Below are 57,091 nucleotides of genomic sequence, written 5' to 3' on the forward strand. Positions count from 1 at the left end.
AACGGATATCTACGGCCGCAAGCCCGAGATCAAGAGCACGGTGTTCGACGCCAAGCTGGTGGTGCCCACCGCGCACAACGTCAGCTCCGTCGGCGTGCAGTGGAATGAAAGCCAGCTGACCGACTGGAACCAGGGCCTGGGTGATCGCGTCGACTACGAGTTCTCAGTGGTACAGAAGGCCGTGTTTGCCGAAAACGAATGGGCGATGACCGATACCTTTGCACTGACCACCGGACTGCGCCTGGACCATCACGAAGAGTACGGCACCCACGCCAATCCGCGAATCTACGGGGTATGGCGCGCAACCGATAACTGGACCCTCAAGGGCGGTATTGCCCGTGGTTTCAAGGCGCCGGAGCTGCGGGCAGTGGTCAAAGACTACGCCTACCTGCGCCGCAACCGTTTCGTGATGTTCGGCAACCCGGACCTCAAGCCTGAGTCGAGCACCAACTACGAAATGTCTGCGCTGTGGTCCAATCGAGACAATTTGTCGGCAGGTGCGACGGTGTTCTACAACGACTTCAAGGACAAACTTTCAACCGTCACCACCGATGAGCGATGGAATGGCTACATCATCATGGATCGCGTCAACGTCGATAAGGCCGTGATCCAGGGCGTTGAGTTGACCGGGCAATGGGACGTCAACGACAGCGTTGTGCTCAAGGCCAACTACACCTACACCGACTCTGAGCAGAAAAGCGGAGCCAACGCTGGCGCGCCACTGGCGTTGACCCCTAAACAAAAAGCCAATGTGCGCGGTGAATGGGTGGTGACTGATCGCGCCCAGGCCTGGGCGTCGGTCAGTTATTACGGAGAAGAAACCGGCAATACCCTGACTGACGAACCCGCGCCGGGTTACACCACGGCCGATATCGGCGGCTCTTACGAGCTCACCGACTCGATCACGTTGAACAGCTCCCTGAACAACCTCACGGACAAGCGTCTGGACGACGAAACCTACGGCACGGTGAACTACGGTCGCACCTTGTGGATGGGGGCTACGCTGAACTTCTGACCAGGGCCATCGGCAGCCTGACCACGGCGCACAGCCCGGCGGGCGGCCGATTCTCCAGCAGCAATTCGCCGCCATGGGCCTGCACACAAGCGCGGGCGATGGCCAGGCCCAGGCCGATACCGCCATTGTGCGAACCGTCGGCGGCGCCAAACTGTACGAAGGGCTCGAATACTTTGCTAAGCCATTCCTGCGGCAGGCCTTGGCCGTGATCGAGAATTTCCAGGCGCAGGGTGCCGTGGTCTTCCTGGTGCAGGGTCAACGTGGCATCCCCGGCATGACGCAGTGCGTTGTCGATCAGGTTGGTCAAGGCCCGCTTCAACGCCAGGGGACGGCAGGTGAGCATGATCGGCGCCGCGCCTGACCAGGTTACTAGCTGCTTCATGAGCCGGTAGCGCTTGGCCAGATCCTCCAGCATGTCATTCAGCACGATTGTCAGCGTGGGCTCCTGCACGGCATCGTCACGAACGAAGTTGAGGGTTGCGCCCACCATCGCACTCAACTCATCCAGGCTTTCGAGCATGTCCTCTCGGGCAGGGCTTTGTTCCAGCAGCTCCAACAGCAGTCGCAGTTCAGTGATGGGCGTGTTCAGGTCGTGGCTGAGCGCCGCGAGCATTCGAGTACGGCCTTCCACATGGCGGGCGATATTGGCTTGCATGGTGTTAAAGGCTGCCGTCAGGTCGCGTGCCTCTTGCGGGCCGGTCAGGGGCAGTGGCGCAATCCATTCCCCGCGGCTGACGCGTTCGGTCGCCTGGGCCAGGGTTTTGACCGGGCGCACCACGCGGCTGATACAGAACATCACGATCAACAGCACTGGCACTGTCGTCACCGGCAGACTGTACGCCAGCATGCTTCCCCATTCGTAGGCGCCTGCCGGATGCTGCAAGGCGTTGAGGTAGCGCCCGTCGGGCAACTCGATGCTGCTGCGTAGCCGCAGGGGCGCCCAACCGTCGGGGCTGAACACGTGTCCCCGGGCATGGCCGCCGGTGATCCGTTCCAGTTGCATGTCAACGCGCACATCCTGAGCCAATTGCAGTTGCTCGCGCAGGGCGTTGGCCATTCGTTGTTCTTCGGCGCGCATGGCGAAGGGTTCGACCTCGGCCTGCTGATCGATCCAGAACTGCGCGTCCGCGCGGGTGATTGCCCCCAGCAACCGGTCGAAGACTTCGTCTTGAGCTTCCATGGCGACATGGTGCGCAGTCACCAAACGCTCCAAGCTCATGGTTCGCGACAGGGGATGAATCAACGCGCCGGTGTGTTGCACAAACAGCATGGCGATGGCATTGGAGGCGAGTAACGCGAGCAACAACAGTACGCTGAGTTGATGCAGCATCTTGCGGGGCCACAGGGCGCGCAGACGGCTCATGGCGCTTGCAACGTGACATCGGCCGCAAACAGATAGCCGCCGCCCCAGACCGTACGCAGCAACTCTGGCTCCCCGGTGCTGTGCGCCAGCTTGCGGCGCAGGCGACTGACCTGACGGTCGATGGCGCGATCACTGAGATCGCTGTCGGTCGCGGTGGTGAGGTCGATCAGGCGCTCTCGAGGTAGCAGCGTATTAGGATGGTCGAGAAACACCTGCAGCAGCTTGCTTTCGACCGTGCTGAGCACAATCAGCGTCTCTTGATCGCGAGTCAGCGTGGCGTGACTGGCGTTGTACAGCCAGCCTGCGAACAGATAACAAGGGCTCATTTTCACGGTGTTCGTCGAGCTAGCCTGCTTTGCGGCCGCGGGGCGGTGGCGACGTAACACGCTGTTGATTCGTGCTACCAGCTCCCTGGGCTCAAAGGGCTTGGTCACATAATCGTCTGCCCCAAGGTCGAGCCCACGCACCCGCTCGGCAGAGGTGTCCCGTGCGGTCAGCAGAATCACCGGAGTATCGGCGCGCCGATGCAGCCGGCTGCACAAGTCAAAGCCATCGCCATCGGGTAACGACACATCGAGAATGATCACGTCAAAAGCGTGTTGCTTGAGCAATTGCCACATGCCCGCAGCGTCCGCAGCTGTGCGCACATCGAACGTGTGCCGGCGCAGGTACGCAGCCAGCGGTTCGCGAATTTTGCGGCTGTCGTCGACGATGAGTACGCAAGGCGCCGTGTTCGAGGGAAGGGTGGTCATGGCGGGTTGAAACACCGGGATAATCAGATGGCAATGATACTACTAACGCTTCTCAGTTGTTTCTGTATGAGCGTCAATCCTTCTCAGCCTTACAGGCTCGCCCTGCAACGCGGGGAGTTGTAACCAGGTATTGAAGTGGCGATCGTCCTGTGGGTGCTATTGAGAACAATTCGCACTTACATCTGGAAGACCGACCGGTGCAACCTCCTTCGACGAGCAAGTTGGGCTTTTTTTTCAGCGATCATCATCGTTGGCTGTTGCAGCATATCCAGCGGTATTTGCGTAATCACGCGGACGCGGAGGACACAGCCGCCGATACGTTTTGCCAGTTGCTGACGGCCCGGGTTGATCCGGACGGTATCGAGCAACCTCGCGCATACCTCTCGACCATTGCCCGGCGCCTGATTTTTGATCGGCATCGTCGGCGCAAGCTGGAGTTGGCCTACCTCGAACGCCTGTCTCTGTTGCCCGAAGCGCTGGCGCCGTCCCCGGAAGAACAAGCGCTGTTGATCGAAGCCCTGGTGGCCATCGATCGGGCGATTGACGGCCTGCCGATGCCGGTCAAGGCGGCGTTCCTCTACAGCCAGCTGGATGGTCTGAGCTACGTTGAGATTGCCCGCAAGCTTGAGCTGTCGGAGCGCACCGTCAGCCGTTACATGAAACAGGCTTTGCGCCAGTGCTATTTGAGCGAAGGCGCGTTATGAGCAAGCAGCGTCTTGATCCCGTCAGCGAGCAGGCGATCGACTGGATGGTGCGCCTGCGTGCCGGCGAGCCGAATGTTGCGCTGCAAGAACGCTTCAATGCCTGGCTGGCCCTCGACCCCGCCCATGCCCAGGCCTGGACTACGTTGCAGGAACGACTGGGTGCTTCTTTCAGTACCGTTCGCGCGCTTGATCGGCGGGTGCCCGGACAGGCGGGCGAAGCGCGCCAACTGTTGCTGCAACCCAAGGCTTCGCGCCGTGATGCGCTGAGGGTTATCGCGGGGCTTGGCTTGCTTGGCGGCGCTACCTGGGTCGGTGCGCGCAGCCCATGGGGAGACTCACTGCTGGCTGACCTGCACACCGGGCGCGGTCAGCGTCAGGACTTCACGCTGGCGGACGGCAGCCGCCTGAGCCTGAATGCCGAGAGCTCGGTGGACCTGCGCTTCGATAACCAACAACGTCTGGTGATCTTGCGCCACGGTGAACTGGTGATCCAGGTCGCTGCCGATCCTCTTCGTCCGTTGAGTGTGCGCACCGCAGAAGGTGAAATTCGCGCACTGGGCACTCGCTTCCTCGTGGCCCAGGAGCACGGCGCCACTCGCGTAGTGGTGTTGCAGCACTCGGTCAACGTGCGGTTGTTCGACGGCACGAGCCAAGTTCTACAGGAAGGCCAGTCAGCCATCATGCAAGCCAGCCACATTGCCCCGATTGCCGGTGATCAACATCATCGGGCCGATTGGTTAGTCGGGAGCCTCAATGTGCTGGACGACCCACTGGAGCAGGTGGTCAACGCGCTACGCCCTTACAGTCGCGGTTTTGTGCGGGTGGCTCCCGAAGTCCGCAACGTGCGTGTTCAAGGGGTGTTTCCGTTGAACAATCCTGACCGGGTGTTCGCGGCACTGGCGGAAACGCTGCCGATTCGGGTTGATCGCTACAGCCCTTGGTTGACGTTAATTAGTGCGAAATAGTGGAGCCGGAGCGTTATTTTTGAAAATCGCTCTCATGTGTGTCTGGTTTTCATTTCTCGTCCCACCTATCTCCTGACACTTCCACATTTTCAGGAGAACGCTGTGTTCAACCCGTGGCCTCACCCCCTTTGCGTCGCCGTCGCCCTGGCAACGCTGGCAAGTTCTACGCTGGCTCAAGCTCAGGATCGGACCTTCAATCTGCCCTCCGGCCCGCTCGCCAGCATCCTGAATGCCATTGCCAGCCAGAGCGGACACATCGTTTCGCTGGAGCCGTCGCTGGTTAAGGGCAAACAGGCGCCAGCAGTGGTCGGCAAGATGCCCGCCGAGCAGGCGATGCAACAGGCACTGATGGGCAGCGGCTTGCAATTGCGCGTGACCGATCAAGGCAACTTCAGCGTCGAGCCGGCCATTGACAGCAATGCCGCGCTGCAACTGGGGGCTACCAACATCGTTGAACTCAGCACGGATGCCACCACTGAAGGGTCGGGCTCCTACACCTCACGGGCCGTGACCATCGGCAAGGGCACCCACACCCTCAAGGAAATACCGCAGTCGATCACTGTGGTGACCCGCAAGCAGCTGGACGATCAAGGTCTGACAGACCTCAAGGACGCGGCCAACAAGACCACCGGACTGGTCGGTGCACAGGGCGTGGGCAAAGGGATGATCCTCAGTTCGCGCGGGTTCCAGATCGACGACTGGCAATACGACGGTGTGCCGATCCCGCGCAACACCTATGCACTGGGCAACTGGGCAACCCAGGACCTGATCTTCTTCGATCGCATGGAAGTGCTGCGTGGCGCATCCGGTCTGCTGCAAGGCACCGGCAGCCCGGGTGGCGCGGTCAATCTGGTGCGCAAACGCGGGCAGATCGCCCCCACGGTGACCCTCACCGGCAAGGCGGGCTCCTGGGATCATTACGGCTTGCAACTGGACGCCGGCGGACCGCTGAACCAGACAGGCACGGTCCGTGGCCGCTTCGTGGCCGACCAGGACGACAGCCACTCGTTTGTCGATTCCGAATGGAGCAAAACCACCTCGCTATACGGTGCGCTGGACTTCGATTTGCGCGACGACACCACCCTGGGCTTGGCGGTCAGCCAGTCCAGCGGCGAGTCGCGTCCAATGGTCCGTGGTTTTCCGCGCTATGCCGACGGCAAGGCCATCGACCTGTCGCGCAGCACCTACACCGGCGCGAAGTGGAACCACTCCCAGATCGATGTCACCACCCTGTATGCGGATCTGGAACACAGATTCAACGACGACTGGGCCTTCAAGGTCGGCGCCGTGCGTCAGGCCGAGGGCAATAAAGCCAAGAACCAGCGGGTGCAATCCATCCAGCAGGGCTTGGCGGCTGATGGCACCGGCGTGCAGTACGCCGACTTTTACTCGAACTTCGACTCCACCAAAGTCGGCCTGGACATGAACCTCACCGGCAAATTTGAAGCCTTGTCCATGCAGCAGGAAATCATGGTGGGCGGCAACTATTCGAAGTTGACCTCGGACGACAAATACGCGCGTACCTTCAATAACAGCACCGACACTCTTTTCGGTATCGACCATGATCGGCCTGACATCAGCTACGAAAGCCTGATCAATGCTCCCCAAGGGCAGGGCACCCTGAGCAACTATGACATTCGCCAAAAAGGCCTCTACGGCAGTTGGCGAGTCAAGCCGGTCGACTCGCTGACCTTGGTGCTGGGTTCCCGGGTCAGTTGGTACGACTACAGCTACACGTATTGGACCCAGAAAACGTCCGGCATTACCGCCAACCCGGACAGCACCACCAACGAAACCGGGCAAGTCACCCCTTATGCCGGCATCGTCTATGACCTGAGCCGCGAGTGGGCCGTATACGCCAGCTACACCGACGTTTTCGAACCACAGACTGCCCGCACCGTAACGGGGCCTGTGCTCAAGCCGGTGATCGGCAGCAACTACGAAGTCGGGATCAAGGGTGAGTTGATGGACGGCCGGGTCAACACCTCCCTGGCGGTGTTCCGTTATGACCAGGAAAACCGTGCTGTCCTCGACCTGGCGTCGCCACAGATCTGCGACGGTTGGTACTGCTCGGTCGCCTCAGGGAAAGTGCGCAGCCAGGGGATTGAGGCTGAAATCAGCGGTGAAGTGACCGACAGTCTGCAACTGTTTGCCGGTTACACCTACAACACCACCCAGTACCTCAAAGACCCGGAAAACGAAGGCAAAATCTTCAGTTGGTGGACGCCCAAACACATGCTGCGGGTGTGGAGCAACTACCAGTTCGGCGGTGACTGGAATCGTGTGAGCACCGGCCTGGGCTTCACCGCCCAAACCCGCACGGTTGGTTACGACCACTCCGTCAACGTACCGGGCTACGCGGTATGGAATGCCCGAGTTGGCTACCAGATGACGCCGGAGATCGAACTGGCGATGAACGCCAACAACCTGTTCGACAAGACTTACTTCACTGCAGGCTATAACCAGCTCAACGGCAACAACAACTACGGTGATCCGCGTAACGTCATGTTCAGCGTTAAGTACACGCCGACGTTCTAATGCCACCCATCACGCGTGTGGACGGAGGTTCGATCTTGAAGCCGCGTGAAGCCCGGAAATCCCAAACGCCAGAAACACGAAAGCCGCGCAGTGCGCGGCTTTGAGTATGGTGGGCCCAGTAGGACTCGAACCTACGACCAAGGGATTATGAGTCCCCTGCTCTAACCAACTGAGCTATAGGCCCTCAGTAGGCCGCGGATTATAACGACGGTTTCTCAGTAGTGCTATCCGAAAAATCTGAAATTGATATGCGAAGGAAGGTTGCCGCGAATTTTTCAGCCGATAGAGGGGCGCTGACGATTGCGCCCTGGATGTGTTCGCAACCGGCTTGGGCCAGAAAGGCACGCTGTGCCCCGGTTTCTACGCCGTCCGCGATGATGGTCAATTGCAAGCTGTGCCCCAGTGTAATGATCGCGTGAACGATAGCGGCGTCGTGTACGTCATCGGGCAGGCCCTTGATAAATGACGAGTCGATTTTCAGGGTGTCCAACGGCAAGCGCTTGAGGTAGCTAAGGGATGAGTTGCCAGTGCCGAAATCGTCAATGGACAGTTTTACTCCCAGTTGCTTGAGTCGATGCAGGGCCTCACAGGCCTCTTCGGCTTGGCACGTTATGAAGCTTTCGGTGATTTTAAGTTGCAAGAAACCGGGTTTGAGCATGCAGGTGTTGAGCAGATGCTGGATGTGTTCCAGTAACCCGGGTTGGTGCAGTTGTGCACTCGCGAGGTTGACTGAGATTGCTCCAAATGGGGTGTATACCTGGTGCCATGAATGCAGTTGCTGGCAGGCGCGCTCAAGCATCCAGTCCCCGATTTGTATGATCATGCCGTTTTCTTCGGCCAGATGAATCAGGCGCTCATGGGGTATCTCTCCGAGAATGGGATGGACCCAGTGGAGCAATGCTTCGGCACCGACCAAGCTGAAGTCATCCAGGCTGATTTTGGGCAGGTACAACAGTGATACCTGGCCTCGCTCCAGAGCACGACGCAGTTCATGGCTCAGGACGACTCTGGCACTGGCTTGTGAGCCAAGGTCGTGGCTGTAGCGTTCGACGCGGTTGCGCCCTTTGAGTTTGGAGTGATACATCGCGAGATCGGCGTTTTTGACGAGTGTGGCGACGTCGTCGCCATCATCCGGGAATACGCTGGTGCCGATGCTGGCACTGATGAAAAGCTCGTGCTCGCCTGCGAGGAAGGGAGCGTTGAAACACGCAAGCAGCTTGTGGGCAATCATTTGCGCATCATTTGTTTGTTTGAGCCCGGGTAGCAAAATGATGAACTCATCGCCGCCCAGGCGGGCAACAGTGTCTACGTCACGTAGCTGTTCTTTGAGGCGGGTTGCGATGCCTTTCAACAAAAGATCGCCCACGGGATGTCCGAGGCTGTCGTTGATATTTTTGAATCGATCAAGGTCCAGAAATAGCACGGCACTACGTTGGCCGTTGCGTCTCTGGTCGGCGAGCACCTCGCACAACCGGTTTTCAAACAGTAAACGATTGGGAAGGTTGGTCAGCGGGTCGTGATGGGCCTGGTGGTCAAGGCGGGCCTGGGCATGCTTGAGGCTGGAAATGTCAGAAAACACCGCCACAAAGTGGGTGATCAGGTTGTCGCTGTTGCGCACGGCGCTAATGGTCAACCAGTTAGGGTAGATTTCGCCATTTTTGCGTTTGTTGCTGATCTCGCCCTGCCAGTTGTCTGCGTTCGACAATTGGTGCCACATGGCAGCAAAAAAGACCTTGTCGTGTTGGCCTGAAGCCAGGATTCGTGGTGTTTGGCCCAGCACTTCGCTTTCGCTATAGCCGGTGATTTCGGTGAAGGCCCGATTTACTGCGGTGATTTTTTGCTGGGGGTCGGTAAAGATGATGCCTTCGGCCGTACTTTCAAAGACGGTGGCCGTCTGCAAGAGTTTTTCCTGCATTTGGTGGCGTTCGGTAATGTCGTGAATGAGGGTCAGAATGCAGTCTTCAGCTCCGATGATCAGCGGGTAGCAGGAGATTTCACAGAGACGAATGTGTCCGTCTTTATGACGGAAGTTGCAGCTGAAGTCCCGTACAAAGCCGTCCTGTTCCAGTAGTCGTAGTACTTCGCGCCGTTGCTGAAAATCTACCCATAGATGCAAGTCAAACGTTGAGTGGTGCAAGGCGCTGGCATTGTCATAACCACTGAGACGGCTGAAGCCTTCGTTTATCTCTATCAGCAGGCCGTCACTTTTTCGGCTCACCAATAGGCCATTGGGTGAGGCGTGGAAAACTTTGACGAACTTTTCTTCGGATAACTGCAAGGCTTCTTCGGTCTGCTTCGTTTCGCTGATATTGATCATCAGGCCGCGCAGGACGATCTGCTGGTTGTGGGTTGTGATGCTGGCAATGTCGCGCAGCCAAAGTGTGTTGCCGTCTGCGGTAATCACGCGATAGTCCAGGCTGTGGTCGCAGTTGGCACTGACCTCTTTTTCACGGTAGGCCCGGGCTCGGGCCAGGTCGTCGGGGTGCAGGATTCGGTCCCAGAAACCCAGGCTTAGCCATTCGGCAATCGGATAACCCAGCAACGCTTCTGCCTGGGGAGAGACATAGGTATAGGTGTCGCCGTCCAGGCGCGCTTCCCATGCGATAGCCGAAAGGCTTTCAATCATCCCCCTGTAGTGATGCTCGCTGCTACGCAGTTCCTGCTCAAGGGATGTTCGCCGGGAAATTTCGGAGCTCAGGCGTCGATTGATGCGTACGACCACGAGCAGCACGATGATCAATAGCAGCGCGCCGGGGAGGACATACAGCAGCAAGGTGCGCCACAGTGCGCGATAGTCGCTTATGTTGCCGACCCAGTACTGCTGAATGCTTTCGGTTTCACTGGGGCTTATATCAGCCAGCACCTTGTCGAGCAGTTCGAGCAGAACGGTCTGACTTTTGGGTACGGCCATGGCCAGTTGAAAGCGATATGGCGTCTCCCCGCTGACGTAAAGGCCGTCGAGCTTGAGCTGGCGCAGGCTCCATACGCTGGAGGCCAAGTCACCAACCATGGCGTCGACCTGGTCAGTGGCCAGCGCCTGGAGAGCCGAACTGACGTTGGGCAGTGCAACGATATTCAAGTCCGGGTACTGCGCGCGCAGAAGCTCATGGGGGGCGTAGTTTTCAATGACGCCGACCCTGAGGCCGTAGAGGTCTTCGATATTTTTTGGGGCCGCGCCGCCCTTGTGGGCGAGGATAACGATGGGGAAGTCCAGATAGGGCCGGGTAAACGCAAGGTACTTTTGGCGTTCAGGTGTCGACATGATGCCGGGCAGCAAGTCGATTTTGCCCTCTTTGGTCTGCGCCAGTACTTCGCTCCAGCTAGGGGCGGCGACCGGTTTGAGGGTTATATCCAGCCGGTCGCTGATCAGTCGGATGTAATCGGCGGCCAGGCCTTTGTAGTTGCCTTGCGCATCGCGAAATTCAAATGGCGGCCACGTGGTATCAATACCAAGGATCAGCTCAGGATGGTCTTTGAGCCACTGCTGTTCATCATCGGTGAGCGTCAGGGCGTGGGTGCCCGTGGCCCAAACGACAAGCGACAGTAGCAGGGTGGCCAGCAATCGTGACATGCGCGTCTCTTCAGTGCGCCTGGATGCATCCAGTGTAGTCGGGCTGTGGCAGGGGGAGGGTGCAGGAGGGGTTTTAGCTATAAAGCAAAACCCCCGGCAGGGCCGGGGGTTTTGTTATCACTCGTCGAGGAAGGAGCGCAGATGCTCGCTTCTCGTCGGGTGGCGCAGCTTGCGCAACGCTTTGGCTTCGATCTGACGAATCCGTTCACGGGTAACGTCGAACTGTTTACCAACCTCCTCAAGGGTGTGGTCGGTATTCATGTCGATGCCGAAACGCATGCGCAATACCTTGGCTTCACGGGCTGTGAGGCCGCCGAGTACGTCGCGTGTCGCTTCTTTAAGGCTCTCAACAGTGGCTACATCGATTGGCGACTGCATAGTCGAGTCTTCGATGAAGTCACCCAGATGGGAGTCTTCGTCATCACCGATCGGGGTTTCCATGGAGATCGGCTCTTTAGCGATCTTCAATACCTTGCGGATTTTATCCTCAGGCATTTCCATGCGTTCGCCCAGCTCTTCCGGGGTCGGTTCGCGACCCATTTCCTGCAACATCTGGCGGGAAATACGGTTGAGCTTGTTGATCGTCTCGATCATGTGCACCGGAATACGGATGGTGCGGGCCTGGTCGGCGATCGAGCGAGTGATCGCCTGACGGATCCACCAGGTGGCATAAGTCGAGAATTTGTAGCCGCGGCGGTATTCAAACTTGTCTACCGCTTTCATCAAGCCGATGTTGCCTTCCTGGATCAGATCGAGGAACTGCAAGCCACGGTTGGTGTACTTCTTGGCGATGGAGATAACCAGACGCAAGTTGGCTTCAACCATTTCTTTCTTCGCGCGGCGGGCCTTGGCCTCACCGATCGACATGCGACGGTTGATGTCCTTGATCTCGGCTATCTTCAGGCCGGTTTCTGCTTCCAGGGCAGACAGCTTTTGCTGGCAACGGATGATGTCCGGTTGCAGGCGACCAATGGCTTCAGCATATTTGCTTTTGCCTTTGGCCAGCGCGTCGCTCCAGCTTTCGTCGACTTCGTTGCCCGGGAACAGGCGCAGGAAATCGGTACGCGGCATGCGTGCATCACGTACACACAGCTGCATGATGGCGCGCTCTTGTGCACGCAGACGCTCCAGGGCGCTGCGAACACGCTCAACCAGGCCTTCGAATTGCTTCGGGACCAGTTTGATCGGCATGAACAGCTCTGCCAGTGCAACCAGCTCGGCAATTGCCTGCTTGCTGCCGCGGCCGTGCTTTTTCAGTGCCTTGCGAGCGATTTCCATCTGATCGGAAACGGCGCCAAAGCGCTGAGCCGCGATGATCGGGTCGGGGCCGCTTTCGACCTCTTCCTCTTCCTCGGTGGACTCTTCTTTATCGTCCTCTTCGTCATCACCTTCGGCTTTCACCTTGGGGTCGACAGGAGGCGGCACTTCGGCTGCAGGAGGCGCAATGCCGTCGTCCGGGTCGATATAACCGCTCAGAACGTCGGACAGGCGACCACCTTCGGTGGTGACGCGAGTGTACTCGGAGAGAATATGGTCAACCGTGCCAGGGAAGTGCGCAATTGCGCCCATCACTTCACGGATGCCTTCTTCGATACGCTTGGCGATTTCGATTTCGCCTTCACGTGTCAGCAGTTCTACCGTGCCCATTTCACGCATATACATGCGCACTGGGTCGGTAGTACGACCAATGTCGGTCTCTACTGCCGCCAACGCGGCAGCTGCTTCTTCAGCAGCTGCTTCGTCGGTGTCGGCATCGGCCAACATAAGGGCGTCCGCATCCGGAGCACTCTCGTGTACGGGGATCCCCATGTCATTAATCATGCGGATGATGTCTTCCACTTGCTCCGGATCTGAAATATCTTCGGGCAGGTGGTCGTTGACCTCTGCGTAAGTCAGATACTTCTGCTCACGGCCGAGGGTGATCAACTCTTTGATACGAGACTGCTGTTGCGCTTTTCCGGACATAACACCCTATCCACTGAAGGTCTTGGCGGGCAAAAAACAAGCCGAGGATTATACCTTAGCTATGACCTCACGCGCCAGTTGAGGTCGGGTTTGATGCGGGATTATTGCGACTTAGAAGGTCGCGTAACTGATTTTTTTCTTCGCTACTTAGCTCGCCTTGACGTGCTTTTCGAAGAAGTTGCTCTAGATTTCGCTCGCGTTGGCGAGCTGACAAGCTAGTTATGGTGTCGAAAAACTGTTGTTCAAGGTTGTCGGCATCAATTAGCCATTCCTTTTCCAGCAGTCTTTGCAGCAAACGGCCCTGTTCAGTGCCGTGCCAGCGGGACAGTAGCTGTATAGAGCTTAGCTTAGGATTTTTCTGTACGGCCTCTACCAGAGCAATCAATAGCTGGTTATTAGTCTGGTCTTCTGCAGCAAAGTGCCCGGCATCCTCAACTTTTTTGGCCAGTTGCGGATGGTGCAGGAGGGTGCGCAGGGCTGTCAGTGTAGGCGGTTCAACGCCTACGGGGATCCAGGCCTGCTCGCGCTCGCCGCCACGCTTGCCTTTTTTGTCCCAGGGCTTGTTTTCCCACTTTTTGCCGCCGGCACCAGACTTTTTCGGAGTCCATTCCTGTTGAGGGATGTACATGTCCGGTTGCTGGAAGTCGCCGTAGTCGGGCATTGCATCGTAATCAATGCCGGGGTCGTAAGTCGGTTGGACCTGGGGTTTTGCAGGTGCGTTTTGCGCCAGTTGACTGACTGTCTCGCTGGTGAGGCCGGTAATTTCGCTCAGGCGCTGACGCATCAAGGTCCGCAGGTTTGCGCCCGGGACTTTGTCGATCAGCGGTGCTGCCAGCGTGGCCATATGAGCTTTGCCTTCCAGCGAGCGAGGGTCAGCTTCTTCGGTTAATTGCTGGAAGAAGTAATCGGCCAGTGGCTGTGCGTGCTGGTTGATGCGGGCCTTGAAGGCGTCAGTACCTTCGGAGCGCACCAGTGTGTCCGGGTCTTCGCCTTCGGGCAGGAACAAAAAGCGTGCGCGCCGACCGTCCTGCAAGCACGGCAGTGTGGCTTCCAGTGCGCGCCAGGCGGCATTGCGGCCTGCCTGGTCGCCGTCAAAACAGAACAGCACGCTGGGCACCACGCGAAACAGGCGTTTCATGTGTTCTTCGCTGGTGGCGGTGCCCAGTGTGGCGACGGCATTGCGCAGGCCTTGCTGGGCCAGTGCAATGACGTCCATGTAGCCTTCAACCACGATGATTTCGTCGAGGCTACGATTGAATTTGCGTGCTTCGAACAGCCCGTACAGTTCCTGGCCTTTATGAAAGACCGGGGTTTCAGGGGAGTTCAGGTATTTGGGCTTGTCATCGCCCAGCACTCGGCCACCGAAGGCGATGATGCGACCACGACTGTCGCGGATCGGAAACATGACGCGATCGCGAAAACGGTCGTAGCGTTTGCCGGTCTCGGCGTTCTCCACCAGCAGGCCGGCATCGATCATCGCTTTTTGCTGCAGCGTGTCACTGCTTAAGTGCTTGTACAGGTTGTCCCAGCCTGGCGGGGCGAATCCCAGGCCGAAGTCGCGGGCGATTTCGCCAGTCAGGCCGCGGCCCTTCAAGTAGTCCACGGCTGCTTTGCGTGCTGGATGGATTTTTAAGGCCTGGCGATAAAAATCAGCCGCCGCAGTCAGAAGTGGGTAGAGCGGAGAGTCAGTCGGTTGCCGCGGTTTATGTGGGCGGCCGCTTTCTTCTCTCGGAATCTCCATGCCGGCGGCTTTGGCCAGTTCTTCGACAGCCTGGGGGAAGTCCAGATTGTCGTGGTCCATGATGAAGCCGAGGGCGTTGCCACCCGCGCCGCAGCCAAAGCAGTAATAAAACTGTTTGTCAGGGCTGACGCTGAAAGACGGGGTTTTTTCTTTGTGGAAGGGGCAGCAGGCAGTGTAATTTTTGCCGGCTTTCTTCATTTGCACGCGAGAGCTAACGACATCGACGATATCGGTACGGTTCAGAAGGTCGTCAATAAAGCTCTGGGGGATTAACCCGGCCATGGCGTTCTCGTCATCACTGCGCAGAAATAGGTCCGTATAAAAGGCTTGGTCATCGCGCGTGCAGGCGAATGCTCTGCTCGATCGTGGGGCGTCTGCTCAATTATTTCGGGGAAGTGTATCTGCCGAAACCCGTTCTGCTCATTTTAATCAGAGTGAGTGGGATCGATAATTTTTACGCTCTGAGTCCGGCACTGACCAATGGCTGGTCTCGGATAGCTCATAAGCAGGCACTGGAGAGGTGCCTTGGGCTGATCGTCTTTAAGGAAAATCAGAGAGGTGTGCTCGTCGGTAGCCTTGGAAGGCTCGTCAGTAAAGACGTGCACCGCTGGCTATTAGGCCAGGTCTGACGTGATGTAGCGCTTGTCGCGGTCGCATCTGCGGCCTTGACGATAAAGCATGTAACCTTCAACAACTGCCTACGGCCCGGCTTTAGGCCGGGCTTGGCAGAAGCGTGCTACGAACGTCTGTGTATTAGTACAGACGAACGGCGCGGCGCTGCTCGCGCTGAACTTTCTTCGCGTGACGCTTAACAGCAGCTGCTGCTTTACGTTTACGCTCAGAAGTCGGCTTCTCGTAAAATTCGCGGCTGCGAACTTCAGCCAGAACACCGGCTTTTTCGCAGGAGCGCTTGAAACGACGCAGAGCTACGTCGAAGGGTTCGTTCTCTTTTACTTTGACGGCTGGCATCCAGAGCTACCTTCATTCATTACCGGGGTCAACGTCTCAAGGCAAAATCGCGTTGGAAGACGTCGGTTTTTAAGGGTTGCGGATGTTAACCCCTCATCGACCGGAATGCAAAGCCTCTGATCGAAAACCGCTGGCCGGGGGCGGGAGTGGCGACTATTATGCGCGCCTTCGAATTTAGCCTCTACAAGGCGTAAACCCATGCTAGTACTGGGATTAGAAACCTCCTGCGACGAAACCGGCGTCGCGCTATACGACAGTGAACGCGGGCTTTTGGCCGATGCACTGTTCAGTCAGATCGACCTTCACCGCGCTTATGGCGGTGTGGTTCCGGAGCTGGCTTCAAGGGATCACGTCAAACGCATGCTGCCCTTGATTCGTCAGGTGCTGGCTGAGGCTGACTGCGTGCCTACCGAGATTGACGCGATTGCCTACACGGCTGGCCCGGGATTGGTCGGAGCCCTTCTGGTTGGGGCTTCTTGCGCTCAGGCGCTGGCCTTTGCCTGGGGTATTCCGGCCCTCGGTGTTCATCACATGGAAGGCCATTTGTTGGCTCCGATGCTGGAAGAGCAGCCCCCGGAATTTCCGTTCGTCGCTTTGTTGGTGTCGGGCGGTCATACGCAGTTGGTTCGCGTTGATGCCATCGGCCAATACGAGTTGTTGGGCGAGACGCTGGATGACGCTGCGGGTGAGGCGTTCGACAAGACTGCGAAGATGATGGGTCTCAACTATCCGGGCGGTCCTGAGATCGCTCGATTGGCCGCTCAGGGCGTTGCGGGGCGTTTTGTGTTCCCCAGGCCCATGACTGATCGACCGGGGCTGCAGTTCAGCTTCAGCGGCCTCAAGACCTTCGCCTTGAACACCTGGCAGCGCTGTGTCGCGGCGGGCGACGATACTGAGCAAACCCGTTGCGATATCTCCCTGGCGTTTCAGCAGGCAGTGGTTGAGACACTAACGATCAAGTGCAAGCGCGCGTTGAAGCACGCGGGGATGAAGCGTCTGGTGATTGCGGGTGGGGTGAGTGCCAACAAGGCGTTGCGTGTATCGCTCGAAAAAATGCTCGGCGATATGAATGGCAATGTTTATTACGCTCGGCCGGAATTTTGCACGGATAACGGCGCGATGATTGCGTTTGCCGGTTGTCAGCGCTTACAGGCCGGTCAGCACGAAACATTGGCGATCAGTGTGCAGGCGCGCTGGCCGATGGAGCAATTGAAGCCCCTGTAAACGCTGTGTCTGGATCGCACGTGAGGTTTTTTCACGGGCAATATTCAGAAATGCCGTTCGCGCCCAGCCATCAGGTCGCGTAAATTGCCGCGGTGGCGCCAGACAATCAGTGCCGTCAGGACGCTCATGGGTAGCAGGGCGGCAGGCTCTTGCCAGGCCAGCAATGGCAGGGTCAGGGGTGTGGCGATCAACGCGGCCAGTGAGCTGGTGCGGGTCAGTTGAAAGGTCAGCAGCCAGGCTGCGACCGCCAGCAATGCCGCAGGCGGGTAAAGCCCCAGCAGCATGCCTGCAGCCGTGGCGACACCTTTGCCGCCGCGAAAGCGGAAGTACGCAGGGTACATGTGCCCGACGACGGCGCAGATGCCGATCCAGGCCTGGTCTTGGAGCGAGAAATCCAGTTGATAGGCCAGCAGGACGGGTAAAAGCCCCTTGCACAGGTCGCCGAGCAAGGTCAGGACGGCAAGCTTTTTGCCAGCCAGACGCAACATGTTGGTTGCGCCTGCATTGCCGGAGCCACTCATTCGCGGATCGGGAGTTCCCGTCAGGCGGCTGAGCAAAATGGCAAAGGACAGAGAGCCGAGCAGGTAGGCGAGGGTCGCCAGTAACCAAAACATGCTAACTATTCCGGGCGAGGACGCCCTGATTCTAACGGGGCATTGCGCCCTTGTCGTGCTGCGGAGAAGAGTGCTTGGACAGAGTGTTTATCGAAGGCCTGGAAGTCGACACCGTAATTGGTGCTTATGACTGGGAACGTGGCATCCGTCAGTGTCTGCGTCTTGACCTGAGTTTTGCGTGGGACAACCGTCCGGCTGCCGCTGGCGATGATCTGACGCTGGCTCTCGATTATGCGAGCGTTTCCACGCGCATTCAGGTATTTGCCGAGCAAGCTCAGTTCCAGCTGGTGGAAACCTTTGCAGAGCGTCTGGCGCAAGTATTGATGAGTGAGTTCAATATTCCCTGGTTGCACCTCAAACTGACCAAGCCTGGTGCCGTTGCAGCGGCCGCCGGGGTTGGCGTGGAGATTGAGCGCGGATGTCGCTAACTCAGGTTTATCTCGGGCTGGGCAGTAATATCGAGCGCGAAAAACACTTGCTGGCGGGGCTTGAGGCTCTGGCTGATTTTTTGTGCGACATACACTGCTCTGCGGTGTTTGAAAGTCAGCCTGTGGGTATCAAAAGCGGGCCGTTTTTCAATCTGGTGGTGTCGGCGAAAACCGATTTGCCACTGATCGAGTTAAGTCGACGTTTAAAGCTGATCGAGGCTGATAACGGACGTTATGCTCAAGATCGCAAAGGGTTGCCTCTGGATATCGACGTGCTGTTTTACGGCGATCTGGTCGGTAATTTTGACGGGTTGACGTTGCCACGTGCAGAGATTCTCAAGAACGCTTTCGTATTGTGGCCACTGTCTTTGATAGCTCCAGACAAAGTGCATCCTGGTGTGGGCAAGCCTCTTGCTCAGATGTGGGCAGAGGCAAAGATCGATCAAGTGCTCGCGCCTGCTGCATTTGAGTGGCGGGGCGAGCAGTTAACGCCGCTGGAGATGCTTTCGCATCTGTAGCCGCTGCCGCAGGCTGCGATAAGGGCCGTAGGCCCTTCGATATTTCGGGGCTGCTTCGCACCCCATCGCAGCCTGCGGCAGCGGCTACAGAAGTTCTGAGTCAGTATTTTGCCGCAGCTTTGTAGGCCTGTAGCGCCTTGAGCCGCTCGTGCTTCAGTGCCTCACCCAGTTCGGGGCCTTTGAAGCCCTGCTCCAGCAGTGGTTGCACGGCCACGGCCAGTGCGGCTCGAGCTGCGCCGCGCAAGTAGTCAGCTTGCGGGTATGGTCGATTTTCCAGCCCCAGGCGCCCTCTGGCGTCCATCTCGCATGCCGCGATAAATTCCTCGAATCGCTGCGGGCGACGGTATACGTCAAAGCGCTGCAATAACTCCAGTAGCGTCGACGCCTTGAGCTCAAGAGCGCGATGGCCGTGGGTGTGGTACTCGCCCACCAGCACTGCCAGTTCCTGACAATCCCTCGGCACTTTGTAGCGATCATTTACGGCTTTGATCAGGCGCAACCCTTTGTGCTCGTGGGCAATGTGCCTTGGCCAGTCTTTCTCCGGTGTAAGCCCCTTGCCAAGGTCGTGCAGAAGGCAAGCCCAGCGAACGGTCAGCGGTTGTTTGTGCAGTGCAGATTGCTCCAGAACGCTCAGGGTATGAACGCCGCTGTCTATTTCCGGGTGGTGGGCAGGGGGCTGCGGCACGCCAAACAATGCGTTCACCTCGGGTAGCAGCACCTCGAGCGCGTCACAGCTACGCAATACTTCGATAAACACCTGAGGCTGGTCTTCCATCAGTGCGCGGGAAATTTCTTTCCAGCAGCGCTCCGGGGTCAAGGCTTGTAGTTCGCCGGATCTGGACAGTTGGCGCATCAGTTCCAGTGTCTCTGGTGCGATGCTAAAGCCAAGGCTCGCGTAGCGTGCGGCAAACCGGGCCACGCGCAGGACTCTGAGGGGATCTTCGGCGAAGGCGGGGGAAACGTGGCGTAAAATACGCTCCTCAAGATCGCGCAGGCCATTGTAAGGGTCAGTGACATTACCAGCTTCGTCCTCGGCCATCGCATTGATGGTCAGGTCGCGACGTATCAGATCTTCTTCAAGGGTAACGTCTGGGCTGGCATGGAAGATAAAGCCTCCATAACCCTGACCACTTTTGCGCTCGGTGCGGGCCAGCGCATATTCGTCGCCAGTTTTGGGGTGAAGAAATACCGGGAAGTCTGAGCCTACGGGGCGAAACCCCATGGATAGCATTTGCTCGGCCGTTGCGCCAACCACCACCCAATCAATGTCGGTGACAGGCTTGCCCAGCAGGCGATCACGTACGGCGCCGCCAACTTTATAGATCTGCATAAAAAAACCTCCGTTAGCGCGACAGGATAGCGCGTGCGCGGCGTTAACGGAGGTCTGTGTGCGTTACAGGTGAATGGCGCCCATATCCAGTCGGCCGCGGTCATTGTCACCGTAATCGCCTCTCGGCGGTACATGATGAACTTTAACGACCTGTTCGCCCTGCAGTGTTTCAAGGTGGATATCGAAGCCCCACAAGCGGTGCAGATGTTTCAGGACCTCGTCGGTTGAGTCGCCCAAAGGTTTGCGGTCATGTTGCTGGTGGCGCAGGGTCAGGGAGCGGTCGCCACGACGGTCGATACTCCAGATTTGAATGTTGGGTTCACGATTGCCCAGGTTGTACTGAGCGGCCAGGGTTTCACGAATGATGCGGTAACCGTTTTCGTCGTGAATGGCGGGCACCAGCAAGTCGTCCTTTTGATCGTCGTCCATGATGCTGAACAACTTCAGGTCACGGATTACTTTGGGTGACAGGTATTGCAGGATAAAACTCTCGTCCTTGAAGCTGCTCATGGCAAATTTGATGCTTGATAGCCAATCGCTGCCGGCCAGGTCGGGGAACCAGTAACGGTCCTCATCGGTAGGGTGTTCACAAATGCGCCGGATGTCGCAATACATTGCAAACCCCAGTGCGTAGGGGTTGATGCCGCTGTAGTAAGGGCTGTCAAAGCCGGGTTGGAACACCACGCTGGTGTGGGAAATGAGGAACTCCATCATGAAGCCTTCGGTCACCAGGCCTTCGTCGTAAAGATCGTTCATCAAGGTGTAGTGCCAGAAGGTCGCCCACCCCTCGTTCATCACCTGCGTTTGCCGTTGTGGGTAAAAGTACTGTGCAATCTTGCGCACGATACGTACAACTTCGCGTTGCCAGGGTTCGAGCAGTGGAGCGTGTTTCTCAATAAAGTACAGGATGTTTTCCTGAGGCTCGTCGGGGAAGCGGGCGTTATCCTTTTCGCTAAGTTTGTCTGCACTTTTAGGGATGGTGCGCCACAGATCATTAATCTGCTTTTGCAGATGCTCTTCACGCTCTTTTTGGCGGCGGCGTTCCTCTTCGGCGGAGATCGGATCGGGTCGTTTGTAACGGTCCACACCGTAGTTCATCAAGGCATGGCAAGAGTCGAGCAGGTCTTCAACCGCATCAATGCCGTGGCGCTCTTCGCATTGCATGATGTACTGCTTGGCAAACACCAGATAATCGATTATCGAGCTGGCGTCCGTCCAGGTACGAAACAGGTAGTTGCCCTTGAAAAAGCTGTTATGCCCATAGCAGGCATGGGCCACTACCAGTGCTTGCATGCAGATGGTGTTTTCTTCCATCAGATAAGCGATGCAAGGGTCAGAGTTGATGACGATTTCGTAGGCCAGCCCCATCTGGCCACGGCTGTAGGATTTTTCAGTGCTCAAAAAGTGTTTGCCATAGGACCAGTGGTGATAACCCAGCGGCATGCCCACAGACGCGTAGGCGTCCATCATTTGTTCGGCCGTAATGACTTCGATCTGGTTGGGATAGGTATCCAGCGCATAGCGCTCGGCCAGGCGGCCGATTTCACGGTCGTACGCCTGGATCAGGTCAAAGGTCCACTCTGAACCAGTGGAGATGGGTTGGCGTTTATTCTCTTTGGCGGTCATGTCACTAACCTGCGCTGGAAGAGTTCACGGAAGACCGGATAAATATCGCCGGCCGAGACCAGTTGTTGCTGTGCGAAGGTGTCAGAAAACGCCTCGCTGATGCGCTCATATTCGTACCACAAGGCCTGATGTTCACGCGGTGTAATTTCTACATAAGTGTAGTACTGCACGAACGGCATGATCTGGTTGATCAGAATGTCGCGGCAAATGGGTGAGTCGTCATTCCAGTTGTCCCCGTCAGACGCTTGCGCTGCATAAATATTCCACTCATTGGTGGGGTAGCGCTCGGCCATGATCTCCTGCATCAGTTTGAGTGCGCTTGAGACGATGGTGCCGCCGGTTTCTCTTGAATAGAAAAACTCCTCCTCATCCACTTCGCGTGCACTGGTGTGATGGCGAATAAACACTACATCGATCTTGTCGTAGTTCCGCTTCAGGAACAGGTACAGCAAGATGAAAAAACGTTTGGCGATGTCTTTCGTGGCTTGGGTCATGGAGCCAGAAACGTCCATCAGGCAGAACATGACGGCCTTGGAGCTGGGGTTGGGTTGCTTGACCAGCAGGTTGTACTTGAGGTCAAAGGTGTCGAGGAAGGGCACGCGGTGAATACGTGCGCTAAGTTTCTCGATTTCGGCCTCCAGGGCTTTGATATCGCCGAAATTATCGGGTTCTTCGCGTTTTAGCCGCTCCAGTTCGGCTTTGGCTTCCCTGAGTTTTGCCCGGCTGCTGCCAGACAGGGCAATGCGCCGTGCGTGAGCTGAGCGCAGGGTACGGATGATGTTGATGCGAGACGGGTTGCCCTCGTTACTGATACCGGCGCGCACCGTTTTAAAGGTGTCAGTTCCGGTCAGGTTGCGTTTGACCAGATTGGGCAGTTCAAGGTCTTCGAACATGAATTCGAGGAACTCTTCCTGAGTGATCTGGAACACAAACTCATCCATGCCTTCGCCGGAGTTGCCAGCCTTGCCTGGACCTCCGCCACCTCCTGCTCCGCCTTGAGGCCGGGCAATGTGTTCGCCGCTGGTGAACTCCTTGTTGCCAGGGTGAACAACGGTTTGCTTGCCACCGCGCCCATGGTGCAGTACCGGCTCATCGATATCGCGGCCGGGGATGCTGATTTGCTCGCCATGTTCCATGTCAGTAATGGAGCGGCGGCCCACAGCTTCTTCTACGGCCTTTTTGATGTGGTCACGGTAACGCCGCAGAAAGCGCTGACGGTTCACCGTGCTTTTGTTCTTGCCATTGAGGCGTCGGTCGATCACATAGCTCATTAGGCCCTCCGGGCAGCTTCAAGTTGTGAGCTGCAAGCTGCAAGTCCAGGCAATTGCGTGTGCCTGGTTCTTGCAGCTTGAGGCTTGAGGCTTACAGCTGCCTCACTGCGACTTGCGGACTCGCAGGTACCACTCGGAGAGCAGCCGTACTTGTTTGTCGGTATAGCCGCGTTCGACCATTCGAGTGACGAAGTCGTTGTGTTTTTGTTGGTCCTCTTTGCTCGCCTTGGCGTTGAAACTGATAACCGGCAGCAGGTCCTCGGTGTTGGAGAACATTTTCTTCTCGATCACTACGCGTAGCTTCTCGTAGCTGAGCCAGGTAGGGTTTTTGCCGTTGTTGTTGGCGCGGGCTCGCAGCACGAAATTGACGATTTCGTTGCGGAAATCTTTCGGGTTGCTGATACCCGCCGGTTTTTCGATTTTTTCCAGCTCCTCGTTGAGGGCTACACGGTTGAGGATTTCGCCGGTTTCCGGATCGCGGTATTCCTGATCCTGAATCCAGAAGTCTGCGTACAGCACGTAGCGATCGAAGATGTTTTGTCCGTATTCGCTGTAGGACTCCAGGTAAGCCGTCTGGATTTCCTTGCCGATAAACTCGATGTAGCGCGGTGCCAGGTATTCCTTGAGGAAGCGCAGGTAGCGCTCACGGGTTTCGGCCTGGAACTGTTCCTGTTCGATCTGCTGTTCGAGCACGTAGAGCAGGTGAACTGGGTTTGCGGCAATTTCGTGCGGGTCAAAGTTGAACACCTTGGACAGGATTTTGAACGCGAATCGGGTCGAAAGACCGTTCATGCCTTCGTCGACACCCGCGTTGTCGCGGTACTCCTGAATAGATTTGGCTTTTGGATCGGTGTCCTTGAGGTTCTCGCCGTCATACACCCTCATCTTGGAGTAGATGTTGGAGTTTTCTGGTTCTTTGAGACGTGAGAGGACAGTGAACTGGGCCAGCATTTTCAAGGTGTCGGGTGCGCAATGGGCCTTGGCCAGTGAGCTGTTGAACAGCAGTTTGTCGTAGATCTTCACTTCGTCACTGACGCGCAGGCAGTAAGGGACCTTGACGATGTAGATCCGGTCGATAAACGCTTCGTTGTTCTTGTTGTTGCGGAAGGTGTGCCACTCCGATTCGTTGGAGTGGGCCAGCAGGATGCCGGTAAACGGAATCGCCCCCAGGCCTTCGGTACTGTTGTAGTTGCCCTCTTGAGTGGCAGTCAGTAATGGGTGCAGCACCTTTATCGGTGCCTTGAACATCTCCACGAACTCCATCAGGCCCTGGTTGGACCGGCACAGCGCGCCCGAGTAACTGTAGGCGTCGGCGTCGTTCTGGGGGAATTCTTCCAGTTTTCGAATATCAACCTTGCCGACCAGAGCTGAAATGTCCTGGTTGTTTTCGTCGCCGGGTTCGGTTTTGGCGACCCCGATCTGGTTGAGAATCGAGGGGTAGAGTTTGACCACCCGGAACTGGCTGATGTCACCACCAAATTCGGCCAGGCGCTTGGTGGCCCACGGCGACATGATGGTGCTCAAGTAGCGTTTCGGGATGCCGAAGTCTTCTTCGAGGATCGCACCATCTTCGGTGGCGTTGAACAGGCCCAAAGGCGACTCAAAGACCGGTGAGCCCTTGATCGCGTAGAAAGGTACCTTCTCGATCAGTTGTTTGAGCTTTTCGGCAAGGGATGACTTACCGCCCCCGACGGGACCCAGCAGGTAGAGGATTTGTTTCTTCTCTTCCAGGCCCTGCGCGGCATGGCGGAAGTAAGAGACGATCTGGTCAATGCATTCTTCCATTCCATGGAAGTCTTCGAAGGCCGGATAACGACGAATCACCTTGTTGGAGAAGATTCGTGACAGACGAGAGTCGTTTGAGGTGTCCAGCAGTTCCGGTTCACCAATGGCCAGCAGTAGCCTTTCAGCAGCAGAGGCATAAGTGCTCTTGTCTTGCTTGCACAACTCCAGATACTCCTGGAGCGTGAGCTCTTCCTGGCGTGTGGATTCAAAGCGTTGTTGGAAGTGGCTAAAAATACTCATGACGTCACCTCGCTCGATACGTGGAGTCGGCGATAGATCGGTCAGTTCGAGTGCTGGCATGCAGCAGCATTTCAGCTGCTGTGTACCCCCCAGGACACCATCAAGGTGGCTAAGCCCTTGAAGTTACTACCGATGATCCATTCGCCGGTGTACCGGCTCTCCCCAGATTTGGATGGCCTGAGGTAAAGGATAGTTGGTAATCCGGGAGGTCAAGGCGAGATGCATGAATTGTTGCACCAGACCGTTGGTCAGGCAGGGCGCCAGCCCTCTGATCACGGGGGCTAGCGCTGAAAAAAATATTATTCGGCAGTGCTCTGGGCCGTTTCGTTCGGATAAGTTGCGCGCCACAGTTCGAAGCCGCCATCCAGGCTGTAGACCTCGCTGAAACCCTGACTCACCAAATACGCCGCGGCGCTTTGGCTGGAATTGCCGTGATAGCAGGCAACGATCAGTGGGGCGTCAAGGTCGGCGTTGGCAATGAAATCATGCAGGGAGTGATTGTCCAGGTGCTTCGCGCCGCTGATATGGCTGGCGGCAAAGGCCTGTGGGTCACGCACATCAACAACGACGGCGCCTTGTTCACGCAAGGCCTGGGCCTGCTCTGGCGGGATACGTTTGAATTCGGTCATGGGAAATTCCTGTGGCCTGACAGCGGGCGCGGTTAGCCGGCGCCCAAGGGTTGGGAAGGTGGGGCGGTTTGCAGTGCGAGGGAGGGTGCCGCAATGGCCGGGTCGTCGCAATCGCAGATCAGACGCTGATCGGTATCGACATTGAGGAGGGTCATGGCCCCGCCCCAGACACAGCCAGTATCGAGTGCGAAGATGCCAGGCTCCTTGCAGTTGCCTTCCAGCGCTGCCCAATGCCCAAAGATGATCTTGAGCCCTTGGGTTTTGCGTTCTTTATAACTGAACCATGGCGCGTAGCCTGGAGGTGCGCTGCCGATGCCTTCTTTGGTTTTGAGGTCGAGCTTGCCTTCTCGGGTACAAAAACGCATGCGGGTGAAATAGTTGGTGATCACCCGCAGGCGGGTGACGCCAGTCAGTTCGTTGTCCCACTTGGCAGGGTCGTTGCCGTACATACCGTCCAGGTAAGGCCCGATGAGGTTGTCATCGCGCAACGCATGTTCGACTTCACTGGCGCACTTTAGGGCTTTTTTCAGAGTCCACTGCGGCGGTATTCCTGCATGCACCAGTGCAATGTTGCGCTCGGCATCGTGGTGCAGCAAAGGTTGCTGGCGCAACCAGTTGAGCAGTTCATCGCAATCGGGAGCCAGGAGAATTTCACGCAGGGTATCGCCTTTTTTCAGGCGCTCAGCGTTATGGCCCACGGCTAGCAAGTGCAGATCGTGGTTGCCCAGCACGCACACCAGTGATTCACGCATGCGGTACAAAAAACGCAGGGTTTCCAGCGATTCCGGGCCGCGGTTGACCAGATCGCCCACCAGCCAGAGCTTGTCTTTACCGGGGTCGAAGGCTACACGTTCGAGCAGGCGTTTGAGAGGCGTCAAGCAGCCTTGCAGGTCGCCAACGGCATACACCGCCATCAGTGCAGGGCCCCGGGTACCGCAAGGCGGAAGGGGGCAATGACGGCTTTGAATTCATGACCGTCTTCAGCGTGCATCAGGTAGCTGCCTTGCATGGTGCCGACTTTGGTCGTGATGACCGAGCCGCTGCTGTAGGAGTGTTCGCTGCCAGGTTCGATCGTGGGCTGTAAGCCCACAACACCTGCACCACGAACTTCTTCAACATGGCCATCGCCGTCGGTGATTACCCAGTGCCGGGACAATAGTTTTGCGGGTATTGAGCCGTTATTACGCACCGTGATGGTGTAGGCAAAGGCAAAACGCTGATGTTCAGGCTGCGATTGTTCTGGCAGGTAACGCGTGACGACGCTGACGTCGACCAGGTAGCGGGGATCGTGCATGCGAGAGGCCTTACTTGAAAGCGAAGACACAGTTCGGGATAAAACTGATGCCTGAGTCTAGGCCAAACAACGGGTACTAGGCCAGACGTGGCGTCTGGCAAGGTACCCGTTTTTCACGGCAATCAGTCGGCAGCGGGCGCTACGACAGGTTGTTCGCTGAGCTTGTCGGCCAAGCGTACAAAGGCGGCAAGGTCGAGTTGCTCGGGGCGTTTGCTGCCATCGACGCCGGCGGCTTCGATTTCATCGTTGCTGAGCAAGGCTTTAAGGGTGTTGCGCAGGGTTTTGCGGCGCTGGTTGAAGGCTTCACGCACCACGCGTTCAAGCAGTCGATGGTCCTTGGCCGGGTGCGGCAGCACTTCGTGCGGCACCAGGCGGACAATTGCCGAATCAACCTTTGGCGGCGGATTGAAGGCACCAGGACCTACGTTGAACAGGTGTTCGACGCGGCAGTGGTACTGGACCATGATCGAAAGACGACCCCAGTCGCCACCGCCCGGGCCGGCTGCCATGCGTTCAACCACTTCTTTTTGCAGCATGAAGTGCATGTCGCGGATCAGGTCGGCGTTTTTCAGCAGGTGAAAAATCAGCGGTGTGGAGATGTTATACGGCAGGTTGCCGACCACTCGCAGGGTGCGCGGTGCTGCGTTGAGGCTTTTGAAGTCGAACTTCAGCGCATCACCCTGGTGCAGAGTGAAGTTACTCATCCCTGCGAATTGCCGATTGAGGATCGGGATCAAGTCTTTGTCGAGTTCCACGACGTCAAGTTGACCACCGCTGTTGAGGATGCCTTCGGTCAGGGCGCCCTGGCCCGGCCCGATCTCCAGCAGGCGATCGTCAGCCTTGGCGTGGATGGCGCGCAGAATGCGGTCAATTACGCCAGCATCGTGCAGGAAGTTCTGGCCAAAACGCTTGCGCGCCTTGTGTTGGTATTGCTCGTTCATATACGGGTCTCGGCCATCTGGTAGGCGGTTTCCAGGGCGACTTGCAGGCTGCCGGTGTCGATCTTGCCGCTACCCGCCAGATCCAGGGCGGTGCCGTGGTCGACAGAGGTGCGGATAATCGGTAAGCCCAGGGTGATGTTGACTGCGGCACCAAACCCTTTGTACTTGAGTACGGGCAGGCCTTGGTCGTGGTACATCGCCAGCACTGCGTCGCAGTGTTCCAGATATTTTGGGGTAAACAGAGTGTCGGCAGGCAGCGGGCCACGCAGGTCCATGCCCTCGCTGCGCAGGCGCTCCAGGGTCGGTTCGATGATATCGATTTCTTCATGGCCTAAATGCCCGCCTTCACCGGCATGGGGATTTAGCCCGCAAACCAGGATACGCGGTTGGGCGATGCCGAATTTTTGTTGCAGGTCGGCGTACAGAATACGGGTAACCCGCATCAGTCGCTCAGGGGTGATTGCATCGCTGACCTGACGCAGTGGCAAGTGAGTGGTTACCAGAGCCACGCGCAGTCCGCGAGTGGCAAGCATCATCACGACTTGTTCAGTATGAGTCAGGTCGGCGAGGAATTCGGTGTGTCCAGAAAACGGAATACCCGCTTCGTTGATCACGCCTTTATGCACAGGGGCGGTGATCATTCCTGCAAAGTCGCCACTGACGCAGCCTTGGGCCGCGCGGGTCAGGGTTTGCAGCACAAAGGCTGCGTTAGCCTTATCCAGCGTGCCAGCGGTGACGGCGGCATTCAGGGGTGTATCCCATACGTACAAACTGCCTGCAGGTGCCGGTTGCTCGGGCCAGTTGCCAGGTTCTACCGGTAGCAGGCTGACAGCCACACCGAGCTGCGCGGCCCGCTCAATGAGCAGGTCGCGGCTGGTGATGGCGATCAGGGGGTGTGGCTGGTGTTGCGAGGCGAGCAGCAGGCACAGGTCTGGACCTATACCTGCCGGTTCACCGGGTGTGAGGGCAAAGCGCTGTGTTTTCACTGCGTGGCCTGATCTGCGCTATCTGCTCCGTTAGCACCAGGGAGCTTGATTTCAACATAGGCTTCGTCGCGGATCTGACGCAGCCAGGATTGAAGCTCTTCGTCGTACTTGCGGTTACGCAAAGCGTTCATTGCCTGTTGCTCGCGTGCCTGGGTGGTGCTGTCAGTGGCGCGACGGCCAAGGACTTCCAGAACATGCCAGCCGTATTGGCTTTTGAATGGTTTGGACAACACGCCTTGCGGTGTGTCGGCCATGGCTTCACGGAACTCCGGAACCAGCGAGTTAGGATCAACCCAGTTCAGATCGCCGCCATTCAGAGCGGAACCCGGGTCTTCAGAGTAATTCTTAGCCAGTTCAGCAAAGTCTTCACCGGCGCTGATGCGCTCGTAAAGTTTATCCGCCAGCGCCTTGGTGGCCGCTTCGCTACGAATTTCGCTTGGCTTGATCAGGATGTGGCGAACATGTACTTCGTCCACAACCACTGATTCGCCGCCGCGTTTTGCGTTCAGCTTGAGAATGATGAAGCCGCCAGGCGTACGCACCGGGGGTGTAACGTCACCTACAGGCATCTCGCTGAGCATGCGGTCAAAAGGAGGTGGCAGTTGAGCCGCTTTACGCCAACCCATGTCGCCGCCTTCAAGTGCCGTGTCGCTGCCGGAGCGGGCGATAGCCATTTGGCCGAAGTCCGCGCCTTGCTTGAGCTTGTTGTAGACTTCTTCAGCTTGTTTGGCGGCGTTCTGGATGGCATCCGAGCTCGCGCTCTCAGGCGTTGGGATCAGGATGTTGGCCAGATTGTACTCTTCGGACATCTGCATTTTGCCCAGGTCCGACGCCAGGAAGTTTTTCACTTCCTGATCCGTTACTTGGATGCGCTCAGCCACACGACGTTGACGCACACGACTGATGATCATCTCGCGACGCACCTGCTCACGGGCATCTTCATAAGACAGACCGTCGCGGGCCAGGGCCTGACGGAACTGTTCGATGGTCATGTTATTGCGCTGGGCAATGGTGCCGATAGCCTGGTTCAGCTCTTCATCCGTGATACGGATTCCCGAGCGCTCGCCGAGCTGCAATTGCAGGTTTTCAACGATCAGGCGCTCAAGCACCTGCTGGTCCAGAACGCTGGCAGGCGGTACGCCCTGCCCGCGCTTGGCGATGGTTTGCTGAACTTCGTGGACACGCTGATCCAGTTGGCTCTGCATGATCACGTCGTTATCGACAATGGCCACCACTTTATCCAGGGGCTGTACCGCAGCGCTAGCTGCAGTACCCAGGAACAACGCGCCCAGCATTAGCGGGCGCAGACACTCAGAAAGCTTGATCTTCACGTTCACGATAACCTTGGATGCCTTTGTCGAGGAAGCTCTCTACTTTGGTGCCAACAACGCCACCGAGACCTTTCAGCACAACTTGGAGGAAGAGACCATGGTCGCCCTTCTCGTTAAGAGGGGCTGCTTGGGTGTACTCGTCGTTGGATACCCAATAACGGCTGATCAGACGAAGCTTCCAACAGCAGTTGTCGTACTCGAAACCACCGAAGGCTTCCAGGGTACGGTTGCGGTTGTAGTCGTACTGCCAGCGGCTGATGGCATTCCATTGCGGCACGATCGGCCAGATAACCGAGAAGTCGTGCTGCTGGATTTTGTAGTAATCCTTGATGTAACCCGGTTCGCCCTTAGTACCGAAATCGCCACCGCCGACGGTCCACTTGCCGGTGTACTGGTCATAGCGAACCTGGTCGTTGCGATAGCGATAGCCGATGTTGACGACCTTGTTCGGGTTGTCTTCAGGTTGGTAGTGCATCATCGCACTGCCAGAACGCGGGCTGCGGGTTTCCGGATCCCAGTTGTAGTCGGCGGTTGCACGCCAGTCGCGGTTGAAGCGATAAGCGTATTCCAGCGCATAAGGAGACATGCCGGAGGTTGCGTCTTTGCGGTCGTCTTCAATGCCAGGCAACTGAACCTTGCGGTCCTTGAAATAGTAGGCCTGGCCCACGCTGATACGTTGACGCTCGAAGCCGTTGTCTTCGATCAGGCGGCTGGTCAGACCAAGCGACAGCTTGTTCTCGTCGCCGACGCGGTCAGTACCCGTAAAGCGGTTGTCACGCCACAGCGAGGAGTAGCTGAAGGTGCTCTCGCTGGTGTCGAAAATCGGGATGTCGTCCTGATTGCGTTCAGGGACATACAGATAGAACGCACGCGGCTCCAGGGTCTGGCGGTAGTTGGTGCCGAACCAGTTGGTGTTGCGGTCGAAGTACAGGCCGCTGTCGACGCTGGCGATTGGCACGCTGCGGCTGACCGAACTGTCGAATTTATCTCCAGCAGCAAGTTGCCCTTTACCCTTGCCATCCAGATCCAGGTCGTACTGCGTATACATGTACTTGAGGGACGGCGTGAGGTAGCCATAACTCCAGTTCAGCGGCAGGCTGACACTCGGAGCAAGGTTCATTCGTGTGCCGTTGGCTCGAGCCAGGCCCGTTACGTTGTTGTCTAGGCGAGGATCTACTGTGCCATCTTCGTTGGTGTAGTTGCCGTTTTCGAGGTTGCGGTCAAATCGAACCAGCTCGGTGTTGTAGGCAATGTTCAGGCCGCCCGGTTGCTGTGGCAGTGCACCATTGAGGGTGAGCTGCGGCAGCATGTTGTAAGGCGTGATCTGAGTAACGGTGGCCAGTTGATAGGCCTGTGCGTTCAGCCTGGCGGTGTAGCTGTCGCCACGATAGCTGACAGCACCTTGCTGATTCAGGTAGTCACGGCTTTCAACGCCGATCTGATCACTTTCCAGATCCTGGAAGTAATACGGGTCGCTGATCTTGGTGTAGTCGACTTCGGTCAGTACGCGGGAGTCCAGGCCGCCCTTGTGCTGCCAGTTGAGCATGTAGCGCTTGTCGGTGTAGTCGGTCTGGCGCTTGCGATCGTCGTTGTCGTCGTTGAGGTACGCGGCACCGAACTGACCTTCGCTGGACTCGGTCAGGTAGCGCAGCTCGCCTTCCATCAACAAACCGCGTTTGGTCATGTAGCGCGGGTACAACGTGGCATCGTAGTTCGGTGCCAGGTTGAAGTAGTACGGGGTCACGAGCATAAAGCCGGTGTCGGAGCTGCTGCTGAAAGACGGCGGCAGGAAACCGGACTGACGGCGATCGTCGATCGGGAAATAAATGTACGGGGTGTAGAACACTGGAATGTCCTTGACCCGCAGTGTCACGTTGGTCGCCGTACCGAAACCGGTAGCCGGATTCAACGTGATGTTATTGCCCTTGAGCTGCCAGGCGTTGCTGTTGGGCTCGCACGTGGTGTACGTACCGTCCTTGAGTCGGATGATCGAGTCTTCAGCGCGTTTTGCGTACAGTGCACTGCCGCGAATGCGCGACTTGTGCAGCACGTATTCGGCGTTATCGACCTTGGCAGCACCCGTGTCCAGTTGAACATCGGCGTGGTCGCCGACGATCAGGGCGCCGTTGTCACGCAGACGCACCTTGCCATTGAGCTCGCCACGGCTTTCAGCCTGATACAGGCTGGCTTCGTCGGCTTCGATCTGCATGCTGCCCTGGCGCATGACGACGTCACCGGCCAGCGTCGCGATCTGCTCTTCCTGCTGATAGCGGGAAGCCTTGGCGCCGATAAAGGTCGGGGAGTCGCTTTTGCTGGTGGGGTCGTTCATGCCCGGACGGATGGGCTCTACGTACGAACCGGAGCAGTACGGACCGGTCTCGGCCAGTTGCGCTGCGGTCAGTTTGTCCCGTGGCACCCAGTCGAGATGGCTGTAGTCGTCACTGCGCGCTTTCAGCGCACGGCCTTTGGCCTCGGTCACCAGCGGGGCCTGTTTGACCTGCTCGCTGGTTTCACCGCTGGCACCGACAGACCCGTCGGCATGCGCCGGACGCGGTGGCAGTTGCGCCACGCTGGTTTTTGGTGCGCAATCCCAGCCACCCGTAGCCGACACGGAACAGTCATACTGCTCCTCAGCAAAAGCGAACGGCGTGGCTAGAGGTTGCATGGCCAGCAAACTGCCGGTTACCAGCAACGGAAATTTTTTACGAAACGCGGGGGATTTCAATGCCATCTTATTAGTCCGGGCTTCCTGCGTGCCATCAGCCCGCGGTGGGGGACCGCACGCCTATCGATGGTCTGGAAAAGATTCTGGATAATAAAGCATGACCCGCTTGACGGCTAGCACCGTCGGAGACCCTTGTAATGCCTGACCAAGATGTACGCTTGCAACACCTGAAAGTTTGGCTGGATGAGCAGTTGGCAACCTTGTTCGCGAATGAGGGTTGGGGTCCTGTGCCCCCGGCCACGTTGACTGCTGCCAGTAGCGATGCGAGTTTCAGACGCTATTTTCGCTGGGAAGGCGAGGGACGCAGTTTTGTCGTCATGGATGCGCCGCCGCCCCAGGAAAACTGCAAACCTTTCGTCGATATTGCCGATTTCTTGCGCACCTGCCAGATAAACGTGCCGAAAGTTCATGCTCAGGACCTCGATCGCGGCTTTCTTTTACTCAACGATCTGGGCAATAAAACTTTTCTCGACGTGATTAACAGCACCAACGCCGATGAGTTGTTCAAGGACGCGATCGAAGCCCTGCTGGCCTTTCAGCAGTTGCCGATGGTCGAGCCTTTGCCCAGCTATGACGTGGCTTTGTTGCGCCGCGAGCTTGAGTTGTTCCCCGAGTGGTACGTACGGGCTCACCTGGGTGTTGACTTCAATGAACATCAACTGTCTGCCTGGCAACGGATCAGCACACTGCTGATCGACAGTGCGCTGGCACAGCCCAAAGTGCTGGTACACCGCGACTTTATGCCGCGCAACCTGATGCTCAGTATTCCCAATCCTGGCGTGCTGGATTTTCAGGACGCCGTGTATGGCCCGGTGACGTATGACATCACCTGCCTGTTCAAGGACGCCTTTCTAAGCTGGCCCGAAGAGCGGGTGCGTGCCTGGTTGCAGGACTACTGGAAGCTGGCACTGCCCTTGGGTATCCCGGTGCAATCGAACTTTGAAGAGTTCCTGCGCGCCAGCGACCTGATGGGTGTGCAACGGCATTTGAAAGTGATCGGCATTTTTGCCCGCATTTGCCACCGTGATGGCAAGCCGCGTTACCTGGCCGATGTGCCGCGCTTCTTCTCTTATATAGAAGGGGTTTTGGAGCGGCGTCCTGAGTTGGCAGAGTTGGGTGAGCTGTTCGCCAGCCTTGGTCTCGTCAGTGAGGCTGATGCATGAAGGCGATGATTCTGGCTGCCGGCAAGGGCGAGCGCTTGCGGCCATTGACCTTGCACACGCCTAAACCATTGATTTGCGCTGGCGGTGTGCCACTGATCGAGTACCACTTGCGGGCATTGGCGGCCGCGGGCTTTACCGAGATCGTGATCAATCACGCCTGGCTGGGCCAGCAGATTGAAGATCACCTGGGCGACGGTTCGCGTTTTGGTGTCAGCATCCATTACTCCCCGGAGGGCGAGCCGCTTGAAACCGGTGGCGGGATCTTCAAGGCGTTGCCGTTGTTGGGGGATGAACCTTTTGCGGTGGTAAACGGCGATATCTGGACCGATTACGACTTTGGCGCCCTGCGTCAACCGCTGACGGGGCTGGCCCACCTGGTATTGGTGGATAACCCGGCGCATCACACTACGGGAGATTTCTGCCTGATCGGCAAGCAGGTTGAAGATGGGGTGTCGGGTGGCGATACGCTGACCTACAGTGGTATTGCAGTGCTCCACCCTGTGCTGTTCAAAGAATGCGCTGCGGGTGCATTCAAGCTGGCACCGCTGCTGCGCAAGGCAATGGCCGCAGGGCAAGTGACGGGTGAGCGTTTACTCGGGCATTGGGTCGATGTGGGCACGCATGAGCGCTTGGCCGAGGTCGAGTCGCTGATTGAGGGCGCTCGCTAACATGCTATGGCCAGGGACTCTTGTTGGAGCCGGAGCGGGTTTTTTTATTGCCAGCATTCCGGGGGCCATGCTCGGTGCTTTATTAGGGCAAGCGCTGGACCGGCGCTTGCAACTGCACAGTTGGGCACACCTGCTTGAGCGCCTTGGCGCCCGGCCGGTGTTGCGCAACGATGAGCTGTTGTTTTTGCTGCTCGGTCGGCTGGCAAAAAGCGGTGGGCGAGTGGTGGACAAACATATCGAGCAGGCGCGGCTTGAAATGCGTCAGCTCGACATGGAGCCCGCAGCGCAGAAGCGTGCCATTGCCGCGTTCAATCGCGGCAAGTCCGGCAATGATTCGCTGCGTGGCTACCTGCGGCGTCTTAAAGCTCAGCCCCATGCGGCAGAAGGTGTGTTGCGGGCCTGCTGGCGGATGATACTGGCTGATGGCCGTGTTGCGCCCCAGGAACGAGAGTTGATTGCACTCTGGGGGGGCTGGCTGGGCTGGACACGGCAGCGGGTTCTGGCACTGGGGGGCGAATATGACGTCCATAAAAAACCGCTGGCGACTCGCGGCGGTACTTATCAGCAATCATTGACTTTGCTGGGGGTGACGGCCACCAGTGATCCTGAGCAGATCAAGCGCGCCTATCGACGGCTGCTAAGCCGTCATCATCCTGACAAGGTTGCTGGCACAGGTGCCAGTGCAGTTCAGGTGCGAGAGGCCACGGAAAAAACCCGTGAGCTGCATCAGGCCTACGCTTTTATTCGTGAACAGCGCGGGTTTTAGCGCCGTTCACTTATCCACAGGCTGCGGGCTGAGCCAGCCGCGAACTCGACGAAACAGTTGCTCCTGTTCGCCATCCCGGTTTCCTGGGGTGGCGAACAATCCCACTTGCTTGAAATTCGACCCGTTGGCGCGCTTGCTTGCCTGCACCCTTTGCAAGGCGTCTTCGCGGGCGAGTGGTTGGTCTTTGTAGAAGATATCCAGCAGTGCCACGTTGAGGCCAGCTGTCAGTTGACTCAACTCTGACGTGGCCTGAACGGGGTTGCGAGCAGAAATCATGATCAGTTTCTGGATCTGGGCCGGATGCTTTGCGCTGATATAACGCGATGCCCAGTAGGCGCCCGTGCCATGGCCAAGCAAGACAATACTGCGCATGTTGTGTTGCTGGGCATAGGAAATAGCTGCGTCGATGCGAGCAAAGATGCGTTCGGCATCAGCTTCGTTCAAAGCATCTACGGTTTGAGCGGTCTCGGGCTCCGCATTTTCGGTGCCAGCACTGGCCGCCTGCTCGATGGGTTTGGCTGTGGTGCTGGCTGCTTTGCTGCTACTGTCTGTCGTTAATGACGTAGGAGTTTTTTCTGCTTCGACTTCTCGCGCCTGACTGGCTTCGCTTTGCATGTCCGGCAAGCTCAGACTCAAACTGGCCCAGTCGGCGTTCGGCAGCTTATTGCGCAGAGGGCCTACCACCAGCGGCCAGTCGGCGGTTTCACCGGCCCCGGGGATGATGATTACCGCACCTTTGGGGGCGTTGCTATTGGCAGGTTTCCAGAGGGCAAGAAAACTGTCGCCCGGCGCTTGAAGCTGTTGCTGTTCGTGCTGCGGAACTTGTCGCTCAAGAGCGTCGGCGTCTTCCTGGCTGCGCTCGGGCAGCGGCTCACGCACGGCAGGCTTGGGCTGGGCCTCGGTTTCGGTTTCGGTTGCAAGCGCTGGCGAGGCGAGTGGCAACAGCAACGACAAGCACAAGGCCGGCAATGCCAGACGATATGAAAACATCAGTTATTCCAGGCCAGAAGTAGTCCCGGCAGGGTAATGGGTTGATCAGTATTTGTCAGGGTGTGAGCGTTTAGATGAGACGTTTTTGCTATCTGTGGGTTATCGGCTGGTTATGGCTGCCCTTAATGGGCAATGCGGCGTCTGTGCCTGCGGCCCAACTGTCGGCGGATCAACGCGAGTGGCTGGCCCAGCACAAGGAACTTCGGGTGGGACTGGTCTTGCAGGCGCCCTATGCCAAGTTTGATCAGCGGTTGCAGCAGCTTTCGGGAGCCAACGTCGAGCTGATGAAGTGGCTGGCTCAGGCGCTGGATGTCGAACTGATATGGCGCAACTATCAGGACCTGGCACAACTTGAACACGCTGCCCGTGCCGGAGAAATCGATCTAGTGCCCGGGTTGACCCAAACCCCCGCGGGTTTGCGGTTGTGGCAGTTTTCCGATCCTTACATGCGTGTGCCGCAGTTATTGGTGGGCACGCGCAATGGCACCGGTTCGGTGGATCTGGAGAGAGTCGACAGCCAGACCCGGGTCGCGGTGCGCATGCCCAGTGCCACGGCCGATTTTTTGCGCAGCAGTTACCCCGGCCTCAACTTGCAAGGTGTGCCTCTGGAGCGCCAGGCCCTGCAACTGTTGCTCAGTCAGCAAGCGACTTATGCCGTCATCGATGAGGCACAGCTCAGTCGTTTGTCTGTCGAACCGGAGTTCGCAGAGCTGGCCGTGGTGGGTGATGTAGGTTTGCCGCAGTTGTTGCGGGTGGCGACGCGCCGCGACTGGCCGCAGTTGGCCGGCATCGTTGAGCGCGGGTTGCATGCGATCCCGGCGCGGGACATGGAGCAACTGCACAGCCGCTGGCTGCAGCCCAAGTATCCGCATCTTGGGCCATCGCCCGGCTTTTGGCAGAACCTGAGCCTGCTGATGGGTGCGCTGTTACTGGCCAGCATGGCGATTGTGGTGTGGCAGCGTCGTCAGCAAACAGGACTGGAGCGCGCTTTACTCAGCGCACGTGAAGACATCGTCTTGCGTACGGCCAGCGCCCAGGCGCTACGCTTGAGCCAGTTCTCGATCGACCAAAGCCCGGTGGGTATTTTATGGGTCAACTGGGACAGTCACGTGCGCTATGCCAATCGGGCGGCGGAAGTCATGCTCGGCTACCAGCCGGGGGCTGTGCTGGATCGACCGTTAAGCGATTTTGAACCGGGCCTGAACATGGACCGCTGGCTGAATATGTGGCGGCGCGCGCGAAATCGAAAAGAGGGCGTGCACCGCAGTGAAACCCTCTGCGTTCGCGCCGATGGCAGTGAGTTTCCCGCCGATGTGACCTTGAGTTTTCTGCGTTTTCAGACGGCAGAATATTTGGTGGTATACCTCAATGACATCACTGAGCGGCACCGGGTGCAGGCCGCCTTGCAAGAAAGCGATGCGCGCTTACAGGGGATTGCCGCCAACGTCCCGGGGCTTGTCTTTCGTCTGGAACGCTCGTTGCTGACGGGCGAGTTGGACTTCCCCTACATCAGTGAAGGCAGCGAAAGCCTGGCCGGTTTTTCCCCGGCTACGCTGCGCCTGCGCGAGGTAGGGCTGCGCAGCCTAGTGCATCCTGATGACAGGGCTGATTACCATCGTGTGCAGGATCTGGCGTTGGACAGTGACAGTGACTGGTCATGGCAAGGTCGGATTTTGACCCGCCAAGGCGAGCAGCGCTGGGCCGAGATCAAAGCGATTACCCGTCGTCTGGATGATGGCACCGTAGTGTGGGACGGTATTGTCTGGGATATCAGCGAGAGCAAACGTATTGAACTCGAGCTGGACAGCTCCCGTGGGCAGTTGCGCGAATTGTCTGCGCACCTTGAAAGCGTGCGCGAAGAAGAGAAGGCGCGCATCGCCCGTGAAGTTCATGATGAGTTGGGGCAGATGTTGACGGTGCTCAAGCTGGAAACTTCGATGTGCGAGCTGGCGTATGCGCAGCTTGATCCAGGGTTGAACGAGCGGCTCAACAGCATGAAAAAGTTGATTGCCCAGCTCTTCCAGTTAGTGCGCGACGTGGCTACGTCACTGCGTCCGCCGATTCTGGATGCGGGTATTAGCTCGGCCATCGAGTGGCAGGCCAGACGCTTTGAAGCGCGTACGCACATCCCGTGTCTGGTTCAGGTGCCGGAGCACTTGCCGCCGCTTGGTGCGGCCAAGGAAGTGGGCTTGTTCCGTATCTTGCAAGAGGCTCTGACCAATGTGATGCGCCATGCCCATGCGCACACGGTTGAGTTGACCTTGAGTGTGGAGGGCAAGGATCTGTGCCTGAGTATCAGCGATGATGGGCAAGGCTTTGTGCCTGCGACTGGCAGGCCGACTTCCTTCGGCGTTGTGGGGATGCGAGAGCGGGTCTTGATGTTGGGCGGAACCTTGTTTTTGCACAGTGTTCCGGGGGAGGGAACGACCCTGATTGTACGCGTGCCCTTGGTTGATAAAAGTTGATGAGGAAATGCTCGTGATTCGTGTACTGGTAGCAGAAGACCACACCATTGTGCGTGAAGGGATCAAGCAATTGATCGGCCTGGCCAAAGACCTGCTGGTAGTCGGTGAGGCCAGCAATGGCGAGCAGTTGCTGGAAACCTTGCGTCATGTGCCATGTGAGGTGGTACTGCTGGACATCTCCATGCCGGGGGTGAATGGCCTTGAAGCGATACCTCGTATTCGGGCCTTAAACAATCCACCGGCGATTCTGGTGTTGTCGATGCACGATGAAGCGCAAATGGCGGCACGGGCGCTGAAGTTTGGCGCGGCGGGCTATGCCACCAAAGACAGCGATCCGGCACTACTGCTGATGGCGATCCGCAAGGTCGCGGCAGGAGGGCGCTACATCGACCCGGACCTGGCTGACCGTATGGTGTTCGAAGTCGGCCTGACTGATTCAAGACCCTTACATGCCTTGCTGTCCGAACGTGAGTTTTCGGTGTTCAAGCGCCTGGCCCAGGGCGTTAACGTCAATGACATTGCCCAGCAGCTGGCGCTGAGCAGCAAGACCATCAGCACCCACAAGGCGCGGTTGATGCAAAAGCTCAATGTCACGTCGCTGGCCGAACTGGTGAAGTACGCGATGGAACATAAGTTGTTGTAGCGTGACTTCGTAGCAGCTGCCGAAGGCTGCGTCCGGTTGCGCAGCGACCGTGAATCCTGAGTCCCGGGTCTGCCTGGCCCAGCGCGCTTTGCGGTTCTGCGACGACTGCATCGTCGAACGCAGCCTCGCTCCTTCGGCAGCTGCTACGGGATGATGTTTTGTGCTGGCATATCTGTTTACGACCCTGGTTGGCCAGTCCTGTGCCCTGTTGCAGGGTTTGCCGCGCCTAACCGTTCTATTCACGACATCCCTGTAGGGCAATCCCTACCCAAAGCTTTCCAACCTCCTGATGTGAATCTCTCTTGCCTCCCGATTTCTGTGGGGTAGCCGCTTCTTTAGTCTTGGGCTACGGCAGTCCAAAACAAAAGGTGTGGTTATGAGTGAGGTCGGTGCAAGCGCTGGGGCGGATGAGATTCTGGTCAGCTTTCGTGGCGTGCAAAAGAGCTACGACGGTGAAAACCTGATCGTCAAAGATCTCAATCTGGAGATTCGCAAAGGCGAGTTCCTGACCTTGCTCGGGCCTTCAGGTTCGGGCAAAACCACCAGCCTGATGATGTTGGCCGGTTTCGAGACGCCCACCGCCGGTGAAATTTTGCTGGCCGGGCGCTCAATCAACAACGTGCCGCCCCACAAGCGCGACATTGGCATGGTGTTTCAAAACTATGCGTTGTTCCCGCACATGACCGTGGCCGAAAACCTTGGCTTTCCCCTGTCGGTGCGCGGGTTGAACCGAACCGATATCAGTCAGCGGGTCAAACGGGTGCTGAGCATGGTTCAGCTCGACGCCTTCGCCCAGCGCTACCCGGCCCAGCTGTCTGGCGGCCAGCAGCAACGCGTGGCGCTGGCCCGTGCGCTGGTGTTCGAGCCGCAGCTGGTGCTGATGGATGAACCCTTGGGGGCGCTGGACAAACAACTGCGTGAACACATGCAGATGGAAATCAAACACCTGCACCAGCGCCTGGGCGTGACCGTGGTCTACGTGACCCACGACCAGGGTGAAGCGCTGACCATGTCCGATCGCGTTGCCGTGTTTCACCAAGGTGAAATCCAGCAAATCGCTCCGCCGCGCATGCTCTATGAAGAGCCGAAAAACACTTTTGTTGCCAACTTTATCGGCGAGAACAACCGCCTCAATGGCCGGCTGCACAGCCAGGACGGCGATCGCTGTGTGGTCGAGCTGAGCCGGGGCGAGAAAGTCCAGGCCCTGGCGGTGAATGTCGGTCGTACAGGTGATCCGGTGACCCTGTCGATTCGCCCTGAACGTATCAGCCTCAATGGTTCCAGCGAGTCGTGCGCCAATCGGTTCTCGGGTCGGGTTGAGGAGTTTATCTACCTGGGCGACCACGTCCGGGTACGCCTGGAAGTCTGCGGCATGAACGATTTCTTTGTGAAACAGCCGATTGCCGAGCTGGACCCCACCCTGGCTGTCGGCGACGTCGTGCCACTGGGCTGGCAGGTCGAACATGTACGTGCGCTGGACCCTCTCTTAGAGGCGAATTGATCGCCCCGGCTTCACCAACCCTGCACAGTGGAGAATAACAATGCATACATCCTTCAAGTTCACGGCCTTAAGTCTGGGCCTGATGTTTGCGGCCAATGCACTGGCCGCAACCGATCTGACCGTAGTGTCGTTTGGCGGCGCAAACAAGGCCGCTCAGGTCAAAGCGTTTTACGCCCCTTGGGAAGCCAAGGGCGAAGGCAAGATCATTGCCGGGGAATACAACGGTGAAATGGCCAAGATCAAGGCCATGGTCGACACCAAAAGTATCTCTTGGGACCTGGTAGAAGTGGAGTCCCCGGAGCTGTCCCGCGGTTGCGACGAGGACATGTTCGAACCGCTGGACCCGGCGCTGTTCGGCAATCCTGATCAATATGTCAAAGGCGCAATTCAGTCCTGTGGGGCGGGTTTCTTTGTGTGGTCCACTGTTCTGGCCTACAACGCCGACAAGCTGAAAACTGCACCGACCAGTTGGGCGGACTTCTGGGACACCAAAACCTTCCCGGGCAAACGCGGGCTGCGCAAAGGCGCCAAGTACACCCTGGAATTCGCGTTGATGGCTGATGGTGTCGCGCCCAAGGATGTGTACACCGTGCTGGCGAGCAAGGACGGTCAGAACCGCGCCTTTAAAAAACTCGATGAACTCAAGCCAAGCATTCAGTGGTGGGAAGCGGGCGCGCAGCCGCCTCAATACCTGGCTTCTGGCGATGTGGTGATGAGCTCGGCCTACAACGGTCGAATCGCTGCCGTGCAAAAAGAAAGCAATCTGAAAATCGTGTGGAACGGCGGCATTTACGACTTTGATGCATGGGCCATCCCTAAAGGGCTGGGTAAAGCCAAGGCGGACGCAGCGAAGAAATTCATGGCCTTCACCCTGCTGCCACAACAGCAAAGCGTTTACTCGCAAAACATCGCTTACGGCCCGGCCAACAAGGACGCGATGCCATTGCTGCCTAAAGAGGTTCAGGCCGACATGCCGACAGCCCCGCAAAACATTGCCAACCAGGTACAGATCGACGTCAGCTTCTGGGCTGACAACGGTGAGCAACTGGAACAGCGCTTCAACGCCTGGGCTGCCAAGTAAGCAGACCTGATCTGCGGTGCGACCCATCGGGTCGCACCGCCATCGTTTAAAGTTTTTCGGAGTTCGCCATGGCCGTCGCCGTTCCCCTGAACGAGGTCTCCAGCCCCACCTTGAAGAAGCGCCTGGCGCATGCCGAGCGGATCAACCGCTGGAAGGCGCAGGCGCTGATTGCACCCTTGGTGATCTTTTTGCTGCTGGTGTTTCTGGTACCGATTGCGGCACTGCTCTACAAAAGTGTCGGTAACCCGGAGGTGGTCGAGGGTTTGCCGCGCACGGTGGTTGCCGTTGAAAGCTGGGACGGCAAGGGCTTGCCCGCCGAGCCTGTGTATAAGGCACTGAGTGAAGACCTGGCCGAAGCTCGCAAGAATCAAGTCTTGGGCGATCTGTCCAAGCGTCTGAATATGGAATTGGCCGGCTACCGTAGCCTGTTGATGAAAACCGCCAAGGCGCTGCCCTTCAAGGCTGCCCCAGAATCGTACAAAGATGCGATGGAAGGGATTGATGAGCGTTGGGGCGACCCGGCGTACTGGCAGGCGATCAAACGTAACAGCTCCAGCGTGACCGCGTTTTATCTGTTGGCGGCTGTCGATCATCGCATCGACGACCTGGGTGAAATCGCCCAGGCAACCCCTGATCAGTCGATCTATCTGGATATCTTCGCTCGTACTTTCTGGATGGGCTTTGTGATCACCTGTATTTGCCTGGTGCTGGCCTACCCGTTGGCGTACTTGCTGGCCAACCTGCCAACACGGCAAAGCAACCTGTTGATGATCCTGGTGCTGTTGCCGTTCTGGACCTCGGTGTTGGTGCGGGTCGCGTCCTGGATTGTGTTGCTGCAGTCGGGCGGCCTGATCAATAGCGCACTGATCAGCATCGGCCTGATCGACAAGCCGCTGGAACTGGTGTTCAACCGCACCGGGGTCTACATCTCGATGGTGCACATACTGTTGCCGTTCATGATTCTGCCGATCTACAGCGTGATGAAAGGTATCTCGCCTACCTATATGCGTGCAGCCATCTCACTGGGTTGTCATCCATTTGCCAGCTTCTGGCGGGTGTACTTCCCGCAGACTTACGCCGGTATTGGGGCGGGTTGCTTGCTGGTATTCATCATTGCGATTGGTTACTACATCACCCCGGCCTTGCTTGGCAGCCCGAACGACCAGATGGTCAGCTACTTCGTGGCGTTCTACACCAACACCAGTATCAACTGGGGTATGGCGACAGCATTGGGCGGCTTGTTGTTGCTGGCGACCGTCGTGTTGTACCTGATGTACAACTGGCTGGTCGGCGCCAGCCGCCTGCGTTTGAGTTAAGGAGAGCGCCATGTTGAGCCCCTACATGTCACCCGTTGAGCGGGTCTGGTTCTACAGCTTGCGCATTCTTTGCGGGCTGATTCTGCTGTTCCTGATTTTGCCGGTTCTGGTGATTATTCCGTTGTCGTTCAACTCGGGCAGCTTTCTGGTGTATCCGCTGCAAGGCTTTTCGTTGCACTGGTATCAGGACTTCTTCGCTTCAGCTGAGTGGATGCGTGCCTTGAAAAACAGCGTGATCGTGGCTCCGTTGGCCACCGTGCTGGCGATGGTATTTGGCACGTTGGCGGCGATCGGCCTGACCCGAAGTGATTTTCCGGGCAAGGCACTGGTGATGGCCCTGGTGATCTCGCCGATGGTGGTGCCAGTTGTGATCATCGGTGTGGCCAGTTACCTGTTTTTTGCGCCGTTGGGCATGGGCAACAGCTACATCTCGCTGATCGTGGTGCATGCGGTATTGGGTGTGCCGTTTGTAATCATTACCGTGTCGGCCACGTTGCAAGGTTTTAACCAGAACCTGGTGCGAGCGGCTGCCAGCCTGGGTGCTTCACCGCTGACCGCCTTTCGTCGAGTGACATTGCCACTCATTGCACCGGGGGTGATTTCAGGTGCGCTGTTTGCCTTTGCGACATCGTTTGATGAAGTTGTGGTCACCCTGTTTCTGGCTGGGCCTGAGCAGGCGACCTTGCCACGGCAGATGTTCAGCGGCATCCGTGAAAACCTCAGCCCTACCATTGCTGCAGCGGCCACCTTGTTGATCGCGTTTTCGGTGGTGTTGTTGCTGACGCTGGAATGGTTGCGCGGTCGCAGTGAGAAGTTGCGCACGGCGCAGGCTTAAACCCAGCAGGCATCCCACAAGGGGTAATCGCCGATCCGCGTGGTCAATTGGGCGCGGATCGGGTTTTTGATGAGGTAGCGGGCGATGTCTTTTATGTCCTCCTCTTGCCTGACTGCCCTGTCGTGATAGCCCTTTTGCCACAACCGTCCGCTGGATTGACATGCCTGATTGACCGTTACGCTGCTGCGTGATTTGAAGCGGCACATCAACTCGCCCAAGGTTTTACGGCGTAGCTCTACGAGCCAGTGGCAGTGGTCGGGCATGACCACCCAGGCTATGGACCTGACGATACCTTCGTCATGAGCTTGCCGAAACTGGTTCACCACAAGACGGCCCAGATGGAAGTCGGTAAAAACTGGCCGGCGTAGTTCGGTGACGGTGGTGAGTAGGTATATGTGGCCGGGCTCGGAGTAGCGTCCGATACGCAGGCGACAAGCGCTGTTTGAAATTGGCAATCCATTGCCCTCAGTTTTGGTTGTTTCTAACGCTAGATCAGCCATCGACAAGTTAACAAGCAAACACTTAACCGGATATTGCACTCTGCTACGGTTGGCATTGGGCCAATCATCGCGGTCACGGTGTGCGGCACATAGCCAGCGGTATACAATGCGCGCCACCGTGTTTAGCCCACTAAAAGGTGCGTCATGCAGCCCTTCGCTATTGCCCCATCGATTCTTTCTGCCGATTTCGCCCGTCTTGGCGAAGAAGTGGACAACGTACTCGCCGCGGGTGCTGACATCGTTCACTTCGATGTCATGGACAATCATTACGTACCCAACCTGACCATCGGCCCGATGGTTTGCGCAGCCTTGCGCAAGTACGGCATCACCGCTCCCATCGATGCGCATCTGATGGTCAGCCCGGTTGACCGCATCATCGGCGACTTTATCGAGGCCGGCGCGACCTACATCACGTTCCATCCCGAAGCGACCCAGCACATCGACCGCTCCCTGCAACTGATCCGCGAAGGCGGCTGCAAGGCAGGTCTGGTGTTCAACCCGGCGACACCGCTGGATGTGCTCAAGTACGTCATGGACAAGGTCGACATGATCTTGCTGATGAGCGTCAACCCGGGTTTTGGCGGGCAAAAATTCATCCCGGGCACGCTGGACAAGCTGCGAGAAGCCCGTGCGTTGATCGATGCTTCCGGTCGCGAAATTCGCCTCGAAATCGACGGTGGCGTGAACGTTGGCAACATCCGCGAAATCGCTGAAGCAGGCGCCGACACCTTTGTCGCCGGTTCAGCAATTTTCAATACCCCGAACTACGAAGAAGTCATTCAAAAAATGCGTGCCGAGCTTGCGTTGGCACGTCCATGAGCCGTTTTGAGCAGCTACTCCAAGGTCAGTTGCCAAAGCTGGTGATGTTCGATCTGGATGGCACCCTGATTGATTCAGTACCGGATTTGGCTGTCGCCGTGGAGACCATGCTGCTCAAATTGGGCCGCCCCCCCGCCGGCATTGAGAACGTGCGGCTGTGGATCGGAAATGGCGCACCCATGCTGGTGCGTCGTGCCCTGGCAGGCGACATGGACGGCAGCGGTGTCGACGACGCCGACGCCGAGCAGGCGCTGGAAATTTTCATGGAGGCTTACGATGGCGGCCATGAGCACACCAAGGTTTATCCCGGCGTACGCGAAAGCCTCAAGTGGCTGCAAAAGCAGGGCGTTGAAATGGCCTTGATCACCAACAAGCCTGAGCGCTTTGTTGCGCCTTTGCTGGATGAGTTGAAGCTGGGACGGTTTTTTCGCTGGATTATCGGTGGTGATACCCTGCCACAGAAAAAACCCGACCCTGCCGCGCTGTTGTTTGTGATGAAAATGGCGGGTGTTACTCCCGCCCAGTCGATGTTTATCGGCGATTCGCGCAATGACGTGCTGGCGGCAAAGGCTGCCGGTGTGCGTTGCGTAGCCCTGAGCTATGGCTACAACCATGGTCGACCGATTGAAGAAGAATCACCGGATATGGTGATTGGTAACCTGCAAGAACTGATAGCCGGTTGCTTAGATTCTACGCCTGAGATAACGTTGAGCAATTCTGCTTCCCCCTCTCGAAGAGACTCTATCGTGGTGGTCACTCGCAAACTCTGGATGAAAGTTATCAAGGCCCTGGCCCGTTGGCGTTGGCGCGCCTGACTTGAATCTGGCCGCACAGTCGGCACGTTTGCACACCTGACCGTTCTACCCTCAGACCACGAGGCACCTCATGATCCGCGAAGAATTCCTGCGTTTGGCCGATGCCGGCTACAACCGTATCCCCCTTGCACGTGAAACCCTTGCTGACTTCGACACACCGCTGTCGATCTACCTGAAACTGGCTGACCAGCCCAACTCCTATTTGCTGGAGTCGGTGCAAGGCGGTGAAAAGTGGGGCCGTTATTCGATCATTGGTTTGCCCTGCCGCACGGTTTTGCGTGTGCATGATCACCAGGTCAGCGTGACTCATGATGGTATCGAGATCGAGTCCTGCGAAGCTGAAGATCCACTGACCTTCGTTGAAGCGTTCAAGGCTCGATATAACGTGCCGACCATTGCCGGTTTGCCGCGTTTCAATGGTGGCCTGGTGGGCTACTTCGGTTATGACTGCGTGCGCTATGTAGAAAAGCGTCTGGGCAAGTGCCCGAATCCTGATCCACTGGGTGTGCCAGACATTTTGCTGATGGTGTCGGACGCTGTTGTAGTCTTCGATAACTTGGCCGGTAAGATGCACGCCATCGTGCTGGTTGATCCGTCTCAGCCTGAGGCCTATGAAGAAGGTCAGGCTCGGCTTGAGGCACTGCTCGAGCAGCTGCGTCAGCCGATTACCCCACGTCGTGGCCTGGACTTCACTGCACAGCAAGCAGCTGATCCGGTGTTCCGCTCCAGCTTCACGCAGAACGACTACGAAAAAGCCGTCGACACGATCAAGGACTACATCCTCGCAGGCGATTGTATGCAGGTGGTGCCGTCGCAGCGCATGTCCATCGATTTCAAGGCCGCGCCGATCGATTTGTATCGCGCGCTGCGTTGTTTCAACCCGACGCCCTACATGTACTTCTTCAACTTTGGCGACTTCCACGTAGTGGGTAGCTCGCCGGAAGTGCTGGTGCGGGTCGAAGACAACCTGATCACCGTGCGCCCGATTGCCGGTACTCGCCCGCGTGGAGCTACTGAAGAGGCCGACCTGGCACTCGAAGAAGACCTGCTCAGTGATGACAAGGAAATCGCCGAGCACTTGATGCTGATCGACCTGGGTCGTAACGACACGGGCCGTGTCTCTGAAATCGGCTCGGTCAAGCTGACCGAGAAGATGGTGATCGAGCGTTATTCCAACGTGATGCACATTGTGTCCAACGTGACGGGCCAACTGAAAAGCGGGCTGACAGCGATGGACGCACTGCGGGCGATTCTGCCGGCGGGCACGTTGTCCGGCGCACCGAAAATCCGCGCCATGGAAATCATCGATGAGCTGGAACCGGTCAAGCGTGGTGTCTATGGCGGCGCGGTCGGTTATTTCGCCTGGAACGGCAATATGGACACCGCAATTGCCATCCGCACGGCGGTGATCAAGAACGGTGAGCTGCATGTACAGGCTGGCGGCGGCATTGTCGCTGACTCGGTCCCGGCCCTGGAATGGGAAGAGACGCTGAACAAGCGTCGTGCAATGTTCCGTGCCGTGGCCCTGGCCGAGCAAACCCCGCGGGATTGAACCTGGTGGCATCCATTGTGGGAGCGAGCCTGCTCGCTCCCACAAAAACTGCGGTGTTTTTAGAAGTTCAAGCTAATCCCGATATTGGCTCCCTGCTGAGCTACATCATCACTCTTCCTTACGTTGTAAGCCGCCTGCAGCATAAGGTCGGCAGTCAGCCTGTGGCTGATCCCCAGGCTGATGCGGTCAAGGTTGCTTTGCGGTGTATAGCCTTCGAGCTTGAAACTGTTGTTGGGCAGGCTATTAAGCGCGATGCTCAGGCGCTGAGTGGCATCCTGAAACTCATGCTCATGGGCGGCTTCGCCAAACACCCGGGTCTGGGCAGTGAACTGGTAGCTGGCGAGCAAGCCCGCGCCAATGCGACTTGAAACGAGTGTCTGCTCTTCGAAACTCAATGCGGTCGAGCGCCGTCCTTTTTCTTCATAACGGCTGACCTCTACTCGCGAGTAATCGGCGCTGATAAAAGGCGACAGGCTCCACGGAGCCGAGGCCTGTGCGATGTCATACCCCAGACGTGTGCTTAATGCCCGCAGGTGGCCGTCGGTTTGTCCTTTCTCCATCCCTTCGCTGGTGCCAAGGGCGAATTTTCGATTGAGATCGTCGTAATCCAGTCTGCCCAGGGTCAGCGCGGCATCACCCCACCAATGATTGTGTTGGTATTGCGCAAATACGCTGCCCAGATAGCTATTGAGTTTGTAGTCCGATTCGTGGGCGCCCGTTTCGAGGCGTTGCCGGTAAAGTCCGGTCGCAACGCCCAGTCGCCAGTGTTCATCCAGTCGATAGCTGGTGCCGATATTGACGTTAAAGCCTCTGCCATCAGCACTGACAGAGGTGTTTTGCTCGTCAATATTCAAGCGTTGCCCACCCCCCGCGACGAACGCTCGCCATTGCCCTGGAGCTTGCCATTGACGGTTGTCGCTGCCCCACTGATTACGCAGCTGGTCTTGGTGGGCGTTCAGCGTGCCTTGTGCCATCACCGGTAGTAGCGTCACCTCCCACGGAGCGGCGAGCAATGAGTGGGCATAGTCGGCGATTAACCGTTGCCCTGCTTCGGTGGGGTGGACCGAGTCGTTGAATAACAGCCTGGCGGGATCGGGTGTCGGGCTGCTGATGCCGTACTGCGGGTTCTCTGTGCATTCGTCACCGCTGAAGCAGGTGCCCACGAGGTTGTGCCCGGTGGCCAGGCCAAAACGGGAAGGATCGGAGACCGCCTCACGGAACAAGAGCGGGATGTTGAGGGGGATGACTTCAGCATCTATCTGGCTGAGTTGATGGGCCAGTTCGGTGTTGAATGCAGCGCTGAGGTAGCTGCTGCCGGCCTGTGCAGGCGTGCCGTAAATGGCCGGGGTCAGGCCCAGGTCAGGCAACATCCAGACCATGATGTAACGCGCCCCGGCCTGTTGCAGGGCGAAGGCGCTGTCTGCCAGATTCTGCGCGGCTTTAGCTGCCTCGGCGGGGTTTCTCACTCTCTCGTCAAGGAAGTCGTTACCGCCGCCGGAGATGAAATACAACGCTTTGGGGTCGGCTTTGAAGCCGTTTTCCACCAGGTAGCCGCGTCGGCTGCGCAATGTTGAGCCTGCCCCGAACCAGTCTCTGGGTACGGTTACTTTTGACACTTTGGTAATGGATTTGAATATCTGGTCAGTCCGATATCCGCCAACTGCCCAGTTGTTGCCATCGATGTCGCCGGTCATCGACGTCGACGGCGCAAGATCGCCGGGGGCGATGCCCAGCTTTGCTCCCAACAGCATCGGTGCAACAGGAGCATAGGCTTCACCCTTGAACTCCTTGTAAGTAGGCCCGGTGCGGTTGGTGAAGCGGGTGCTGTCGCCGACGGCGCCACTCAAGTCGATGTATTGCCCCGAGTCACTCAAACTGTCGCCGAACACGATCATCGTGGAGTAGGGGGTTGGGGCCGCTATTACGCGTTCGCTGACGAAGGACAGGATGCATCCCGCCAGGGGGATGAGGAGTGAAAGTCTGCGCATGAGGAGATCTTTTTTTATTGTTGGGAGCGCGGACACTATCAAAACAATTTGTATTAAGTGTTTCGTTTCAAATAAAGACACAAAGTATTGTCTATCTGTTTTGCCCCGTATTTGCTGCCCCGTGTTGCGCCTTCTGCGAGGCTACGTTACTGTGCCGGGACGTAGAAATGAGACCCTTCCTGTGTTGATCATCAGCAAACTCTTTATGCGAGTTCTCAAGGCCCACGGCCGTTGGCGTTGGCGCGCCTAATATTTCTCTGCCGGCCTCGCCGGACCTGCCCCTTGCGTTTTCATGAATGGCTGCCCCTCGGTTGGTGTGTTCAAACCAGCAACTGAAACTGCGGGCATAGCGTTCTGAAAACAGTTTTGAATGTCAGTGAATTCAGAGGTTTAGCAACATGCTGCTGATGATCGATAATTACGACTCTTTTACTTACAACGTTGTGCAGTACCTCGGCGAGCTGGGTGCAGAGGTCAAGGTTGTACGCAACGATGAATTGACCGTGGCCCAGATCGAAGCGCTCAAGCCTGAGCGCATTGTGGTCTCGCCCGGCCCCTGCACGCCGAACGAGGCGGGTATTTCCCTCGAAGTCATCAAGCACTTTGCCGGCAAGCTGCCGATCCTGGGCGTGTGCCTTGGGCATCAGTCCATCGGCCAGGCATTTGGCGGTGATGTGGTTCGTGCCCGGCAAGTGATGCATGGCAAGACCAGCCCGGTGTATCACCTCGATAAAGGGGTATTCCAGGGCCTGAACAATCCGTTGACCGTGACCCGCTACCACTCGCTGGTGGTCAAGCGTGAAACCTTGCCGGACTGTCTGGAACTCACCGCCTGGACTCAGCTTGAAGACGGCTCTGTGGACGAGATCATGGGCCTGCGCCACAAGACGCTGAACATCGAGGGGGTGCAGTTTCACCCTGAATCGATCTTGACCGAACAGGGTCATGAATTGTTTGCCAACTTTCTTAAACAAACCGGCGGCACGCGCTAAGGACTTCAAATGGACATCAAGACAGCCCTGAACCGTATCGTCGGTCATCTCGACCTGACCACTGATGAGATGCGCGACGTCATGCGCGACATCATGACCGGTCAATGTACCGAAGCGCAGATCGGCGCGTTCATGATGGGCATGCGCATGAAGAGCGAAAGCATCGACGAGATCGTCGGTGCCGTGACGGTCATGCGCGAGCTGGCTGACAAGGTTGAACTCAAGACCCTCGATGGTGTGGTCGACATTGTGGGTACCGGTGGTGATGGCGCGAATATTTTCAATGTGTCAACGGCTTCGGCGTTGGTGATTGCCGCAGCAGGCTGCACCGTGGCCAAGCATGGCAACCGTGCTGTCTCGGGCAAAAGCGGCAGTGCCGACTTGCTGGAAGCAGCCGGGGTATATCTGAACCTGACACCGGTTCAAGTCGCCCGTTGCATCGACAGCGTGGGCATCGGTTTCATGTTTGCCCAGTGTCATCATGGCGCCATGAAGCACGCCGCTATCCCGCGTCGCGATCTTGGCCTGCGTACCCTGTTCAATATGCTTGGCCCGCTTACGAATCCGGCCGGTGTGTTACATCAGGTGGTCGGCGTGTTCAACCAGGCACTGTGCCGTCCGTTGGCTGAAGTGTTGCAGCGTTTGGGCAGCAAGCACGTATTGGTAGTGCATTCCCAGGACGGGCTGGATGAATTCAGCCTCGCAGCCCCCACCTATGTTGCAGAGCTGAAGAACGGCGAGATCACCGAGTATTGGGTTCAGCCTGAAGATCTGGGTATCAAGAGCCAAAGCTTGTTCGGTCTGGTAGTTGACAGCCCAGAGCAGTCGCTGGAGCTGATTCGCGATGCGTTGGGTCGTCGTAAAACTGAAGCGGGCCAGAAAGCCGCTGAAATGATCGTACTCAATGCGGGCGCCGCCTTGTACGCCGCGGACCTTGCCTACACTCTCAAAGAGGGTGTGGAGTTGGCCCACGACGCGTTGCACACCGGATTGGCCCGTGAAAAGCTCGAAGAGCTGGGTGCATTTACCGCGATTTTCAAGCAGGAGAATGAAGCATGAGTGTGCCAACCGTTCTGGAAAATATTCTGGCGCGTAAAGTTCAAGAGGTTGCCGAGCGTAGCGCCCGCGTGAGCCTGGCCGAACTTGAGCGTATGGCCGCTCTGGCTGATCCTGTTCGCGGTTTTGCCAACGCGTTGCTGGCGCAGGCCAAGAAAAAACAACCTGCGGTGATTGCCGAAATCAAAAAGGCTTCACCGAGCAAGGGCGTGATTCGCGAGCACTTCGTGCCTGCCGAAATTGCCAAAAGCTACCAGTCGGGCGGCGCGACGTGCCTGTCCGTGCTGACCGATATCGATTACTTCCAGGGTGCCGACGCGTACCTGCAGCAGGCCCGTGCGGCCTGTACCTTGCCGGTGATCCGCAAGGATTTCATGATCGATCCGTATCAAATCGTCGAAGCCCGGGCTTTGGGTGCCGATTGCGTGTTGTTGATCGTGTCCGCTCTGGACGACGTGAAAATGGCCGAGCTGGCAGCTGTCGCCAAAAGTGTAGGGCTTGATGTGTTGGTTGAAGTGCATGATGGCGATGAGCTTGAGCGCGCACTTAAAACTCTGGACACGCCGCTGGTGGGTATCAACAACCGCAACCTGCATACCTTTGAGGTCAGCCTGGAAACCACGCTGGATCTGTTGCCGCGTGTGCCACGCGATCGTCTGGTGATTACCGAAAGCGGAATTCTTAACCGTGCGGATGTTGAGCTGATGGAAATCAGCGAAGTGTATTCGTTCCTGGTTGGCGAGGCCTTCATGCGTGCCGAGAATCCGGGCAATGAGTTACAGCGATTGTTCTTCCCTGAGCGTGCTGTAGCGGTAACCGGTTCGACACTGGACTGACTCGCAAAACTACCTGTGGGAGCGAGCCTGCTCGCGATGGCATCAGCTTATTTACCTGATAGACCTCGGCGCCTGCATCGCGAGCAGGTTCGCTCCCACAGTCATTGTTGTTCTGCGCTCGAAAGGATTCGCATGCCTCTGATCAAACACCTCACCGTCGAAGCTGGCCTTAAGGCCGAGCAGGATTTGCTGGCCTCGGTTTGTGCGGGTGAAATGGAGGCGGGTGTGTTGTTCTGGCAGCCCACGGATCGGGCGTTGGTGATGCCGCGGCGTCTGAGTCGCTTGCCGGGTTTTGAGCAGGCCGGTATTGAATTGGCTGCCAGTGGCTGGCCGATTCTGTTGCGTGAGACCGGTGGCGAGCCTGTGCCTCAGTCCGCCTCGACGATCAACATCGCTCTGGTCTACGCACCTTTGCGCAGTGAAGGCGATCACGGGCGCATCGAAACTGCGTACCGGCGCTTGTGCGAACCTATTTGTGATTTGCTGACACAGTTGGGCGGGACGGCATCATTGGGGGAGGTTGAAGGCGCATTTTGTGATGGCCGTTTCAACGTCAATCTCAATGCACGAAAACTGGTGGGTACCGCTCAGCGCTGGCGCCAGAGTCAAGGCGGGCAGCGACCTGTCGGTCTGGTACATGGTGCATTGCTGGTAAATAACGAACGTGAGTCGATGGTGGCAGCGGTCAATCGTTTCAATCAGCTGTGTGATCTGGAGCAACGCTGTCTTGCCGACAGTCACATCGCCTTGCACGAAGCGTTCGCTGCCCCTGATTTCTTTGAGCGCCTGAGTGCCAGTTATCAACAGATTTTGGCACCCTTGCTCAAGTCTTAGCGTGTGCCGAAGACCACCATGGTTTTGCCTTTGACGTTGACCAGGTTCTGTTCTTCCAGACCTTTGAGTACGCGTCCTACCATCTCTCGAGAACAACCGACGATTCTGCCGATTTCCTGGCGGGTGATCTTGATTTGCATGCCGTCCGGATGGGTCATGGCATCGGGTTGTTTACACAACTCAAGCAGACAACGTGCAACCCTTCCGGTGACATCAAAGAATGCCAAATCACCGACCTTGCGCGTAGTGTTACGCAGGCGTTGTGCTATTTGGCCACTCAGCGCGTAAAGAATTTCTGGTTCTTGCTGAGTGTATTCTCTGAACTTTGGATAGCTGATCTCTGCAACTTCGCACTCGGTCTTGGCTCGAACCCATGCGCTGCGCGACTGCTCTTGCCCCGCTTGTTCAAACAAGCCCAATTCGCCAATAAAGTCTCCGCTATTGAGGTAGGCAATGATCATTTCACGACCTTCCTCGTCCTCAATCAAAACTGTGACCGAGCCTTTGATAATGAAGAACAGGGTGTGTGAAGACTCACCTGCACAAATGATATTACTCTTGGCTGGATATCGTTTGCGTTGGCAAAAAGTCAAAAACTTGTCGAGGTTTTTGATCTTGGGTATGGGAGTAAGAGCAACCATGGTTGTATCCCGAGAAGCGTACACAGTAAGGGTTAAATCTATTTTTATATAGAGCGCTTTCTGGCTGGCGCCAGCGATTTGGCGCCAGCTTACCAGACAGGTTCTGTGCGGATTGCAGAATTTTCTGAGTGTCTGGCCAGAGAAACGCTTCAGTGCGGCGAGTTATCAGTTTCCGGCCCTGTGCTAAGCTGGCGCCCCTTTTAAAACAGTGGAGTCTGGGTGATGAAGGCACGCATTCAATGGGCTGGCGAAGCCATGTTTCTGGGCGAGTCAGGCAGCGGCCACGTCGTTGTGATGGATGGCCCGCCTGAAAGCGGTGGTCGTAATCTGGGCGTACGCCCGATGGAGATGCTGCTGCTAGGCTTGGGTGGTTGCAGCAACTTTGACGTTGTGAGCATTCTCAAGAAGTCGCGTCAGGCGGTTGAGAGCTGTGAGGCGTTCCTGGAGGCGGAGCGCGCCACCGAAGATCCAAAGGTTTTCACCAAGATCCATCTGCACTTTGTGGTCAAGGGCCGTGGTTTGAAAGAAGCCCAGGTCAAGCGTGCCATTGAGTTGTCGGCCGAGAAGTATTGCTCGGCCTCCATCATGCTTGGCGCGGCAGGCGTTGCCATCAGCCACGATTACGAAATCATCGAGCTGGGCTGAGCAGTGTTTCAGCCTTCAAGGCTGAGCCGGGTCGCCGTTACGCCAGCAGCATAAAAAAAGGGCCTGAACTCAGCCCTTTTTTTATGCGCCTGTATTGCTCATGCGGTGGCCGCTGTCGAAGGCAAGAGGCTGCGATCAGATGCGGTACGTGCTTTTGGTCATGACCTTGGCCATCAGGCTCATGCCGAACTTGATCGGGGCAGGGAAGCGGAAGCCACCCGCATTGAGTGCAGACTCAGCGTGCTGCTCTTCGTCGATCCGCATTTGCTCAAGAATTGCCCGGGACTTTTCGTCCTCGGCCGGCAACTGCTCAAGGTGCTCGTTCAGGTGCTTGCACACCTGATCTTCAGTCGCAGCCACAAACCCCAAGCTGACTTTGTCGCTAATCAGGCCTGCGGCTGCGCCGATCCCGAAGGACATGCCGTAAAAAAACGGGTTCAGCACGCTGGGATGGCTACCCAATTGGCGGATGCGTTGCTCACACCAGGCCAGGTGATCGATTTCTTCATCAGCTGCATGTTCCATTGCTTCGCGCACGTGCGGGAGCTTGGCTGTCAGTGCCTGACCCTGATACAAGGCTTGAGCACAGACTTCGCCGGTGTGGTTGATGCGCATCAGACCGGCAACATGGCGAGTGGCCTGCGAGTCTAGCGGGTTTTCTGGTTTGACGATGGCCGGTGATGGCCGATGAGGCTGGCCGCTGAAGGGCAGCAATGTGCGCAGGGCGGTATCGGCTTGTAACAGAAGACGGTCAATCGGCGAGTAGTGACGTTGGTTAGTCATGCTGACCTCCGGAAAAAATCACGGCGGTCAGTTTACCCCAATCACAGGGGGGGCGTTTGCGTTGGATCATGGATGGAGGTGGGAACCGTGCGGCTCCCACGTCAAAGTCGCGTACCAATCAGCCCGGCGGCCAATTCATCTGGCGTTGACCCAACACGTGCATATGAATGTGGTAAACCGTTTGGCCACCCTTTTCATTGCAGTTCATCACCACGCGGAAGCCGTCGTCGCAGCCCAGCTCTTTGGCAAGACGTTGTGCTGTGAAGAGAATATGGCCGGCCAGCAGCTTGTCTTCTTCGGCCAGGTCGTTGAGCGTGCGTATCGGCTTTTTCGGGATAACCAGAAAGTGGACCGGTGCTTGCGGGGCAATATCGTGAAAAGCGAGCACTTGATCATCTTCATAGATGATCCTGGCGGGTATTTCACGGTTGATGATCTTGGTAAACAAAGTATCCAAAGCAGTGTCTCCGTGAGTGAAGTCCGGTTTGAGTGTACTCAGGGCAGTGAGTTACGCCCAGTTGTCGTTATCGAGGGCAGTAGGATTTGTTGACCGAGGCGGCTATTTTCCGCGTCATCCAGCGAGGGATAACGCGCGGAAAGCGAGATAGCCAGCGGTTGCGACGTCCTGGAATGATGATCGCCTTGTTTTTATCGAGTGCCCGCACGGTGTAAAGCGCAACTTCTTCAGGACTCATGGCACCGGCACTTTGCTTGATGGGGTCGGTGTTCATTTTGGCCGCATCAAAAAAACGGGTTCGGGTGATACCTGGGCAAAGTACCGAGACCTTGATACCGGTTTTTTTCACTTCTTCGCGCAAGCCTTCTGAAAAATGCAGGACGTACGCTTTGCTGGCGAAGTAGGTGCTCAGCCACGGACCGGGCTTGAAAGCTGCAATCGAGGACACATTGAGAATCTGCCCGCCGCCCTGTACCGCCATCATGTTGCCAATGGCATGGCACAAGCGGGTGAGTGCCAGCACGTTAAGTTCGATCAGGTCTTGTTCGGCGCTCCAGTCATGGGCCAGGAAAGGGCCGCAGGTGCCGATACCTGCGCAATTGACCAGCAGGTCGATCTGACGGTCACCTTCTTCAAGCTCCAGCAAAAAGCCTGACAAGCGCAAAGGCTCACCCAGGTCGCAGGCGCGGAACAATACCTCGACGCCAAAACGCTGGGTCAACTCAAGCGCAATGGTTTCCAGCGCATCCCGCTGGCGGGCCACCAAAATCAAACTGCGCCCGCGTCGGGCAAGAGCCTCAGCCAGAGCCAGGCCAATGCCGCTGGAGGCGCCGGTGATTAAAGCGTAACGGGTCATGCTGTTCTCCATTGCAACGGTACAGTCCGGTGACAATGATGTCCCTGGCGTTAACGCGTTCATTAAGGCGGGCAGTCTACATGCTGTTGCTGTTGACTGCGTTGATCAACGCAGTCAACAGGCCCAAAGCAAAAAGGGCGATCATTACGCAGATGCTCAGTCCAATCAGAAAGATGGTAATCGCGGCCAGAACATTCACTGCCCGGCTGTTCGGCGGTGGCGGTGGCCCGTATTTATTAGGGCCGGGTGTGCCAGGCATTAACAGCATCATCAGGGCCAGGACCAGATTGGCCACGGGTACCAAATGCAGCAACAGCATCCATGCGGACCAGTTGAGGTCATGTAAGCGCTGAGCGCTGATTCT

Annotated in this window: 50 protein-coding genes and 1 tRNA gene (2 of these 51 cut by a window edge); 24 read left to right on the forward strand and 27 right to left on the reverse strand. The window is 57.3% G+C overall.

The annotated features are described in order from the left end of the window. Positions 1–1,015: the 3' portion of a TonB-dependent receptor domain-containing protein gene (locus tag RGV06_RS16640; RefSeq protein WP_019823051.1), read on the forward strand. Its footprint begins 953 nt before the window's first position; the window shows 1,015 of its 1,968 coding nt (coding positions 954–1,968); its start codon lies off the left edge, out of view; the stop codon is at positions 1,013–1,015. On the opposite strand, the gene RGV06_RS16645 is transcribed toward RGV06_RS16640, so the two are convergent. Continuing rightward, positions 999–2,345, reverse strand: coding sequence for an ATP-binding protein (locus RGV06_RS16645; RefSeq protein WP_322151907.1), 1,347 nt, complete (start codon positions 2,343–2,345; stop codon positions 999–1,001). The genes RGV06_RS16640 and RGV06_RS16645 overlap by 17 nt on opposite strands. A gap of 29 nt (positions 2,346–2,374) precedes the next feature. Continuing rightward, positions 2,375–3,130: a response regulator transcription factor gene (locus RGV06_RS16650; RefSeq protein WP_322150564.1), complete on the reverse strand. Its 756-nt coding sequence runs from the start codon at positions 3,128–3,130 to the stop codon at positions 2,375–2,377. Positions 3,131–3,327: 197 nt separating this feature from the next. Here RGV06_RS16650 and RGV06_RS16655 point away from each other — a divergent pair, with 197 nt between their 5' ends. The 3 genes from RGV06_RS16655 (at position 3,328) to RGV06_RS16665 (ending at position 7,337) form a co-directional block, all read left to right on the forward strand. Continuing rightward, on the forward strand, positions 3,328–3,834 hold the full coding sequence (locus RGV06_RS16655) for a sigma-70 family RNA polymerase sigma factor (protein ID WP_198821644.1): 507 nt from the start codon (positions 3,328–3,330) through the stop codon (positions 3,832–3,834). Beyond that, complete coding sequence (locus RGV06_RS16660; RefSeq protein WP_322150566.1) at positions 3,831–4,799, forward strand: FecR family protein; 969 nt, start codon at positions 3,831–3,833, stop codon at positions 4,797–4,799. The genes RGV06_RS16655 and RGV06_RS16660 overlap by 4 nt, the downstream gene beginning before the upstream one ends. A gap of 102 nt (positions 4,800–4,901) precedes the next feature. Next, positions 4,902–7,337 (forward strand): TonB-dependent siderophore receptor, encoded by a 2,436-nt coding sequence (locus RGV06_RS16665; protein ID WP_322150567.1) that lies wholly within the window; start codon positions 4,902–4,904, stop codon positions 7,335–7,337. A 107-nt stretch (positions 7,338–7,444) separates the two neighbouring features. Here RGV06_RS16665 and RGV06_RS16670 read toward each other — a convergent pair. The 5 genes from RGV06_RS16670 to rpsU all read right to left on the reverse strand — a co-directional run bounded on the left by RGV06_RS16670 (position 7,445) and on the right by rpsU (position 15,583). Beyond that, a tRNA-Ile gene (locus RGV06_RS16670) sits at positions 7,445–7,521 on the reverse strand. A gap of 15 nt (positions 7,522–7,536) precedes the next feature. Beyond that, the gene (locus tag RGV06_RS16675) at positions 7,537–10,908 is read right to left on the reverse strand and encodes a bifunctional diguanylate cyclase/phosphodiesterase (RefSeq protein ID WP_322150569.1); all 3,372 of its coding nucleotides are present in this window, start codon (positions 10,906–10,908) and stop codon (positions 7,537–7,539) included. Between the two features lie 117 nt (positions 10,909–11,025). Continuing rightward, the gene (gene rpoD / locus RGV06_RS16680; protein WP_019823064.1) at positions 11,026–12,873 is read right to left on the reverse strand and encodes an RNA polymerase sigma factor RpoD; all 1,848 of its coding nucleotides are present in this window, start codon (positions 12,871–12,873) and stop codon (positions 11,026–11,028) included. 67 nt (positions 12,874–12,940) lie between these two features. After that, the gene (gene dnaG / locus RGV06_RS16685) at positions 12,941–14,896 is read right to left on the reverse strand and encodes a DNA primase (RefSeq protein WP_019823065.1); all 1,956 of its coding nucleotides are present in this window, start codon (positions 14,894–14,896) and stop codon (positions 12,941–12,943) included. Between the two features lie 471 nt (positions 14,897–15,367). Then, positions 15,368–15,583 (reverse strand): 30S ribosomal protein S21, encoded by a 216-nt coding sequence (rpsU, locus tag RGV06_RS16690; RefSeq protein WP_002551877.1) that lies wholly within the window; start codon positions 15,581–15,583, stop codon positions 15,368–15,370. A 198-nt stretch (positions 15,584–15,781) separates the two neighbouring features. Between rpsU and tsaD the strand changes: the two genes are divergently transcribed. Continuing rightward, positions 15,782–16,807 (forward strand): tRNA (adenosine(37)-N6)-threonylcarbamoyltransferase complex transferase subunit TsaD, encoded by a 1,026-nt coding sequence (tsaD, locus tag RGV06_RS16695; RefSeq protein WP_322150571.1) that lies wholly within the window; start codon positions 15,782–15,784, stop codon positions 16,805–16,807. Between the two features lie 44 nt (positions 16,808–16,851). Here the strand turns inward: tsaD and plsY are convergent, their stop codons facing one another. Continuing rightward, complete coding sequence (gene plsY, locus RGV06_RS16700; protein WP_019823070.1) at positions 16,852–17,421, reverse strand: glycerol-3-phosphate 1-O-acyltransferase PlsY; 570 nt, start codon at positions 17,419–17,421, stop codon at positions 16,852–16,854. Positions 17,422–17,495: 74 nt separating this feature from the next. Between plsY and folB the strand changes: the two genes are divergently transcribed. Both folB and folK read left to right on the forward strand, forming a co-directional pair. Beyond that, positions 17,496–17,849: a dihydroneopterin aldolase gene (folB, locus tag RGV06_RS16705; protein ID WP_019823072.1), complete on the forward strand. Its 354-nt coding sequence runs from the start codon at positions 17,496–17,498 to the stop codon at positions 17,847–17,849. Next, on the forward strand, positions 17,840–18,367 hold the full coding sequence (folK, locus tag RGV06_RS16710) for a 2-amino-4-hydroxy-6-hydroxymethyldihydropteridine diphosphokinase (RefSeq protein ID WP_322150574.1): 528 nt from the start codon (positions 17,840–17,842) through the stop codon (positions 18,365–18,367). The genes folB and folK overlap by 10 nt, the downstream gene beginning before the upstream one ends. 100 nt (positions 18,368–18,467) lie before the next feature. Here the strand turns inward: folK and RGV06_RS16715 are convergent, their stop codons facing one another. The 11 genes from RGV06_RS16715 to RGV06_RS16765 form a co-directional block, all read right to left on the reverse strand. Then, complete coding sequence (locus tag RGV06_RS16715) at positions 18,468–19,697, reverse strand: multifunctional CCA addition/repair protein (RefSeq protein WP_019823075.1); 1,230 nt, start codon at positions 19,695–19,697, stop codon at positions 18,468–18,470. A 63-nt stretch (positions 19,698–19,760) separates the two neighbouring features. After that, positions 19,761–21,323 carry a SpoVR family protein gene (locus tag RGV06_RS16720; protein ID WP_019823077.1) on the reverse strand — a complete coding sequence of 521 codons (1,563 nt, stop codon included), beginning with the start codon at positions 21,321–21,323 and terminating at the stop codon, positions 19,761–19,763. After that, complete coding sequence (locus tag RGV06_RS16725; protein WP_019823079.1) at positions 21,320–22,594, reverse strand: YeaH/YhbH family protein; 1,275 nt, start codon at positions 22,592–22,594, stop codon at positions 21,320–21,322. Before RGV06_RS16725 ends, RGV06_RS16720 begins: the two co-directional genes overlap by 4 nt. Positions 22,595–22,696: 102 nt before the next feature. Beyond that, positions 22,697–24,619, reverse strand: coding sequence for a PrkA family serine protein kinase (locus RGV06_RS16730; RefSeq protein ID WP_019823081.1), 1,923 nt, complete (start codon positions 24,617–24,619; stop codon positions 22,697–22,699). Positions 24,620–24,918: 299 nt separating this feature from the next. Then, positions 24,919–25,248 (reverse strand): thiosulfate sulfurtransferase GlpE, encoded by a 330-nt coding sequence (gene glpE, locus RGV06_RS16735; RefSeq protein WP_019823082.1) that lies wholly within the window; start codon positions 25,246–25,248, stop codon positions 24,919–24,921. Positions 25,249–25,280: 32 nt separating this feature from the next. Continuing rightward, on the reverse strand, positions 25,281–26,162 hold the full coding sequence (locus RGV06_RS16740) for a symmetrical bis(5'-nucleosyl)-tetraphosphatase (RefSeq protein WP_019823086.1): 882 nt from the start codon (positions 26,160–26,162) through the stop codon (positions 25,281–25,283). Beyond that, positions 26,162–26,542, reverse strand: a complete 381-nt coding sequence (gene apaG, locus RGV06_RS16745) for a Co2+/Mg2+ efflux protein ApaG (RefSeq protein ID WP_019823087.1) — start codon at positions 26,540–26,542, stop codon at positions 26,162–26,164. Before apaG ends, RGV06_RS16740 begins: the two co-directional genes overlap by 1 nt. Positions 26,543–26,664: 122 nt before the next feature. Next, positions 26,665–27,483: a 16S rRNA (adenine(1518)-N(6)/adenine(1519)-N(6))-dimethyltransferase RsmA gene (rsmA, locus tag RGV06_RS16750; protein ID WP_019823089.1), complete on the reverse strand. Its 819-nt coding sequence runs from the start codon at positions 27,481–27,483 to the stop codon at positions 26,665–26,667. Next, positions 27,480–28,469: a 4-hydroxythreonine-4-phosphate dehydrogenase PdxA gene (pdxA, locus tag RGV06_RS16755; RefSeq protein WP_322150577.1), complete on the reverse strand. Its 990-nt coding sequence runs from the start codon at positions 28,467–28,469 to the stop codon at positions 27,480–27,482. The genes rsmA and pdxA overlap by 4 nt, the downstream gene beginning before the upstream one ends. Beyond that, a complete protein-coding gene (gene surA, locus RGV06_RS16760) occupies positions 28,466–29,800 on the reverse strand; it encodes a peptidylprolyl isomerase SurA (RefSeq protein WP_019823093.1) in 1,335 nt (444 codons plus the stop codon). Before surA ends, pdxA begins: the two co-directional genes overlap by 4 nt. Beyond that, positions 29,781–32,531 carry an LPS-assembly protein LptD gene (locus RGV06_RS16765; RefSeq protein WP_019823095.1) on the reverse strand — a complete coding sequence of 917 codons (2,751 nt, stop codon included), beginning with the start codon at positions 32,529–32,531 and terminating at the stop codon, positions 29,781–29,783. Before RGV06_RS16765 ends, surA begins: the two co-directional genes overlap by 20 nt. Before the next feature lie 131 nt (positions 32,532–32,662). Here RGV06_RS16765 and RGV06_RS16770 point away from each other — a divergent pair, with 131 nt between their 5' ends. The 3 genes from RGV06_RS16770 to RGV06_RS16780 are packed head-to-tail and all read left to right on the forward strand — an operon-like array spanning position 32,663 to position 35,122. Further along, positions 32,663–33,688: an aminoglycoside phosphotransferase family protein gene (locus RGV06_RS16770; RefSeq protein WP_322150580.1), complete on the forward strand. Its 1,026-nt coding sequence runs from the start codon at positions 32,663–32,665 to the stop codon at positions 33,686–33,688. Beyond that, entirely contained in the window at positions 33,685–34,356 is a 672-nt protein-coding gene (gene murU / locus RGV06_RS16775; protein WP_019823099.1) for an N-acetylmuramate alpha-1-phosphate uridylyltransferase MurU, read from the forward strand. The genes RGV06_RS16770 and murU overlap by 4 nt, the downstream gene beginning before the upstream one ends. A 1-nt stretch (position 34,357) precedes the next feature. Then, complete coding sequence (locus tag RGV06_RS16780; RefSeq protein ID WP_198821660.1) at positions 34,358–35,122, forward strand: DnaJ domain-containing protein; 765 nt, start codon at positions 34,358–34,360, stop codon at positions 35,120–35,122. Positions 35,123–35,128: 6 nt separating this feature from the next. Here RGV06_RS16780 and RGV06_RS16785 read toward each other — a convergent pair whose 3' ends face one another. After that, complete coding sequence (locus RGV06_RS16785) at positions 35,129–36,112, reverse strand: alpha/beta hydrolase family protein (protein WP_322150583.1); 984 nt, start codon at positions 36,110–36,112, stop codon at positions 35,129–35,131. 74 nt (positions 36,113–36,186) lie between these two features. Between RGV06_RS16785 and RGV06_RS16790 the strand changes: the two genes are divergently transcribed. From RGV06_RS16790 to RGV06_RS16815, 6 genes are all read left to right on the forward strand, one after another. Continuing rightward, positions 36,187–38,577: a PAS domain S-box protein gene (locus tag RGV06_RS16790; RefSeq protein WP_322150585.1), complete on the forward strand. Its 2,391-nt coding sequence runs from the start codon at positions 36,187–36,189 to the stop codon at positions 38,575–38,577. Between the two features lie 7 nt (positions 38,578–38,584). Further along, complete coding sequence (locus tag RGV06_RS16795) at positions 38,585–39,220, forward strand: response regulator transcription factor (RefSeq protein WP_173667387.1); 636 nt, start codon at positions 38,585–38,587, stop codon at positions 39,218–39,220. A gap of 376 nt (positions 39,221–39,596) precedes the next feature. Continuing rightward, the gene (locus tag RGV06_RS16800) at positions 39,597–40,721 is read left to right on the forward strand and encodes an ABC transporter ATP-binding protein (RefSeq protein WP_019823108.1); all 1,125 of its coding nucleotides are present in this window, start codon (positions 39,597–39,599) and stop codon (positions 40,719–40,721) included. A gap of 40 nt (positions 40,722–40,761) precedes the next feature. Then, positions 40,762–41,802, forward strand: a complete 1,041-nt coding sequence (locus RGV06_RS16805; RefSeq protein WP_019823109.1) for an ABC transporter substrate-binding protein — start codon at positions 40,762–40,764, stop codon at positions 41,800–41,802. A gap of 68 nt (positions 41,803–41,870) precedes the next feature. After that, positions 41,871–43,118, forward strand: coding sequence for an ABC transporter permease (locus RGV06_RS16810; RefSeq protein ID WP_046810030.1), 1,248 nt, complete (start codon positions 41,871–41,873; stop codon positions 43,116–43,118). A 10-nt stretch (positions 43,119–43,128) separates the two neighbouring features. Then, a complete protein-coding gene (locus tag RGV06_RS16815) occupies positions 43,129–43,953 on the forward strand; it encodes an ABC transporter permease (RefSeq protein ID WP_019823113.1) in 825 nt (274 codons plus the stop codon). On the opposite strand, the gene RGV06_RS16820 is transcribed toward RGV06_RS16815, so the two are convergent. Next, entirely contained in the window at positions 43,950–44,408 is a 459-nt protein-coding gene (locus RGV06_RS16820) for an REP-associated tyrosine transposase (protein ID WP_037031864.1), read from the reverse strand. The two genes, RGV06_RS16815 and RGV06_RS16820, sit on opposite strands and share 4 nt — an antisense overlap. 189 nt (positions 44,409–44,597) lie before the next feature. Between RGV06_RS16820 and rpe the strand changes: the two genes are divergently transcribed. The 3 genes from rpe to trpE all read left to right on the forward strand — a co-directional run bounded on the left by rpe (position 44,598) and on the right by trpE (position 47,639). Next, positions 44,598–45,272, forward strand: coding sequence for a ribulose-phosphate 3-epimerase (gene rpe, locus RGV06_RS16825; protein ID WP_019823117.1), 675 nt, complete (start codon positions 44,598–44,600; stop codon positions 45,270–45,272). Next, positions 45,269–46,087 (forward strand): phosphoglycolate phosphatase, encoded by an 819-nt coding sequence (locus tag RGV06_RS16830; protein ID WP_322150590.1) that lies wholly within the window; start codon positions 45,269–45,271, stop codon positions 46,085–46,087. Before rpe ends, RGV06_RS16830 begins: the two co-directional genes overlap by 4 nt. 70 nt (positions 46,088–46,157) lie before the next feature. After that, on the forward strand, positions 46,158–47,639 hold the full coding sequence (trpE, locus tag RGV06_RS16835) for an anthranilate synthase component I (RefSeq protein WP_046810032.1): 1,482 nt from the start codon (positions 46,158–46,160) through the stop codon (positions 47,637–47,639). Positions 47,640–47,698: 59 nt separating this feature from the next. Here the strand turns inward: trpE and estP are convergent, their stop codons facing one another. Next, positions 47,699–49,627 carry an esterase EstP gene (gene estP / locus RGV06_RS16840; protein ID WP_322150592.1) on the reverse strand — a complete coding sequence of 643 codons (1,929 nt, stop codon included), beginning with the start codon at positions 49,625–49,627 and terminating at the stop codon, positions 47,699–47,701. A 398-nt stretch (positions 49,628–50,025) separates the two neighbouring features. On the opposite strand from estP, the gene RGV06_RS16845 reads away from it, so the two are divergent. The 4 genes from RGV06_RS16845 to RGV06_RS16860 all read left to right on the forward strand — a co-directional run bounded on the left by RGV06_RS16845 (position 50,026) and on the right by RGV06_RS16860 (position 53,345). Further along, positions 50,026–50,619 carry an aminodeoxychorismate/anthranilate synthase component II gene (locus RGV06_RS16845; protein ID WP_019823124.1) on the forward strand — a complete coding sequence of 198 codons (594 nt, stop codon included), beginning with the start codon at positions 50,026–50,028 and terminating at the stop codon, positions 50,617–50,619. Between the two features lie 9 nt (positions 50,620–50,628). Then, positions 50,629–51,678, forward strand: coding sequence for an anthranilate phosphoribosyltransferase (gene trpD, locus RGV06_RS16850; protein ID WP_019823126.1), 1,050 nt, complete (start codon positions 50,629–50,631; stop codon positions 51,676–51,678). Then, positions 51,675–52,511 carry an indole-3-glycerol phosphate synthase TrpC gene (gene trpC, locus RGV06_RS16855; protein ID WP_198821684.1) on the forward strand — a complete coding sequence of 279 codons (837 nt, stop codon included), beginning with the start codon at positions 51,675–51,677 and terminating at the stop codon, positions 52,509–52,511. Before trpD ends, trpC begins: the two co-directional genes overlap by 4 nt. 132 nt (positions 52,512–52,643) lie before the next feature. Beyond that, on the forward strand, positions 52,644–53,345 hold the full coding sequence (locus tag RGV06_RS16860) for a lipoate--protein ligase family protein (RefSeq protein ID WP_322150595.1): 702 nt from the start codon (positions 52,644–52,646) through the stop codon (positions 53,343–53,345). Here the strand turns inward: RGV06_RS16860 and crp are convergent. Continuing rightward, positions 53,342–53,986: a cAMP-activated global transcriptional regulator CRP gene (gene crp, locus RGV06_RS16865; RefSeq protein WP_019823132.1), complete on the reverse strand. Its 645-nt coding sequence runs from the start codon at positions 53,984–53,986 to the stop codon at positions 53,342–53,344. The genes RGV06_RS16860 and crp overlap by 4 nt on opposite strands. 222 nt (positions 53,987–54,208) lie before the next feature. On the opposite strand from crp, the gene RGV06_RS16870 reads away from it, so the two are divergent. Continuing rightward, entirely contained in the window at positions 54,209–54,631 is a 423-nt protein-coding gene (locus RGV06_RS16870; protein ID WP_003444470.1) for an OsmC family protein, read from the forward strand. Between the two features lie 135 nt (positions 54,632–54,766). On the opposite strand, the gene coq7 is transcribed toward RGV06_RS16870, so the two are convergent. The 4 genes from coq7 to RGV06_RS16890 form a co-directional block, all read right to left on the reverse strand. Next, on the reverse strand, positions 54,767–55,414 hold the full coding sequence (coq7, locus tag RGV06_RS16875; RefSeq protein WP_019823137.1) for a 2-polyprenyl-3-methyl-6-methoxy-1,4-benzoquinone monooxygenase: 648 nt from the start codon (positions 55,412–55,414) through the stop codon (positions 54,767–54,769). A 118-nt stretch (positions 55,415–55,532) separates the two neighbouring features. Next, positions 55,533–55,871, reverse strand: coding sequence for a histidine triad nucleotide-binding protein (locus tag RGV06_RS16880; protein WP_019823138.1), 339 nt, complete (start codon positions 55,869–55,871; stop codon positions 55,533–55,535). A 67-nt stretch (positions 55,872–55,938) separates the two neighbouring features. After that, positions 55,939–56,727, reverse strand: coding sequence for an SDR family NAD(P)-dependent oxidoreductase (locus RGV06_RS16885; protein WP_019823139.1), 789 nt, complete (start codon positions 56,725–56,727; stop codon positions 55,939–55,941). A gap of 76 nt (positions 56,728–56,803) precedes the next feature. Next, on the reverse strand, positions 56,804–57,091 hold the 3' portion of the coding sequence (locus RGV06_RS16890; protein WP_019823140.1) for a DUF805 domain-containing protein. Its footprint extends 228 nt past the window's final position; only the last 288 of its 516 coding nucleotides appear in the window; its start codon lies off the right edge, out of view — the gene reads right to left on this strand; the stop codon is at positions 56,804–56,806.

Source organism: Pseudomonas sp. CCI3.1 (genome assembly GCF_034313985.1).
In the GTDB taxonomy this organism is placed as follows: Bacteria; Pseudomonadota; Gammaproteobacteria; order Pseudomonadales; family Pseudomonadaceae; genus Aquipseudomonas; species Aquipseudomonas psychrophila.

Bases quoted from the DNA above. Each gene is read 5' to 3' on its own strand.
- RGV06_RS16645 (WP_322151907.1), bottom strand. From the start codon at position 2,345: ATGCTGCATCAACTCAGCGTACTGTTGTTGCTCGCGTTACTCGCCTCC.
- RGV06_RS16650 (WP_322150564.1), bottom strand. From the start codon at position 3,130: ATGACCACCCTTCCCTCGAACACGGCGCCTTGCGTACTCATCGTCGAC.
- RGV06_RS16660 (WP_322150566.1), top strand. From the start codon at position 3,831: ATGAGCAAGCAGCGTCTTGATCCCGTCAGCGAGCAGGCGATCGACTGG.
- RGV06_RS16675 (WP_322150569.1), bottom strand. From the start codon at position 10,908: ATGTCACGATTGCTGGCCACCCTGCTACTGTCGCTTGTCGTTTGGGCC.
- rpoD (WP_019823064.1), bottom strand. From the start codon at position 12,873: ATGTCCGGAAAAGCGCAACAGCAGTCTCGTATCAAAGAGTTGATCACC.
- dnaG (WP_019823065.1), bottom strand. From the start codon at position 14,896: ATGGCCGGGTTAATCCCCCAGAGCTTTATTGACGACCTTCTGAACCGT.
- rpsU (WP_002551877.1), bottom strand. From the start codon at position 15,583: ATGCCAGCCGTCAAAGTAAAAGAGAACGAACCCTTCGACGTAGCTCTG.
- tsaD (WP_322150571.1), top strand. From the start codon at position 15,782: ATGCTAGTACTGGGATTAGAAACCTCCTGCGACGAAACCGGCGTCGCG.
- plsY (WP_019823070.1), bottom strand. From the start codon at position 17,421: ATGTTTTGGTTACTGGCGACCCTCGCCTACCTGCTCGGCTCTCTGTCC.
- folK (WP_322150574.1), top strand. From the start codon at position 17,840: ATGTCGCTAACTCAGGTTTATCTCGGGCTGGGCAGTAATATCGAGCGC.
- RGV06_RS16715 (WP_019823075.1), bottom strand. From the start codon at position 19,697: ATGCAGATCTATAAAGTTGGCGGCGCCGTACGTGATCGCCTGCTGGGC.
- RGV06_RS16720 (WP_019823077.1), bottom strand. From the start codon at position 21,323: ATGACCGCCAAAGAGAATAAACGCCAACCCATCTCCACTGGTTCAGAG.
- RGV06_RS16725 (WP_019823079.1), bottom strand. From the start codon at position 22,594: ATGAGCTATGTGATCGACCGACGCCTCAATGGCAAGAACAAAAGCACG.
- RGV06_RS16730 (WP_019823081.1), bottom strand. From the start codon at position 24,619: ATGAGTATTTTTAGCCACTTCCAACAACGCTTTGAATCCACACGCCAG.
- glpE (WP_019823082.1), bottom strand. From the start codon at position 25,248: ATGACCGAATTCAAACGTATCCCGCCAGAGCAGGCCCAGGCCTTGCGT.
- RGV06_RS16740 (WP_019823086.1), bottom strand. From the start codon at position 26,162: ATGGCGGTGTATGCCGTTGGCGACCTGCAAGGCTGCTTGACGCCTCTC.
- apaG (WP_019823087.1), bottom strand. From the start codon at position 26,542: ATGCACGATCCCCGCTACCTGGTCGACGTCAGCGTCGTCACGCGTTAC.
- rsmA (WP_019823089.1), bottom strand. From the start codon at position 27,483: ATGAACGAGCAATACCAACACAAGGCGCGCAAGCGTTTTGGCCAGAAC.
- RGV06_RS16765 (WP_019823095.1), bottom strand. From the start codon at position 32,531: ATGGCATTGAAATCCCCCGCGTTTCGTAAAAAATTTCCGTTGCTGGTA.
- RGV06_RS16770 (WP_322150580.1), top strand. From the start codon at position 32,663: ATGCCTGACCAAGATGTACGCTTGCAACACCTGAAAGTTTGGCTGGAT.
- murU (WP_019823099.1), top strand. From the start codon at position 33,685: ATGAAGGCGATGATTCTGGCTGCCGGCAAGGGCGAGCGCTTGCGGCCA.
- RGV06_RS16780 (WP_198821660.1), top strand. From the start codon at position 34,358: ATGCTATGGCCAGGGACTCTTGTTGGAGCCGGAGCGGGTTTTTTTATT.
- RGV06_RS16785 (WP_322150583.1), bottom strand. From the start codon at position 36,112: ATGTTTTCATATCGTCTGGCATTGCCGGCCTTGTGCTTGTCGTTGCTG.
- RGV06_RS16790 (WP_322150585.1), top strand. From the start codon at position 36,187: ATGAGACGTTTTTGCTATCTGTGGGTTATCGGCTGGTTATGGCTGCCC.
- RGV06_RS16795 (WP_173667387.1), top strand. From the start codon at position 38,585: ATGCTCGTGATTCGTGTACTGGTAGCAGAAGACCACACCATTGTGCGT.
- RGV06_RS16800 (WP_019823108.1), top strand. From the start codon at position 39,597: ATGAGTGAGGTCGGTGCAAGCGCTGGGGCGGATGAGATTCTGGTCAGC.
- RGV06_RS16805 (WP_019823109.1), top strand. From the start codon at position 40,762: ATGCATACATCCTTCAAGTTCACGGCCTTAAGTCTGGGCCTGATGTTT.
- RGV06_RS16810 (WP_046810030.1), top strand. From the start codon at position 41,871: ATGGCCGTCGCCGTTCCCCTGAACGAGGTCTCCAGCCCCACCTTGAAG.
- RGV06_RS16815 (WP_019823113.1), top strand. From the start codon at position 43,129: ATGTTGAGCCCCTACATGTCACCCGTTGAGCGGGTCTGGTTCTACAGC.
- rpe (WP_019823117.1), top strand. From the start codon at position 44,598: ATGCAGCCCTTCGCTATTGCCCCATCGATTCTTTCTGCCGATTTCGCC.
- RGV06_RS16830 (WP_322150590.1), top strand. From the start codon at position 45,269: ATGAGCCGTTTTGAGCAGCTACTCCAAGGTCAGTTGCCAAAGCTGGTG.
- trpE (WP_046810032.1), top strand. From the start codon at position 46,158: ATGATCCGCGAAGAATTCCTGCGTTTGGCCGATGCCGGCTACAACCGT.
- estP (WP_322150592.1), bottom strand. From the start codon at position 49,627: ATGCGCAGACTTTCACTCCTCATCCCCCTGGCGGGATGCATCCTGTCC.
- RGV06_RS16845 (WP_019823124.1), top strand. From the start codon at position 50,026: ATGCTGCTGATGATCGATAATTACGACTCTTTTACTTACAACGTTGTG.
- trpD (WP_019823126.1), top strand. From the start codon at position 50,629: ATGGACATCAAGACAGCCCTGAACCGTATCGTCGGTCATCTCGACCTG.
- trpC (WP_198821684.1), top strand. From the start codon at position 51,675: ATGAGTGTGCCAACCGTTCTGGAAAATATTCTGGCGCGTAAAGTTCAA.
- RGV06_RS16860 (WP_322150595.1), top strand. From the start codon at position 52,644: ATGCCTCTGATCAAACACCTCACCGTCGAAGCTGGCCTTAAGGCCGAG.
- crp (WP_019823132.1), bottom strand. From the start codon at position 53,986: ATGGTTGCTCTTACTCCCATACCCAAGATCAAAAACCTCGACAAGTTT.
- RGV06_RS16870 (WP_003444470.1), top strand. From the start codon at position 54,209: ATGAAGGCACGCATTCAATGGGCTGGCGAAGCCATGTTTCTGGGCGAG.
- coq7 (WP_019823137.1), bottom strand. From the start codon at position 55,414: ATGACTAACCAACGTCACTACTCGCCGATTGACCGTCTTCTGTTACAA.
- RGV06_RS16885 (WP_019823139.1), bottom strand. From the start codon at position 56,727: ATGACCCGTTACGCTTTAATCACCGGCGCCTCCAGCGGCATTGGCCTG.